This is a genomic window from Alicyclobacillus sp. ALC3, from assembly GCF_028751195.1.
Taxonomy (GTDB): domain Bacteria; phylum Bacillota; class Bacilli; order Alicyclobacillales; family Alicyclobacillaceae; genus Alicyclobacillus_L.
The window spans coordinates 2,648,638-2,706,308 of sequence record NZ_CP066784.1; the positions used below are offsets into that span (position 1 = coordinate 2,648,638).

Here is a 57,671-nt window from a genome sequence, read left to right on the forward strand (position 1 = left end):
CGACGTCCGCGTGTTTCACATCTGTCACGGATTACTTGTCTCCTTCGCGGTCAGGCTCCGGCCCTCGAAGCGAGCCGTCAGCCTGCGGTGAATAGGGCTTGTCCTGCGTATCATTCTATCATGCGTCTGGCAGCGGCGAACACCGGTGCGTTGAGTATAAAAAGAGGGCTTCTGCCCAACTCAAACGGCCGCCGCAGTCAGCGCTGAGCGGGCTCGACCGATGGTGTAGCAACGGAAGCGGCCCGCGGCACAGAGGTTTCAATCTTCTCCAGTACGAAGTTCGGCGTCCGTTCATAGGCTGGCTCCAAGCCATCTGCGACTGGTGGTAACGGGTGAGACCTGAGCCAGTTGCGGAACACGTTGACGATGAATTGGTTTACGGCGGGCATGTCGACAGGAACATCGAGCACCGAGTGAGTGGGAAGGCGAGCGCCAGAGAAGTTGGGCCTGCAGTCGGTGTGCTCCGCAATCTGTTCGGTTACATAGTCGCGATAGGCGACGGACTGACTGAGTCGGTCCATGTCGACGATGAGATCGGCCTGACGAACTGCGTCCATTGTACTCGTGGCATACACCTGCAAAAAGTACTCATAGAGGAAGTCCAGCCGAACCTCATCGGTATGCAGCGCCTCGCCGGCCTGGCGTTTGAACTCCTGCATGTACTCGTGATTACCGGGATTGATTCCGATGCTCCGGTAGACGTTCATGAAGTAGACGTTCTTGGTTTCCTTGTAGATGCTGTACCCGGAATACCACTGCTGAGCGGGATTTCGCACCAGAACAATGTGATAGGCATCCGGGAAGTTGCGTCGCATCCACTCCAGGCGACCGAGTGAGCGGACGAATCCGAGCACGGGAGTAGTCCCGCGCGTGCGCGCCAGTCGAAGGAGGTTCTCCAGATACTCACGCTGATGGGGTAGGTCCTCGTTGACAACGTAGTAGTTTTGGAAACTGAACTCCTCTCGAAACCCGTGAATCCCCTTGCCGTCCCCGTTCAACAGAGCCTCGTATTCCAGAAAGTACGGCTCGGTGTCGCTGTGCCGCGAGTGCCAAGACCTTGGGCCAAGACCGCGTACCGTCTCCACCGTGATGGCGCTGAGGATTTCCTGAAACGGTTCGGTGAAGCACATGGTATCGCGCAATACCCGGAAGCGATCGAGAAAGTAGGTGCTCCCCGTGCGCATTCCACTGTGAATAAACACTGGCCGATGGCTGGTATGGTCTCCGCCTGCCATATCCTTTCACCTCATAAGTCCATGATGAGTGCACAAATATATTCTACAACTATAGCACGCGGGCGGGCAGCTTGGACACGGATGTGGGATAAACTGGACACGTGAAAGGGGACTCCCTGCCGCCCTGAGGTCACAGCTGTGTCCGCGCCATTGCTCGCCGGGTACGTGGTCGACATAGCATAGGCATTGTGTGGTTGATTGTCAGTAACTCCGGATGGGCCTGAATTCAAACGCCCATGCCCGTAAAAAACAGAGGACAAATCAGTCTTTATGATCCGATATCTATATAATCATCCTATTTAGTTGAGTGGTATAATTAGCTGGAGTTTGATACAAGGGCTTGTCGTGGTGGCAGATGAAGGGGGTCCATACGCGAGCCCGATTCATAATGCTCGCACGGCTAGGCAATCAGATGAATCATGCCAATGGGATTTCGGAAGACCAGGGCTGTTCGAGCAAGCCCTTCCGTTATGCCAGAACTGCGAGAGGCCCGTATGGGAACTTGAACTACCCTAGAGGCACTTTAAGAGAACGCTGCGACGAACAGCGGTGTCCAGGTAAACGGCCCCACGGCCGCCCCTGTTCATCATACGGCCCTCGGCAGAGCAGCACCTATGAGCTGCTACATAAGGTTCGCGTCCCTACCGTCGGAGCCAAAAATTCAGTTAAAGAAACGAGGGGAACGTATGGGAGCAAAGTCAAGAAAGTGGCCGTTAGCATTCACTGCGGCCGTAGCCACGACACTGCCGGTAGCACTACTCGCTGCCGGGCCAACGGCATCTGCGGCCACGCTATTGCCGAGCAAAGATGCGGTGTTGCCGGCATCTGTCACTCAGCAACTGTCGCAGGTGAAAGCACTTGACCCAAGCCAGAGTTACACGTTCAGTGTCATCCTGCCGTCGAAGAACTGGGCGGGGCTTCAGGCGTTCGACGCTTCGGCGAGCAATCCGAAGTCCCCCAACTACCGTAAGTTTCTGAGCGCGGCACAGGTTCAGCAACAGTTCGGAGCAGACCCAGCGCTCGTGAAGAGCACCGAGACACGTCTCCAGAATGCCGGTTTCCAGACGAAGGTCAGCGGTCAAGTGATTCACGTAACAGGCACAGTTGCGCAGGTCAATGCGCTCTTTAAGACCCAGATGGTCAAGTACAAAACACCAAAGAATGTGTCCATCATCGCGCCGAAAAACGGAGTGGCCAACGTTCCATCTTGGCTACGGCAAGCTGCCACATTTACGGGTCTCGTCGCGACCCCTCCGCAAGTAGGAGCAGTGCACACGGCCCTGCACCAAGTCCGCTATACGACGAAGCAACAACTCGAGCCCACCCCAGTTGGTGCTACGGCGACTGCCACGAACGGCAAAGGGATGAGCGTAACTGTGAAGCGGGTCACGGTTGGCTTGCGCCTTCCGGGTGAAGCGGTACGATACGAAATCACAGCTACCCTCAACGGGCAGCCAGATGCCATTTGGCCTTACTATACTGGGGCCGGTGTGGTGAATGTACAGGGGCCTTACGCCGGAGCGGACCCAACATGGAACTGGTATCCGAGCACGGAAACGAACAAGATTCTGTTTGACTACACCCTGTCACAGACGCAAACGGTCAGTTTGGCCATCACGGTGCAGGACGTAAGCGGCAACAAGACCACAATTCAACTTCCCGCCGCCACGTTCTTTGGGCCGGCAGCGAAGACGACGCGAGCGAGTTCGCTGTTCGGACCCACTGATACCAAAACTATCGTTGCTCCTTGGAATCCAGCGAGCAACAATGTGAACGTAGCGATGAACGCAACACAATTGGCGGGGCAGGAAGCGGCTACTGCGTCAGGAGACGGTACGTACCAGATGTACAATCCAACCACCGGTCAAACGGAGACCTATCACAAAGGTGCACCGACAATTGGTATCTACACAGCAGGCGGTATCGGCACCTCGTCGTCCAATATCTCATTCGCGGCCACAGAAAACGACGCCAACCTGTTCGCTAAGCAGTTCCACCTTACGCCAGAAACTTTCCACACCGCGTACGTCGGGCCCCACTCCTACTACCAAAACACCTACGGTGGCATTCAAGGGGAAATGAGTCTAGACCTGCAGATGGTGGAAAGCAGCGCGCCAGGTGCAAACATTGATGTCTATTCCGCTGCCGCCATGCCGAACGCCCTGAACCAGGTGGTTCAACAGGACGCGGTCAGCGTCTTTAGCCTGAGCTATGGCGTCGGTGAGCAGGTCATTAACCAACTTTCTCCCGGCTATTATCAATCGTGGAATCAGCTCGCCGCAGAGGCCAACGCTGAGGGCATCACGATCAGCGTTTCCGCGGGCGACAGCGGTGCGTACAGTGGTGCGCAACTCCTGGGTTACTATGGCGTCACACCCTCTGTGGCGTTGGCCGCACAACCAAGCTTCCCTGCGGACAGTGGGTACGTGACGTCGCTTGGCGGCACAGAAAACAGCGTGGGCGTCAACGGACACGTCACGCAATCAGCCTTGTGGGGCGGCAATCTCGGTGCCGAGATCTCGCACTCTGACCTGCTGAGCTATCTCGAGTCGGGCAACATGATGGGTAGCGGGGGCATCAGCACGTTCAACACGGCGCCATGGTACGAAATGCTGATGAACAGGAACCTACCGGGCGCTATAAGTCCCGACGTATCCCTGCCAGCGTCAGTCATCACGCCAGGATATTTCGGCTACTTCAACGGCGTCCCCAATCTTTCAGGAGGCACGAGCGCGTCGGCACCGCTGTTCGCGGGCTACATGGGCGACATAGCGGGTCATTACGGCAGGGTGGGCAATGTGAACCCTGCACTCTACCTACTTGCGGCCAACGAATCGCCGTGGATGCCGTTCGGAAACGTCACAGCGCCAGTGGCCTTCGGCAATAACGGAGCCTATAGCGTCACGCGTGCCGACAACGCAGCGACAGGGCTAGGTCAGTTCCAACCAGATGCTTTCTCCAGCCAGCTGCTGGGAGCCGGGGGTTTCTTTCGATGAGGTAGGACACTCCCTGCAATCTAACAAGAAGGAAGGCCCGCACAGCAGTGCGGGCCTTCCTTCGCAGATAACAACAGAATTCAACATTGGGAGACCTGTCAAACGCAGGTTCCCTAAAAGGCACCGCGAGGCACACTCAGAAAACTAGACCCCGTTGGTTGACGGTCCTCGCATCGTCTGCCCGAAGATGGAAGGCTTTTAGCTGAGAACGCGAGGCTACGGTAACGTCAAAATCCCCTCTGGTGCAGTCAGTTCTGGGCAACAGCCTTTTCCGCGGGTACGATCTGCCGCAACGGTGCCACTGACAAATCCAACTTTTCCAACACGGAATTGGGATGGTATTCGTAACCCCGGCTGGCCGACTGTTCAACAACAGGGAGGGGGTGCCGCCGGAGCCACTGCCGGATTGAACTGGAAACAAACGAATTGATACGGTAGAAGTCAATCGGGATGTCTCCAGGGTTGTGGTTAGAGACGCGGCTGTCTGAGAAGTCCACCTGCTGTCCAGACTGCGCGCGTATTGTCTCAGTAATATAATCGCGATATGCGGGAGATGATGACAGGCGGTCAATATCCACGACGAGATCGGCGTGAGGAACAGCTGAGCAGGTGCTCCAGGCGTAAACATGCGCGAAAATTTCGTACAGGCGGTCGATGCGAATATCCGTAGCTTCGAGGGACTCCTTGAAGGCGTCTCTAACCTCCGCCAAGTACTCACTGTCCCCAGGCGACAACATCATTCTTCGGTATGAGTTCACGAAGTACGCATTCTTCTGCTCAGTGTACATGGAGTAACTCGATATCCACTGCTGGACCGGATTGCGAATCAACACCAAGTGATACGCATCGGGGAAATTCCTCTTTAGCCACTCTACACGTCCCAAGGAGGCGCAAAACCCAAGTACAGGTACACGTCCGTCCTGTTCAGCGAGATCGAGTAGCCCCTTAAGATAGCTTCTCTGCTCCGGCAAGTCGTCGTTGACGCGAAAGAAATTGTCGAAGGTGAATTCAGGCCGAAATCCGCGGATTCCCGGAGCACTTGGGTCTAGTAACGGCTCATACTCCGCATAATATGGGTCTGTGGCGCTGTGCCCCGAATTCCAATATGCCGGTCCCAGCCCCCTCAACAACTGCGCGTTCATCTGTGCAAGCACTTCGTTAAAAGGTTCTGTGAAGGCCATGGCCGTCGGTAATACTCGAAAGCGATGAAGAAGATAAGTGCTCCCGGTCCGCATCCCACTGTGAATAAAAAGAGCACGACTCGACACGTGAGTCACCTCTACCCCTCTGATCAACTGTGCCCAAAGTATAGCATGCTGGACTGCACTTGGACAGACTTCGGAACCTTCTTGCAATAGACCTGACTACGACACTGAAATCGAGAGTCGTCAGTCACGACGAACACTGTTGAGCCGTCGCCTCTCTCATTTTCCGGTCAACGTGGTAGACTCAACTTTCTTTCTGCGCAGGTTGAGTTATGAGAGGAATTCTGCAACGGAAGTTTTTTCGGAGGTAGTTTTCAGACAGCTGAGTGAGTTCTGACAACACCCCCAATACGACCAACCCGACGGCCCTAAGGACGGTGTCTACAGGAAAACATGGGCGGGGCTCATAAATCCTCAAAACAAGGAATCAGAACAGGCTGAAGAACTACATTCAGCCAACCGTCACGCCAGGCAATAGAAATTATCGGGAATTCATGACGACGAGTCAATTTGCTCGGGTCTACGGACAGTCGCCACTACCTGAAAAGAACCCGAGGGTCCCATCCTATATCGCTAACTCAATTTTGGCCGTACTTGGACTGACTAACTATGCGCCGTTTATGCGTTCTGGAAGGCTTACGGCATTACCACAAAACCCAATCGCATCACAACCGTCAATGTGGATGGCGGCGCGGGCGTAGCCGTCGACCCGTCGCAGGGACGAGGTTTATACCTATTTTGCCCTTGTAATCTTTGGATAACTGGATTAAAGTGTAAGTGCGCAAACATACGAAGATAAATTAGAGTCTTGTCGGCATCGATGGAACGCCGCATGCGGTGAAAGCCGCACGTGCGGTGTAGACCGGTCGAAATCCCGGGTTCAGGGCTACAAACAGGTAAATCGGCCCACTGTGGGATAGACACGGAATGGGAGTCCAGTTTCAAGGAATGAGTATCAAGTTTTATGGAATCGAAGCAATGTTGGAAGTGTCTGGGTAAGTCAGTCTGTTCATCTGTCAGGTACAGTTGTGACCGCTCACGGCGTGGTTGATGCCAATGCAACGCTGACAATCAACTCGAATGACGCTACTTTAAACAGTCAGACTGTTCAGACGAACGGGAGTGGTCAGTTTCAACTGAGCTATACGCCGACTGCGACGTCGCCTACAAATGTGCTGATGACTCTGACAGGAAAAGGCGTAGCTCTTGGGCAAAGCACGAAAATTGCCGTGTATGGCACTCACATTGCTACTGTGAGGGTCGGGAAGCAGCCAGCAGCTGTTGCGTACGGGGACGGGAATATCTATGTGACGAATGAGGATTCCGGTACGGTCAGCGTCATTGACGCCAACACGAACAAACTGACGGCCAGCATTCACCTTCCTTTCGGATCGTACCCTGACGCTGTTGCGTACGGGAACGGGCATGTCTATGTGACAAATTTCGGTGCAGCCTCGATCAGCGTGATTGACGCGAACACGAACCAGGTGACGGCCACTATTCCTTTAGGACTGTACCCCTTTGGTGTTGCGTACGGGAACGGAAATGTCTATGCGGCGAATGATGAGAGTCCGGGCACGGTCAGCGTGATTGACGCTAACACGAACCAGGTGACGAGCAGCATTCGCGTTGGACTGTACCCAACCGCTGTTACGTACGGGAATGGGTATGTCTATGTGGCGAACTATGGCTCAGGCAAGGTCAGCGTGATTGACGCGAGCACGAACCAGGTGACGGCCACCATCACTGTCGGATCGTACCCAGCAGGTGCTGCATACGGGAATGGGTATGTCTATGTGGTGAATGCGGGTGCCGACACGGTCAGCGTGATCGACGCCAGCACGAACAAGGTGGCGGCCACCATTCCAGTCGGCTCAAACCCCGACGGTGTTGCATACGGGAATGGGTATGTCTATGTGGTGAATGGGGGTTCCAACACGGTCAGCGTGATCGACGCCAGCACGAACAACGTGGTGGCCACCATTCCTACCAGTTCGAACCCTGACGGTGTTGCGTATGAGAACGGGTATATCTATGTGACGAAATTTAGTTCGAACACGGTCAGCGTATTGAATGTACCCTAAGGAGAACCCCGAGCAAGTTTGCTCCCTGTGTGCCATCCGCTGGTTAATGTAGCGGATGGCTGTTGCTTTGATGGGCACGCATAAGACGGCGCCCGCTTCCTGGTGGGAAGCATTGCTGAAAACCTGCCCGACATGTGTCGGGCAGGTTTTCGGGTGTCATCGTGATCATCCGGGGGCGAATTGAAAGTTATAAGTTACTGGGTAATCGACCAGACCACGCCGTCAAAAGAGTTCTTGTAACCAAGCGCGTTCACAGCCTGGACGAACATGCTCATGGGCAGGTAGGTGGTGTAACCGGTGGAAGTCGGTACAACCAGCCCTCTGCCGACCGCAACCTTCACACCGTTGACAAACACAGCCTTGTCGCCTGAACCCAAGTATGTCGGGGCCATCGGCTTGGAAGCGTTCGATGCTTGGAACCACAAGTCCGTACCGTTCCAGCGGCTTGTGACGCCGGCTTTCTTGGCTAGCTGCTGGAGGACCCAGACGGACACGTAGGTAGTGTGGCCGACGGTAACTTCCGGCAGTGTCCCGACGGGCTGACCGTTGATGGCAACTTCGACCGCTGGCGAGAGTCCCACGATGCCAGCCTCGACGCTGCTTGCGAAGCGGTTGCCGGACAAGTGCGTGGTCGGAGCATTCGTCGCCCAGATGCCGACACCCTCGTTCGAAATCATGTTGTTCGCCACCGTTGTATTCGTCACTGGCAGCACGCCGCCAATCAACGCAATGCCCGTGGGGCGCCCATCGCCGACACCGCTATCCGCACCGTTCATACTCATCGTGTTTCCGACCACGACGTTGCCATCCACAACGTCGCCCGGCGTGTTGCTGTGAACGATAACGCCTGGAATGAAGTTGTTCGTGATGGTGTTGTTGGCGACGATGTTGTCCTTCGCGACGGTGCCTGGGACGTCAGCCGCAACGACGACACCGGCCACAATCTTGTTAATCGTATTGCCGACCACTTGGTTGTTCAGGACGCCGCCGCCGGGATTGTACGCCGCGACCACGACACCGCAACCGCCCATATCGTTGTTGATGCTGTTGTCGATGACGAGGTTTCCGATGCCAGGCACCGACTGAATCGGCGGTGGACCAGACGGATTGCCGGTCGGCGGGGTGAGGGGCATTGGGGCACCGGGATCAATCATACCGTAGTCCGTGACAGAAATGCCTCCGTCGGCCATGTTGTTGTCAACGGTGTTGTTCGCTACCACGGAGTATGCTGTGCCGTCGAGCAAAATCGGTTTATCCTCTTGGATGGCGGTTGTCTTTGTCGTGGCTGGGACGAGCCCGTTGTGGTTGACGACATTGCCCATCACGGTCACGTTCGAGGTGTCCTTCACCCAGATGCCGTGGTCATTGGCGTTTTCGATTGTGAGCCCAGAAATAACGGTGCCTGCTGCACCGGCACCGTTGACGACGATTCCGTTGGCCAGGCCTGTTGCGTCTATGACTGTGTTGGCCACGGCGTTCGTTTTGGAACTGTCGGACTCTAGTGTTACATCTTTGGTGATTGTCACAGATTCCTTGTATGTACCGGGTTCGACAACGATGGTTGTGGCTGGTGCGGCAACAGCGACTGCGTGGCTAATCGTCTGATACGGGTTTGCCGCGGTACCGGTCCCCATCGTGTCGCTTCCTGTCGTGCTGACGTAAATCGTTGACGCGTTCGCCGTAGTCGCGGCTTGGGCGGTCACGGTGGACCACAACGGCGTCGACAAGACAGCGGCGGCAGCCATGACACTAGTAAAATATCTAATTCTCTTCAATACTATCCCTTCCCCCTATAAAATTCTTGCAAATAGAATCATAGGAGTAAATCGGAATAGGGTCAATCTGCGCACGAATTGGGGGGATTACAGGATGGACCTCGCCGATACCTTGGTTCTTGTGGGAGGAACAAACGTAAAGCTGTACCGCACACCAAGAGACGCGTGCGGTACAGCCTATATTTAGGGTCTGCAGCTTGCTTGTTTATCTGCGGGTGGGCCGTCTAAAGGGTCTACTGACCCAAGCTCCCGTCACCTGGTTGACAGGGATGGCCATAGCCCAGCCGTAGCCGTTCCCAATGTAAAGGGTCCTTCCTAGTACCGTTGGATTGTTGGTAGAGACATCTCCGCCGACGTGGTAGGAGTTGAGCAGTTTGCCAGTTTGGATGTCAAAGGTCAGCAGGTCCGGCCCCGCTGGCTGAATCAGGTCAGGACCGACAATGACACCTGGGGCCTCACCCATCACTGAGGTGTTCGTCTGCCAATTGATTTGCCCTGTCCTTACGTTAAGAGCCGCTTCGGTGTTGTTCAGTGGATTGCCGAGATAGACAGTGCCGTTTTGGTATACCGGTGTCGATGCGGTGAAGCCGTCCGGGATGGGCCCGTTTCCAAGTGGCTTCGTCCACTCTACTGCACCGGTCTGGGCGTTCATGCCAACTGCGAGCAGCGTCGCATTCTTCAAGTTCGAAGCTGCGTTCACCAGCGTGTCCGTGACGACAATCCCGTCTCTCTGGTCGACCACCGGAGTGGCGTCACTGAACCCGGTGTAGGTCGTCTGATATCCGGTGCCGCCAAGTTTTTGCTGCCACACCACCGTATCTGTATTCAGGTCAATGCCGTACATGACGCCCGGCATCGTGGTCCCCACGACCATCATCGGAGTTCCATTCGACGCCATGTAGATGTTGGCGTTGTTGGTTACGTTGTAGCCGCCGACGTGCAGTTTCGGATTGCCCTGTGCATCGATAAAGGTAGCGATAGGTTTGCCTGTATTAGCGTTGATCGCCCAGACGTTGCCATCTCCGTTCACCCAGTACAGGTTACCGTTGTAATAGAGCGGCGTCATCATGTCTGTCCCGCGCGTGTAGAAGGTCCACTTCTCCTGGCCGGTGAAGGGGTTCAGACCGTGCAGGGCCTGGAAACTCGCGCCGATGTGAACGGCCGGGCTGTTGGTTGCAAATTGCTGCACGGCTGCGAAGTTAAACCACGGATCCCCTGAACTCACGACCACTGTGTTCGGCGTAACCAGGGGTTGGCCGAAGTTGTTGTTCATCGTGTTAAATTTCCAGACGACCTGCCCGGTTGCGGCGTTGACTGCTGCGACCGTATACCGTCCGTCGCCGACATACGTCATCCCATTTGCGACTGTGACGCCAGTCCCTACGCCCATACCGAGCCGCGTCATCACGGTCGCTGTCTGTTGTCCAAATAGGTTGGCGCCGCGCGGCAGGCCATTCAAGGGAAGGGCGTGAGCGAACGGCGTTTGCCACTGGACGTTCGATGGCCCTCGCGACACGTACGCATTGTGGCTGGGTCCACCCGCATACGCACTCCAAGTGGTGGGATACAGTTCCCTGAAGTGGAACCATCTAAAGAACCACGCCGCCATTGGGTTGAAGTAGCTCGGTTGCTTCGGGGCGACCGGCAAGTTGGCTTGAATTTGAGACGGTAGCGGCTGTGTCGGAAAACCAGGTGTCGTCATGACGAACTTAGCCGGCATGGCAAACACCCATCCAGAAATGGAGCCGATATAAAGCTCATTCCCCACAATCACGGGTTTCGCAATGCCCCAGACAGCGAGGAACCCGGGATCGGTGAAGGTGTTAAGGATTTGTCCTGTAGCGGGGTCAATCGTGTAAATCACGCGTCCAGCGGCCTCAATCAGTTTTCCGTCGTAATAGGCTGCGCTGGCCCGGGGTTCGGCGGGGCCATTGGTGGATGGTAAGGGTGTCGACCACAGCCTCCTGCCAGTGGCTTCATCCCACGCCTGATAGGTCTCGTTCAGGAGGTCGCCCACGTACAGAACGCCGTTATGTACCATCGGCACACTGCCCTTAAACGCGACCGGCTTGGCGACGAGCCCGTTTTGGGCCATGTGACTCCACTTCAGTTTGCCAGTAGAGGCGTCAATAGCGAGGACATCGAGGTTGAGAATCGGTTTCGCCTTTGTGCCACCCGCATGTACGTCGTTGACGAGGGCGTCGGTCATGACCATGCCTGTAGTTGGGTCCACCACTGGAGGGACGTCTCCCATCCCGGTGTTGATTCCGTTCGGGACCTGATATTTCCACGCGAGCTTGGGGGCACTCGGATTCGATTCGTCTACCGCCATCATATAGTTCTGGTCTTGTGTTCCATAGATAATCAACAGCTGATTTGCCCAGGGTCCCGTCGTCGGTATGTACCAATTGGCTGACGACATGCTGCTGAATCCGGGGTTTTGGAAACTGGATTGCAGTTGACCCGTTGTCGCGTCCACTGCGTACAGGTGGCCGTCACCCGTGTCGAAAAACAACGACCCGTTGTGATACACCGGTGTCGGCATGGCCTCGCCTTTCGTGCCGAACTTCCAGATGGTCTTGCCTGTCAAACCGTTGAGCGCGTATACGGCTGAGAAGTTGGCACCGCGAACCGTCGGTCCAGGTGGTTTGCCCCCGTTCGCAAAGCCCAAGGCGTTTTGCACGGTAAACCCGACATCACCGGCAGCGACAAAGACAATGGGGGTCCCGTTGATGTTCTCGACCAACGTGTCTCCCATGTTGGCGTTGATGGTACTCGCTTTCCAGATGACTCTGCCCGTCGCAGCGTCAAGCGCGTACACTTTGTTGTTGCTCTCCTGAACGTAGACGATTCCGTCCACGACCGACACTCCGGTGACGTTTCCTAACCACTGTGCGACTTCCGCCCCCCAGGCCTGACCGCCATCTTGTGGATAGCGGTTGAAAGCGCGGGCGAGTCTGAGATACTCGTCTCCCGTCAGGGGAGCTGCCCAGAACGACCCCTGAGTCAGAAAACTGGGAGCATTGCTAGGCACAGAAAACACAGAGTTGTGGGTTTGGCTACCGTTCAGTTGGTCCCATGACTGAGGGAACATGTTTCGGTATTGTTGATATGTGTTCGCGGTTCCAGTCGGGAACTGCGACTGTGCGAGATGTAGTTGGTGTGAAAGACTGAAAGCTTTGTCTCCGGCAACTTGGAGCGATGGAATGGTGGTTGCGTTGGCGGACAGAGGGGCCAACAACATCAATACGCTCGCTGTCATTCCGAGAGGTACAAACCTTCTTTCAGTTCTGTGAATTGTTTTTTGATTTTTTCTTTTGCCTGTCATTCATAGCCCTCTCCCGGTTTTGGTTTTGTTAAATCTAGCTAATACACCTCCTTTATGCGTAGGTTTTAAGGAATATCACTGTTCTTTATAAAGAACATTATAGACCCGCGTGCACAAAAATGGAAGCGTTTTGAGAACATATTGTTCTGTATGAAGAACTCAGAAGAACGGGGGTGCAAAGGAGGGTGTAAAGGGGGGGTGCGCGTTATTAAAGACACATTTCTTCTTGTGGAGATTTAGTGTGGACAGGAAGGGATGAAATCGCTAAACGGGTATATACCCACTTTTGGAGAAAGGGCAGGTATCGCGGCGCTCTGAACAAGCATTACGCCATGGACGCTTTCAGCAAGCTCATACTTTGTTAAAATGAATATAGGTCCTATATCTGCGACGCCACTGGTGTGCTGCATTCCATCAACGATGATGGGGACAACCGTATCCAACTGAGTTCCGTTCCAGCCCTATTCAGTGGCTGAATTGTGGTTGGGGTGGGCGCCATATCACTTCTATGACAAACTAGAATGGCCGGATATTGGACACGGCTTGCATGATTTGTAAAACAAGTGATTGTTGCACATTTTTCGACAACATTTGCACGCTCAAGATAGTATCATTTGTAATTGACAGACGCGGAACCCGTGGGGGGAATTATTATCAATAAACGGCATGTAGTCCTCATCGGAAGTGCCAGCGTAGTAATGCTTGGTGTTGCCGGATGTGCAACACAACAAGCTGCTCATTCTACTGTTCCTATTAAAACAGTCAGCAACAAAATCACGAAACGGATACATAAACCGGGTCCGATAGCGCCAGCCAAGGCCTATTCCCAGACTAATTCTGCCTCTTCAACGGCATATCCAACATTGAGCATTGGGGCCTCAGGAAATAGCGTAGTGGCGTTGAATGAGAGGCTCGCGCAATTAGGCTATTTACCTGTGCAAATTTCTACTAGCGCCAGTACCATTACCTTGAGTAATATAAACAATCCGCCGCAAGCCAATTTTTCTTGGCGTTTCGGCAACGTGCCATCGCAATTGTCCAACCAGTGGGTGCCGAACAGCTACACAGTGATGACGGAAGGTGCCGTTTTGGCGTTTGAAAACCAAAACGGTCTGACAATTGACGGGACCGCTGGCCCCACAGTGTGGGAGAAACTGCTGTCAAGCAGCGCTGTTGCAGACCCCCAACCGTATTCATATGTACTTGTCAGCAAAAGCACCCCGGAACAATTGCAAATCTGGCAAAATGGCAGTTGGGTGTACAGTTCCTTGGCCAACACGGGTGTGCCTGCCGCGCCAACGCAAAATGGCACTTTTGCTGTGTACCTAAGATACCGTTCGCAAACGATGCGCGGGTATAACCCAAATGGTACTTATTATGTCGATCCCGGCATTCCGTACGTAAACTACTTCAATGGGGGCGACGCAATTCACGGCTTTAACCGCGCGTCCTATGGTTTTCCGCAAAGCGTAGGATGTGTCGAGTTACCACCCAGTCACGCGCAAGTTGTCTGGGGACTCATTAATTATGGGACGCTCGTCACAGTGCAAGGCACCTACACTGGCGGGTACCCCTCATCAAACCCAACACCCGCAAAAAGTAACCCTGGGAGCACCGGAAAAGGTAACACTTCTGGTCACAGCACGGGGAATACGACGGGTGGGAACAGCACGGGGAACTCGACGGGCAACAGTACCGGCAACTCCACCGGTGGGAGTACTGGCAATACGACAGGGAACAGCACGGGGAACACAACGGGCAACAGTACCGGCAACTCCACCGGTGGGAGTACAGGGAATACCACTGGGAACACAACGGGCAACAGTACTGGGAACTCCACTGGTGGTACGGGGAATACGACTGGGAACGGCACGGGCAATGTTACAGGCAACAGTACAGGGAACACGGCGGGAAACTGACGGAAACGAAAAGACCGCAGCGCCATCACGTGCCGAGACGGCATCGGTGATGGCGCTGTTTTTTATGCATCCATACAGATATGCTCTCTCGACTGTTTAGCGCTGACCACAAGCTGAGCCGCCGTCTGCAACCTTTGGTGCAGAGCCCATGCTTGCCAGCCACAACTAGCCGCTAGCTCTCCCGACCTTCGTTGTTGCGGTTGGGTCACGGAAGGGTTGGTGACCTACGTCGTCGCCAACGGTCTTTGGAGATTTGACGAGGTACCTGCATGGTCGTCAACCACCGTGCGATTTGCCCTCTCCCGGTCTGACCGCACAGGCAGACATGGATTTGACTTCCTTGATGCGATGTGGAGAGGGGCCGGTGTTCGGTGCCGTATTCAGACCGCTCACACGGACAGGCTGTTCGGACGCCAAGGGATAGTTCTCGCCGTCGACGTAGCGAAACCCGGACTTGAACACATACAGGGCTGGAGTTCTGGGAACTAATTCGTGTCGTTCCAAGCTGTACACATACTCGGTCTTTTCCGTTGACACTGGATTCATCACTCCACGGGCTAGGAATCATGCTGGGCAGATAAGCGGTTTGTGCGACCGCCGACTATAACTGCGTCTGTGAAGCTGCACGGTCTTTGCGGCGCCTTTTCTTGACGTCTCTGTACTCATCGACACTGCCTAAGACAGGGATGCTCAGGTGGCGAGCTATGTCCTGTTCATTCTTGAAGCGCAAATCCAAGTACTCTCTTAGGAACGCCAAACCCAAACCGGCAATTAATGCCATGGCTGTGGCGAGGATAATGGTGCGTTTTTGGTGCAGCAGGGCAGGGGTGGTTGTGGCAGGGTCAATGACAGTCCCGCCATTGAAACCAGGGATGTTGTGATCAGTCGTCATGGTCGTCGAGATGGCCCGGAGCAGGTCAGTACCGTATGTGGCATCGGTCGTATTGAGTGACATGGTCACCAAAGTTCCGTTGAATGTAAACACAATGGGCAGCAAGTCTGTTAGCGTATAGTGTGAACCTGTATCTTGATTGATGATGTCGGTGAAGAACTGGCTTTGCAGGACCCCCGTGTCTGTCGCGGTATCCGGCACCCCGTTCAGTTGGTTGGTTTCGGTCATGAGCACTGTCTCACTCACCGTGTAGGTTGGTGGCCTATGCATGATGTAGAACCCGCTCACAATGGCGGTGACAAACGGAATGAACAGCACCATGAGCAATCGTCTGCGAATGACGTACCAGTACTCCCGCAGTTCCATCTCAATCCCTGCCTTCGGTTTAGGGTGATTTACAGGTTCCAAGACGATGTGACTTGTTGATTCGTTAAAGTTGCGCCAATGGGATACTTGCGGGCGTGCTTCGGAACGCGATTCAAGATACCGCCAATGATGTGAACGTCCATTTCCTTTAATTGTGCCAACGCCTTTTGTGCCACAATCCGGCTCGTTCGTTGTGCATCCACGACAAACACGACTCCGTCCGCCAGACGGGCTATGACGAGTGCATCACTGGTTGTCAAGAGAGGCGGGCTGTCTAGCAGAACGACATCAAATTCCTGCCTGACCTGGCTGATGAAACCGTCAAATTGGTCCATGGCCAGCAACGGCGATGGATTTTCCGGTTTGTGGCCGCCCGGAAGAACCTGGAGGTGCGGGATGTCAGTCGGGATGATGCATCGAGGGGATTCTTGGCTGCTAGAAAGCACACTGCTCAATCCCACGTCGTTGTTGACATGGAGCCGGTTGTGAATGTCTGGATTGCGCATGTCTGCGTCAACGACTAGCACTTTCAGGCCAGATTGTGACAGCGTGACCGCTAGGTTACAGGTAGTTGTCGTGCGTCCCTCACCTGCTGCGGCGCTGGTGACCAAAATGACCTGACCATGGTTGGCCTCTGTCCGAAATTGAATGTTGGTTCGGATGGTATGATAAGCTTCCGCTGCAACTGAACTCGGACTGGACTGGGTAATTGGATCCGGGTGTCGCTTAGTTCTGGACATTGTGTCTTCACTCCTCACATCGTTCTATATAACGAACGTATTGAACGCGTTCAAACTCAGGACCGAACGAGGCTCCAACCGGTAGTCACGCATCGATGTCATCATGTGCGCGGTCGCGCGCGGCCGCGCGCGGCCGCAGACGACTCGAGCAGCACGCAGGGGGAGTCGTGCCCTACCACGAAACGCTCCTTCGCCCCGACGCTAGAAGTCTTCCGCAACCAGAGACTGAACGGACACATTTAGAACTTTCGAAATCCGTTCTATGACCTGAAGCGACGGGTTCGTCTGGAGGTCTCGCTCGATCGCGCTCAAATACGACTTCGCGACGTTCGCGCGTCTGGATAACTCAGACAGTGACAGTTGTCTTTCCCGGCGCAAAGACTGAATTCGCTTCCCGATCATAGACATGTCCCCTAAACGTCAAGGACTTGGCCCCGAGTACAGAGCACTGTAGATGCGAGTGCCAGACGCCTTGTTCTTTTTCTTCGTTCACAATACAGCACATTGATGTTCTTTATCAAAAACAATAATCCGAGTAATGCAGAGAAAACGGGAGGTATCAAGCTTATTTTGTTCGTTATAACGAATTTTGAGTGAATATCCGATTTTTCAGTCAAGCTGTCGTGAACTATAGTGAACATTATCGTTCTACATAAAGAACATTCCGTGTTCGAGGTGTTCCCAGTGAACCACTTGGCTAGGTACAGAAAGACGCTTGGGTTTCTGACAGACCTCATCACGATGGTGGCCGGCTATTACGTTGCGTATTGGCTAACGAGCGTCTTCGACGGGCACGCGACCTTTGCCTATATGCATGCTAGATTCCTGCAGACGGAGATGCTGTGCTTCGTATCGTGGACGCTTACTGTTGCCATCTACGCCGAATACCCGAGTCGGCGCAATGCTGGCATTGCGCGGGACTTGCTGAAGGTCGTCTCTATGAATCTGTGGGCTGTCCTGATTTTTTCCGTTTCGACATTCATCTTGAAGGAAATTTCGGTCAGCCGGCTATTCGTGTTCAGCTACGTCTTGACAGAGGTCATTCTGATGTTTCTGAATCGATACTTCGTGCGGCTGGTGCTGTACCTGCTTCGTCAGTACGGTTGGGATTCCAGAACCAGAGTCCTCGTCGGTGTCAGCCAGCACGCGCTGCGCTATTTAGAAGAAGTGGCGGAGAACAAACAATTTGGTTTGCAACTGGTCGGATACGTTGCTGACGCCGAACACGAGTGGGACATCCCCTATTTGGGGTCCATTTCGCATATTGAATCCATTTTGTCTCAGTTGACGCCGGACGGCGTGGTCATTGCTCTGAAAATCTCCGACCCGAACACTGAGCGTGTCATTAGCGCTTGCGAGGTCCTCGGTATCTCCGTGGAACTGCTCCTGGACGGTTTGTCTTCGAAAATTGCTTCGAGCACTGTGCATCACGGAGCAAGGATATCCAGTCTTGCGCTTTCTGCCATCCCGCACACCCCTACGTCGCTGCTGGTCAAGCGCATTACGGACATCGGGATTAGTGTGTTGGCCATTCTCTTATTAAGTCCGCTCTTCCTCTTTGTCGCGATTGCCATCCGCATCGAAGATGGTGGGCCTGTGTTTTTTGTGCAGGAACGTGTGGGGCTGAAAAATCGCAAATTTCAAATGTTTAAGTTCCGCAGCATGCGTGTCGATGCGGAGGGCTTAAAGCCGAGTTTGCTCCACATGAACGAAATGTCAGGTCCTGTCTTCAAGTTGACCGATGACCCCCGAGTGACTCGTGTGGGGGCGATGCTTCGCCAAACGAGCATCGATGAGCTCCCTCAGCTGTTTAATGTCCTCCTTGGCAGCATGAGTCTGGTCGGACCTCGGCCGCCGCTTCCATCAGAAGTGGCTCTGTACGACGACATGCACCGTCGTCGGTTGTCTGTCAAGCCAGGTTTGACGTGTCTGTGGCAAATTGCAGGCCGTAACGACATTGACTTTGACCGCTGGATGGAACTTGACCTCGCCTATATCGACAACTGGTCCTACCTGAACGACGTAAAAATCATGTTCCGGACGATTCCGGCTGTGTTACGGCGGCACGGAGCGCGCTAAGGAGGGGGAGAACCGGTGAAGGTAGTCATCGTACACGACTATTTGAATCAACGTGGAGGGGCAGAGCGTGTGGTCGCGGTGCTGCATGAGATGTATCCAGAGGCTCCGATTTACACGTTGTTTGTCGACCGAGCGAAGCTCTGGCCAGCCATGCGGGATGCCACTATCATCCCAAGCATTTTGCAACGCTTTCCTTTTATCGTCAACCACTTCAAGTTGTTCTTCTGGCTGTATCCGTTCGCCATTCGCACCCTGCGTCTTCCACCGTGCGACGTAATCATCACGTCGAGTAGCGCCTACGCCAAAGGGGTTCGCCTGCCCAGACGGGGTTCGCGTCCGGTACACGCATGCTACTGTCACACCCCGATGCGCTTTGCGTGGGACTATGACCGTTACATTGCACATGAAACAAACAGTCGGTTCCTTGCGCGGATGGCCCGCGTGTTGGTTCCGTCGCTGAAGTGGTGGGATGTTCATACCTCGCGGCAGGTGGATGCCTTTATCACCAACTCCACGGCTGTGAAAGACCGCGTCCAGACACTGTATCACCGAGACGCAGTCGTCATTCACCCACCCGTCGACACGAACCGCTCAACTGGCGTACCTCTCGTGCCTGGCAATACAGACTACTACCTGCTCGTCGCTCGTCTTGTTTCCTACAAGCGGCTTGATTTGGCTGTGCGCGCATGCACATCGAGCGCTCGCAACCTCGTCGTCATCGGCACGGGACCGGACCTGGCACGGCTACAATCCATGGCTGGACCGACCGTGCAGTTTGTCGGGTGGCAAACGGACGCAGCGGTGGACCAATACATGAGTGGCTGCAGGGCGTTGCTTTTTCCCGGGGAAGAGGACTTCGGCATTGCACCGATTGAAGCGAATGCAACCGGCAAGCCAGTCGTCGCATACCGCGCGGGGGGTGCGCTCGACACCATTCAACACGGAGTGAACGGCATTCACTTTGCTGACCCGACGGTCGAGTCATTGCTTTTTGCTTTGGCAGAGTTGGAGACGAAGGTGTGGGATGCCGCGCAGATTAGGCGACACGCCGCAAAGTTCTCGCATCCGCGCTTTGAGCGGCAGTTTCGGACCTACATTGAGAGACTGGTGGCAAACAGCGGACGACTTAGCCGAGATGTCACTTTGACCGTGCACGAAGGAGGTATCGCTCAGTGAATGTGCTCATTGTCGGGACTGGGTATGTCGGGTTAGTGACCGGCGTCTGTTTTGCAAGCCATGGCCATGAGGTCCTATGCGTGGACGCGGATGCGCGCAAAGTGCGTCAACTTCAAGCCGGTCACTGCCCGATTTACGAAGACGGATTGGAGTCGTTGCTGCGGGAACAACTGCAGGCTGGTAGGCTGCGTTTTGCCGCGCAAGTTCCACCAACTGCAGCCCATGAGGTCGCCTTGATTGCTGTCGGGACACCGTCTGGCAGCGATGGCACTGCAGACCTCACAAACGTGTTCGCGGTGGCTAAAGAGCTCGGCCGGAAGTTGCAACCGCGGGCTGTGCTGGCGACGAAGAGCACAGTACCGGTCGGGACTGGGGACAAGTTGGAGCGCATGCTCGTCGACATGGGTCGAACTGACCTGCATGTTGCATCCACACCGGAGTTTCTACGTGAAGGGACTGCGCTAAAAGACACGCTGTATCCAACTCGTCTCGTCTTTGGGATTGCTGATGTGCATTCGAGCGAGGTTTTGAAAAGACTCCACGCTGGTGTCGAAGCACCCGCAGTGCTCTGTTCACGCGCGACCGCGGAGATGATTAAGTATGCCTCCAACGCATTTTTAGCGACCAAGATTTCGTTTATCAATGAAATTGCGAACATCTGTGCACGGGTGGACGCAGACGTCTCTCAAGTCGCCATCGGTATGGGGATGGACCCCCGCATTGGCGGCTCATTTCTGCGCGCCGGTCTCGGTTACGGTGGGTCGTGTTTCCCAAAAGATACGCGCGCACTCGTGAACATCGCTGGCGATGTCGATTACGACTTTAAGCTCCTTAAAGCGGTTGTCGAGGTGAACCAATTGCAACGCACCGCTCCGCTTCGGCAACTAACCGATTGGCTCGGGGATTTGTCGGGCAAACACATTGCCATTCTTGGCGTTGCCTTCAAACCAGGGACGGATGATACTCGCGAGTCCGCTGCTTTGGAACTGGCGCGCGTTCTGCGTGATCAAGGGGCTCGATTGACGCTCTATGACCCAGTGGTCCGCCGCTGTTCAAGTCACTCCGGGTCGCCAATCTCCGTGTTGGACGACCCTTACCTGGCTGTGCTCGATGCGGACGCGGCAGTCGTCGTGACAGAGTGGTCGGAGATTGTCGATCTCGATTGGCCACTCGTCCGGCAGCGGATGCGACAGCCATTTCTCTATGATGGCCGGAATGTTCTGGCACCCTACACCATGCAGTCGATAGGCTTCACGTTCGCTAATGTCGGCCGGCGCGCGATGTCGGCAGCACTGCAGGTGTGACGACAACTGCTGCCTATTTTGGTCACTCGGAGGTCGCTGTGTATGAATATCCTCGCTAGTGGATTGGAATGGTTTTCCGACCGCCCTGGTGGCTTGCCGCGGTACTTTAGCGAATATCTGACCGCGTGGACTGGCCAAGGCGAGGAAGCGAGCGCCCTGGTGCGTGTCCCACCGCAATCACCCCAAGCCTCCCGCCCGAGTTATGTGCAAGGGCTCCCGTTAGACTCGAAGAACCCGATTGCAGTCAGGCGAGCTTGGAAAACGACCTTCGAGGAGGAACTCAAGCGGAGTTCTTTCGACGTTTTTAACCCGCATTTTGCCTATTATGCGTGGGGCTGGTTGGATGTGAGGTCGACCATCCCGATGGTGACTCACTTCCATGGTCCATGGGCGTACGAGTCCTTAGTGGAGAACGACGGACAGAATCGGGTGAAGAAGTCACTGGAGTTCAACCTGCAACGGTGGATTGAGCGCAGTGTCTATCGCAACAGCAATCGGTTCATTGTACTGAGCCAGGCATTTCGTGACGAGTTGGCGAGCCATTACGGAGTACCTGTGGAGAGAATCCACATCATCTCCGGTGCGGTAGACACGAACCGATTCACGGACAGCTTCGCGCGCCAGCGCGTTCGCAAGGCACTGCACATCCCCGAGGACCGCTTCGTCCTTTTAACTGTCCGGAGACTGGCACGGAGAATGGGCCTGGAAAACTTAATCCACGCCATGGCCAATCTGCGCGAGTCGTTTCCAGACGTGTTGTTGCTGATTGTCGGTGGGGGCCGCCTGTACGATGAGTTGCGCGTGCTCACGTCGAGGCTCCACGTACAAGACAGCATTCGATTCACCAACCGTGTACCGGATGAAGTCCTGCCTCTGTATTACCAAGCTGCAGATTTATCTGTGGTGCCCACGGTCGCCCTCGAGGGATTCGGATTTGTCACCGTAGAGTCGATGGCTTGCGGTACGCCTGCCGCAGGTACACCGATTGGTGGGACAAAAGAGATTCTCGAGAACTTCGACGCGAATTTGCTGTTTGCCGGCGCTACGACGGAGGACCTGGTTTCGGGGCTCGGGCGGTTGCTTCGCGATCGAACGCAAATCCCCTCACGAAGTGCGACGCGCAATCACGTTCTGAATCACTACACATGGGATGTCGTCATTCCGCAGATACGCCACGTGTTCGAAGCGGCGGGTGCAGGCCGATGAGCTTGAGCGATAACGCGCTGCCACGAGACCTGACTGTCAGCCGTTCTGACGGCCGTCGACTTCGCGTCCTCTACTACAGCCACTCCGCGGATGTGAGTGGGGCGGAAATCAGCCTGCTTCTGACCGTGTCTCACATGCAAGGCGAGGTGGTCGACACGGTTTTAGTCGCACCTTCAGGGGAAGTGACGGACCGTGCGCGGAACCATGGCATCTACGTCGTCCCTGTCCGCGGTTATCGTGCCCGCATGTCTTTGCATCCTTGGCCACTCGCGAAAGGCATGGTCGGAACCGTTCGCGCGGGTATCGAACTTCGGCGGGTGGTGCGGAAAGCCGCACCGGACATTGTGCATGCCAATTCCATTCGCGCCGGGCTCATCGCAGTCGTAGGCGTGATGGGCCGTCGGACTCAACTGGTATGGCATGTGCGCGACAACTTGCCTAACAATGTGGTCGGCAGGGGGATTCGAACCGTCGCGTCATGGCGGGCAAACAAGGTGTTTGCCATCTCGAGAGCCATTGCAGCGAACTTCGCGATGGGTCAGCGCCTGCAACGGAAAACGACAGTCGTCCACAACGGCATTGATGTTTGTGAACCCGAGGGAAAGTCCATCCGCTTTCACACCGACCTGTCAGCAAGCAGATTTGTCCTAGCGGTCGTCGGCCAAATCGCGCCTTGGAAGCGGCAGCACGACGCGGTTCAAGCGTTTGCAGCATTTTGTGAGATTGCCCCAGACAGCGAACTGTGGATTGTTGGAGAACCGAAGTTCCGTGACGAGAACATTCAGTACGCCAACACGTTGGAAACAATGGTGCAGCGACTGGGCATCGCGGACCGGGTTCGTTTTTTAGGGTTTCGCACTGACGTCGCCAATGTCATGGCGTCGATTGACGTTCTCGTTGTACCCTCCGAGAACGAGCCGTTTGGACGCGTAGTCATTGAGGCAATGCTGGCGGGGAAGCCCGTCATCGGGACGCGCGGCGGGGGCATTCCAGAAATCGTGATGGATGGACAGACTGGTTATTTGGTCGAAACCGGTGACACAGCTGCCATGGTGGAGCGGCTTCGCACGTTGCATGCCGACCCGCTGCTCGCGAAACAAATGGGGAAGCGGGGAAGAACGCGCACCTATCAGGATTTTTCCATTGAAAGCAAAGTTGAGCAAATTCACGGAGAGTACAGGGCACTCATCTTGAGTCGGTCACAGAGGGGGTTGTAACGTGAAACGACGACACATAGTCTTGGTGGCGAACGACGTCGGCGGGGTCGGCGGAATGGAGAAGCATCTGGAAGAAATGATTGCGCGCATGAAGCAGGACTTTGCCGTGACGGTGGTGTCTTCGTCATTCCGTGTCAAGGACCCATCTGGAGTTCGGTTCATCCGCATCCCGGTCGTTCGTAAACCGTTTCCGCTGATGACAGCGATGTTCTCGGTCCTTGCGTCAATTCGTTTGCGGTTCTTGCGCGAGTCCATCATCCACACCACAGGTGCGATTGTCTTTCACCCGGCCGATGTGGCGACCATCCACTTCTGCCATGCAGGCTACGTCCACGGAGTTACCGCGGATTCGAGACAAGGCAAGGCGTTGCCTCAGAAAGTCAATGCGCTGCTCAGCCTTCGCATCAAACTGTATATGGAAAAACTCTGTTATCACCCCCGTAAAACGGCACAGTTGGTGGCTGTCTCGGGTCGGGTCCGGCACGAACTGCAGGCGTTTTATCCGTATTCATCGGAGGCTATCGAAGTCATTCCGAACGGGGTAGACGTTGCCCGCTTTTACCCCCGGTCGGCGCAGGAGAAGTCTCGCCTGCGTACGGTCAAACACTTGCCGCCAGACGGAATTTACTTGCTCTTTATGGGCGGAGATTGGGAACGTAAAGGTCTGCGGCTGTTGCTGAGTGCATTCAATGTGCTCGCAGGGGACTATTCAAACCTGCGTGTGGTGGTGGTCGGGTCTGGGGACGCAGTTGCCTTCATGCGCACGGTTGAGCCCATGTTCCGTGACCGAATTTACTTTGCGGGTCGACAACGTGATCCCGAAGCTTGGTACGGACTCGCCAACATCTTCGTCTTTCCGTCTCACTATGAAGCCTGTTCGCTCGCTGTCCTTGAAGCGGCTGCCAGTGGCCTTGGTCTGGTGCTGACGGATGTGGGTGGCGCTCGCGATGTCGTCGATGATGGTGCCAGCGGCTGCATCGTCGCACCCTCTGGTGCCGAGATTGCCCGCACCATCGCCGCACTGCTGGACAATCCGGTGCGGATGCAGGCGATGGGGCAACTAGCGCGTGCACGAGTGGAATCCATGACTTGGGACGATACCTATCGCCGGTTTAAGGCGTTGTATGACCGCTTGTCCCCTGTACCAGAACAGCACGCACAAGGCTCGAGTAACGAACCAGAAGGGGCGGCGAACCATGCTTGACATTCATGCGCAGCACGTGGAGGCAGAGCAAACGCTGTCCGAATTTCCGCAATCTACGCAGCCGACCATCCTTGCCGTGGTCACGCAGGGGGATAAAAGTGCCGATGCCGAGCGACTGTGCGCACTCCTGAGTCAACTGCCGTACGAGCTGTTTCCCTTTCATCGTCACGGGAAACGTCGGGCGTTTGTCGAGTTGGCGGCGAAGTTGTGGCGGGACAGACCGGACCTGGTTGTGCTGGAAGGTACAGGGTTGGCTGGCGGTCTGGCGGTACTCCTCGCGCGATTGGCAGGGCGCTCGCGCTACGTCGTCAGCACTGGCGATGCCATTGGGCCGTACGTACGCAAGTTCCATCCAGTCCTTGGACTTGCCTTTTCGTTGTACGAACGCGTTTTGTACCGTTGCTGCGCGGGAGTCATCGGTTGGACTCCCTACTTGGTCGGCCGGGCATTGACATTTGGCGCTCCGTACGCCATGACGGCTGCCGGCTGGGCGCCGTTTGAACGCACAGAACAAGAATTGCGCGAGGCGCGCCAACGAATTAGGCGCAATCTAGGAATCCGGTCTACTGACATCGTCGTCGGCATCGTCGGGTCGCTCAACTGGAATGCGCGCGTGGGCTATTGCTACGGCTATGAACTGGTGAAAGCGCTGCTTGTATCTGACCGCAGTGACGTACACGTGCTCGTTGTCGGTGACGGAGACGGGCGCCCAGTGCTCGAGTCGTTGGCTGGTTCACAATTAGGGCGTCGGATTCACCTGACAGGGCGTGTGAATCGCGATGCTGTACCGGATTACTTGGCTGCCATGGATGTGGCCAGCTTACCTCAGTCCATTGACCAAGTCGGAAGTTTCCGGTACACCACGAAAATCAGTGAATATATGTCCGTTGGGCTGCCGATTGTGACAGGGCACCTGCCACTTGCCTACGACTTTCCGACAGACTTGTTTTGGCGCTTGCCAGGGGATACCCCCTGGGGGGAGACGTATATTGCGGCGCTTGGCGAGTGGATGAGCGCAGTGTCCGCGCGTGATGTCAAACGAAGGTCTGCGCATCACGCGACCCACATGGTCATGTTTGACAGGCAGTCGCAGACGGAACAAGTCACTTGTTTTATACGGGACCTGTTGGGCTCTCGTGACTTCGTTCGGGACGGCATCAGCAAAGAAACCCACGGTTGAGAAATCACAACCCATTCGCTCCAGTCCCCTGAGAAGTTGTGTTTCTTATTACGAACAAAATACGCAAATATCCTTTTCACAACAAGTTGAGTGCGCTATACTTTGGATAATGTTCGTTATACAGAACGCTTATTTTGTGAACCGGGTTGTGTCAGACAGCAAGTGACTCCGGGCTGTGAATGGAAAGTGTGTTGAGTGGAGGTCACCACATGCATGTCATGGTTGTTATGCCACTTGGAGAGTTCGGCGGTGGCGCGGAGAGGATGCTGTACAACTACCTTGCGCACCGAAAGCAAGACGGTTCTCTGCGCGTATTCGTTGTATTCCTGAGTCCGGGAAGGTTGGCGGACTCAGTCAGAGAAATGGGCTATTCGACTGCCGTCGTGTCGGCCGGGAGAGTTCGAGAGGTAGGCCGATTACTGGCGACCCAACGCAGTGTTGGACAGTTGATCGACACCTGGAGCATCGACCGCGTCCTGGCCTGGATGCCGAAGGCCTGTGCTTATGTCGCGCTACCTGCGCGGATTCGCGGCGTGCCACTGCTGATCTGGCGGCATGACATTCCGACCGCTCTCGACCGCTTGGACAAACTGGTTCTTCGGCATGGACGCCCGAGGAGTATGGCTTGTTCAAGTGAGGCTGCGAACCGCGCATTACAAGCCTGTGGCGTTTCGGGAGTCTCGACAGTCGCCATCCATCCGGGGGTTGCTCCAGTTTCGTTCGATGCCGAATCGGTGCAAGCGATACGCGGCAAATTTCTTGGGAACTCTCCGGGACCCATCGTCGGGACCGTGACACGTCTGCAGCCTTGGAAACGTGTGGACCTCCTGTTGCAGTCCGCAACCCTGCTCAAGGCTCGTTTCCCGGAAGTCAAGGTGTTGGTCGTTGGCGGCGAGAGTCATGGGTTGTCGAAGGGTCACGCGGCCCAACTCCAATCATTAGGCCGGCGACTGATCGGCGACGATGCCCTGTTCGTCGGTGAGCAAAGCAATGTCGGCGACTGGCTGCAGGTCATGGACGTATTCGTCTTGCCGAGCAACTGCGAGCCATTCGGGATTGCGCTGGTTGAAGCACTCCTGGCTGGCAAGCCCGTGGTTGCATGCGCGGGCGGGGGACCGGATGAAATCGTTGGCGATGACGGCATTGGTGTGCTTCTGCCCGCATCTCCGACGCCACAGGACATGGCGGCCGCGATTGCACGGTTACTGGACCCACGCGCACGCTCCAAGGCAAGAACAGTCAACCCGAAATCAGCCGCTCGGTTCGCGCCTGAGCAGATGGCCGTGCGTATCGACGAGTGGTTAACCACTGCGGATTCGTTTGAGCATTCGCACTAGAAGGGAGGGTTTCACGTGACACTGTGGTTTCGACTGACGAGCGCGGGCCGCCTGACACTGGGCTTTGTGGTGTTAACCGCACTGGCATTTGCCATCGGTCGCGTCGGACTCGACCCATTGATGATTCGTACACTGCTGTTTGGTGTACTGTTGCTGTTCGCGCTGGGATTAAGTGTGAAAAACCCAGCAGCCTCGATGTTTTTCTTGATTCTGTACGTGCCACTCTTGGGGTTATTGCGGCGGATTCTCATCCCGGTAGCTGGTTGGGGAACCTTTGACCCACTGGTCATATTAGAACCCGTCGTCGTTCTGTTGCTCGGTTCTTACTGGTTTTACCGGACCTATTTTCTGCGTGAATCCATTGTGAATGACACCCGCACCTTTAAGTTGATGAGATGGATGATTCTGATTGACGTACTAGAAGTCATCAACCCTAAACAGGGTGGACTCACTGTTGGCTACGGCGGGCTGATATTTTACGTTGTCCCGCTCTTTTGGATGGTGCTTTCAAGACAGTACCTCGATCACAGGCGGATGAAGAAAATCATCGCTGCGTCGACCGTAATGGGCGTTCTTGTAGCGCTGTACGGGTTGAAGCAGACCTATTTTGGCTACTTTCCGTTCGAGCAGCAGTGGATTGCACTCACCAACATTATTTCGATGAATGTGTATGGCTCGGTTCGGGCGGTATCGACCTTTACCAGTGCACAGGAGTACGCGACATATCTGGGCGTTGCCATGATGTTTGCCTGGTTCTACGTACTACGTGGCAAGCGGTCTCTGAAGATGCCTGCACTCGTTGCGCTAGGAGTAATGGGTTGGGCGCTGTTCATGGAATCTGCACGAGGTCCGATTGTTACGACAATGCTTGGCATGGCGATGATGACGGTGTTCAGCGTGCGGCGTTTACGAAGTCGACTCACTCTTCTCGCTGTTGTTGGCGGTTCTCTCGTCGTGGTGTTCATTGGTATTGGTCACATACATTCAGGCAATGGACTGATTGTCCACGATGTCTCGGGTTTGACCAACCCGTTACACTCGAGTGCTACAGGACACCTTACGAGGATGTGGGCAGGCATCTTGACTGGTCTGAAGATGCCGATTGGTTATGGTCTTGGCAGTACGACAACGGCCGCAGGCAAGTTTGTCTCAAACGGCAATCTGGGAACGGAGGTAGACATCAGCAATATGTTTGTCTCCGACGGTGTCATTGGTGGAGTCCTCTACATCGCGCTGTTGGTGAGTGTATTTTACCAGGCGTTTCGCCAAGCGCACTTTAGATCAAACACGGGCCTCATCGCCATTGGTGTACTGTGTGCCGCGGGTGGACAGTGGGTAAACGGAGAACTCTACTCTGTTGCGGCTCTGACTTGGATTATCGTAGGCCAATTAGATCGCGAGAGTCCTCACTATCGAACTGAATCAGCTTACGCGAGTGGCACGGGTTAAGGGAACCGCTCTCACCTAAGGAATGCTGTATAGGGCAACATGCCAACGCATATTTTGCCGGAAGGGGAAGCCTCGATTGCGAATTGCGTGGATAGGACCGATGGTTAGTGCTACTGGCGGTGGGGCGAGTGGCGTGTCGCGTCAATTATTGCTTGAATTGGCAGCCAGGGACCTCGAGATTGATTGCTACTTGGCCGGCGCGTGGGCTGCCTTGCCTGAGGAGTTGAAGCGGCAAACGAATCTTCGATTTATGTGTCAGAAGTCATCGTGGGAATGGAACAGGTGGTACAGTCGCAATAATTTTTTGGCGTTTGTAACTGGGCAGGCGGCCAACCTGCGAACGGAGAACCGACTGGCCCACGAGTTGTTACAACGACACCGGTTGCAACCGTATGACCTCATATACCAGTTTTCACACATCGAGTTGTCGTCCTTGCGTCGCTATCGCAAACAACTTCCGCCGATTGTGATTCATCCTTCTGTGCACGCGCATGGCGAGCTTCGGTGGCACAGACGGGAGGCACAGCTCTCAAAGCGGACGGAGAAGTTGTTGGTTCGACTGGGGGTTCGGACACTCCTGATGGCGCGAAGTATGGTGCAAAGGCGACACATCCAACTGCCTGAACGTGTGCTAGCTTTGAGCCAAACTTTTGCCCAGGACCTCATTTCTGACTACGGATTGTCTCCGTCGACCATTGACATTGTGCCAAACCCGGTCGATCTTCACATGTTCCATCCGCTTTCCGCACACCTTCAGGCCACAGTTGAACGCAGTCGTAGGCGGACGGTCATCTTATTTGTTTCCCGAATCGCGGTGCGCAAGGGGGTCGAACAAATTGTGGAACTTTCGCATCGATTGGATGACCTCGCCGACAAAATTGAAATCCATGTGGTCGGGAACAAGTCGCTCTGGTCCGACTACATGGGGCTGCTCCAGGCCATGAACCAGAGAACCGCAAGGTATCTTGGCGCAGTTTCCTACCGAGAAATCGCAGAATTATACAGAAACGCTGACATGTTGGTGCAGCCGAGCAAGTATGAGCCGTTCGGGTTGACGGTTGGCGAAGCTTTGGCAAGCGGTGTACCGGTAGTCACCAGCGATAAGGTTGGGGCTGCAGAGTCGGTACACCCCATGTGTTGCAGAACATTTTCAAGTAACGATATGAGTGCGTTCGAAAACGAAGTCAGGAAACTGCTTCATGACCTTTCCGACACAACGCTCAAGCACGATATCTCCCAGTTAGCCCGAGCGGAATCCGTGCGTCTGTACGCTAGTTCAGTGGTGGGCGACACGCTCCTGCGCAGCTTTCGCCAACTGGTCGATGACGAGACACACGCCGCAGCGACGCATACTGGGCTTCGGTTTGGGGGGAGTGTATGAACATTTCCGTGGTAGTCCCCACGTACAAGCGACTTCACGACTTGCGGCGCTGCTTATCTGCCTTGGACCAGCAGACGTCTTTACCGTATGAGGTGATTGTCGTGGCGAGGTCTTCGGATTTCGAGACACTCACGTACATTCACCAGTGGACAGCTCAGAAGGCCTCGTACAGTCGCAAGCTTTGGATAGTTACGCTGCCAGGGCAGGTTCACGCCTTGGTGCAGGGAGTGGAAGCTGCAACAGGAGATGTAGTCGCATTTACAGACGATGATTCGGCGCCTTCGTCCAACTGGTTGCGAAACATGGCTGTCCACTACCAAAATCCCCGGGTCGGTGGCGTGGGGGGGCGAGACATCCTCAGAAATCACCCCGTACTTCCGCTGCAGAGAACAGTCGGCAAGCTGACATGGTACGGCAAATTAATTGGCAACCACCATTTGGGTGAGGGACCGCCGCGCGAGGTAGACGTCTTAAAGGGTGTGAATATGTCCTTTCGAACGCAACTGGTGCAATTCTCTCCATTTTTGCGGGGGACCGGGGGGCCGGAGACACACAATGAAGTGGGTGTGTGTTTGCGGGTGAAGCGCCTTGGCTATGCGCTCATCTATGACCCTGAAGTCGTCGTGAATCACTACGCTGTCGCCCGGGTCGATTCTGAACAACGCACTCAACTCAGCACGAGACTCGTGCGACACTCCGCCTTCAATATGCAGATGTCCCTCCTAACGTGGACACCTTGGCATCAGAAGCTATCCCGACTCGCTTTCGCGACGCTCGTTGGAGATAAAGCCTACCCGGGGCTTGCCCGATTGGGCATCGCCATATGTAGACGGGAAATTCGCGTCATCAAGTCTTTCGCTCCCGCCCAGCTAGGCTTTCTGATTGCTTTCATGTACTGGCTTTTCCGTGCAGGGAGTGACAACAAACGGCGGGCTTCAGAAACTCCGACTCCACGGCACACAGTGACCACGGAGGATGTGTAAAATGTCAGGACCCAATGCCTTTCGATTGTCGGTGTGTATATGCACGAGAAACCGACCGACCGAGCTCATGAGAGCGTTACAATCACTATCCGCCTGTCAAGGGTACGTTCATCAGGTTGTCGTTTCTGACGATAGCACTAGTGACGAAACCTGCGATATTGTCAAAAATGCAGCTTGCGCCGTTCAATACGTGAGAGGGCCAAAACGCGGGTTGGGCGCAAACCGAAACCATGCACTGCGGGTCGTTACAGGGACGCACATCTTGTTTGTTGATGATGATGTGTTCGTCGAGTCCGAATTTGTCCCCAATATCATCCGGCACTACGAAGGCGTGGCGGCACACAAAAGGCAATCGGTGATTGTGACTGGGCTTGAAAACAAGCAAGGCGAGCTCATTGTTCCGCATGAACAAAGCTTCCTAGGGTTTCAGAAGAAAGCTTACGGGGAGTCGACAAAGCTCCGAACCATCGTCATCAATAGCACCGTATTCCCTGCCGAGGTTTTTGCAATTCTGCAGTTCGATGAGCAATTGGTCTATGGTTATGATGAGGTAGACATCGCGACCCGTGCATCCTATACAGGGTTTGAGATTGAACTGTGCCCGACAGCTATCAACAGCCACTATCCTTCCGAACTGAATCGAAGCGCTTACCGCCCCTACATCCATGCGTCTAGATTGTATGTGACATTCAAACGCTATTGGTACAGCGAGCGCCGTCCCATCAAGGCATTGCTATTCGTGCCCGTCGCGGTTAGCCACCTCTTGACTGCGTCGCTGCTACACCACGGCATTGCCGGAGCCACGTCCGCGGCACGCACGATTGGGCTGGCACTGTCGTACTCGCGAAAGGCAGTCAACACCGCTCCGTGGATGGAACAGTCGAAATGATTGAGCAGACTGAGACACGGAAGACGATGTCGAGGAGCGCGCTGACACTCGTAGCTCGGCAAACCACAATACAGGCATTTTCTTTGTTCGCCTCTGTCATCTTGGCGCGAATCCTGACGCCTCGAGACTTTGGTTTGTACGCCATCATCGGATTTTTCTTGCAGTTTCTGACGTTGGTCAGTGACGGCGGGATTGGTGCGGGTCTGATTCAACAGGGCAGGAAACCTCGTAAGGATACGTATGCCATAGCGTTTACGCTGATTCAACTGCTGTATTTCGGAGCATGTGTTCTTGCGGTGCCTGGGGCGCTGTTGTTTGCTCACTTGTATCGCTCAATGTCTTTGAACATCTGGATGATTTACACGTTTATTCTAGAGTTCTATTTAAGTTCCTTTCGGGTTATTCCCGCCGCCAAGCTCGAGCGTTCGTTAAAGTACACGAAACTAGCAGTCGTGGAAACCTGTGAGTATTTTTCTTTTCAGGTCGTCACCGTTGTCCTTGCGTTTCTGGGTCATGGGGTCTGGAGCTTTGTCTTTGGAGCGCTTGTCAGCAGAGTGGTGGGTCTGGTCCTGCTGTACACTTTGTCTCCATATATGCCGAGGCTTCGGTTTGAACGGGACACTGCACGTAGACTGATGAGATTTGGCGCTGCGATGCAACTGGCGAATGTGCTGAGTTTTGCACAAAACTCCATTTCCCCTTCATTTGTTGCCTTTAAGCTAGGGACAGCTGCTGTTGGCTTTTCAAATTTTTCCTATAAAGTGGGCTCCTATCCTACCTACCCGCTAAATGCAGTGCGCCGCATGATGTTTCCGCTCTTGTCACGCATACAGGACAACGAAAAATTGTTTCGACGAACACTGAACGACATCATTAGGGTCAGCAACATTGTGTTGTTTGGAACGACAGCTGTTCTCCTTGGCGTGGTACCGGACGTGGTCAAAGTTGTATTCGGCAGTAAGTGGATGCCTTCTGTAGAACTCATCTACGGGGTTCTTTTCGGGACTTTGTTGCTAGGTTATACGAGCCCAATCTACGCCGCGATTCAAGCCAAGGGGCGTGGCAGAGTTTTTCTCATGACGAGTGGTCTGAGTGCGTTCGTGTCCTGGATTGTTGCAATACCGGCCGTGATTCTATTCGGATATAACGGTCTGATGGCGATGTATCTCTCGACACTGCTCACGTTCCCCGTATTGTTAGTGATGGCCAGGAAATACGTCAAAGTGCGCATCTGGGCTCACTTCTGGCGCCCTGCTTGTGCGCTGGCAGCGACCTACGTCACGCAACGCCTTGTCGTGGATGGGCTCCATCCTCATACGCTTGCTTCTGTGCTGGTTTGTGTACTCTTCGGTGTACTTCCGTACAGCATTGTCATATTTACCCTAGACAAAAAAGTGAGAAGGTGGACTGTATCCGCTATCGTGAAAATCTTACACCAAGGTTCGCCTTTCGGACGGCGAGCAGAGCAGCACATATAAGGCTGCTGTGAATACGGAGTGGAACCTGTACAGACTACGGTTCATTCCTACATGGTTTTCCATCTGTGTATCACTGAACGGAATGATTGTGAGGAGGTGAGTATGTTGGCGGAGAATCGACAACTACGGATTTGTATGGTGAGTGAAGAAACCATTGTCGGCAAGAACGCGATGATTCCCGGAGGGATTGGACAGTACATTTTGAGGTATAGTGAGTCGCTGCGTGACATGGGCCATCAAATCACGGTTGTCTGTCGGGCTGAGCGTAGTTTTGATAGCGTTGACGAGGGTCTGCGCGTGGTTGGACTCAACTGCAGGAAGGTGCCGTGGAATCTGTGCCTGTTCAAGTGGCTGTGGAGGAATCGATTTGACATTGTGGAAATTCCTGATTGGGGTGGCCAAGGAGCTGTTGCGGCCGTGTTCCTCCCGCGCAGCAGGGGAGCTATCGTGACCCGAGGGCACGGACATAGCTTGTTCGTGCAACGGGCTCATGGGCGACGGGAGGTAAAGGGGCGACAATTCTACAAGGAGCGAGTGCAACTGCACTGTAGTGACGGTATTCTGGCGAACTCCTTGTATTTACGTGGCATGTTTACAAAAGACTTCGACATCAAGGAGCGGGAGATTGACGTCTGCCACATTGGCGTGGACCCAGGTGCCGTTGGCAACGTAGGGACAGTCGACCCTCAATTCAACGGGGCTGTCCTCATTTACGTGGGGGGACTCGACAGACGAAAGGGCCCCGTCCACTTGTTGTACATTTTACAGAAAATGAGATGCCGCTATCCGATGTACGACACAAAGCTGATGTTGGTGGGACCCGATACGCCGACAGGGCCGGACGGAACTTCATACATGGAGTACTGCAAGACTGTGGCAGACGAACTAGGAGTCTCCGAGAGCGTGCAATTCTTTGGAGTCGTACCGAGGAAACAATTAGCGTCACTGTATGCTCAAGCGAGTATCTTCGTTTCGGGTTCGCACACTGAAACCCTGGGAATTCCGTTTCTTGAAGCCATGAGTATGGGACTGCCCGTGGTGACCTGGCAAAGAGGCGCCGCCCCAGAACTGATTGTCCAGGGGCAAACGGGGTACACCATCGAATTTGGCGACATGGAAGCCTTTGCTCAGGCGACGGCCTCAATGATAGTCGACCCTGTGACTTGGCAGGCGTTCTCGCGAGCGGCGAGGCAACACGTGAGGGACAATTTCTCGGAATCCAAGCTGCTGCACAATCAGGTCACGTGGTACCGCGATGTGGCGGCGGGGAGAGCCAGACTGGAAAAATGATGCCATGAGAGATTTTCCGTAAACAAGGGGAAGCAGTGAGGAATTGGTGTACATCTGCTGTTTCGTTCATTATAATGAACACATAGAAACGGTATATCGCACAACGCTTCTGAATTTGCTGCCGCTAGACACTACACGATATCCGCCAATTGGCATGCGGCAAACGCGGACTGCCGATGCACACGCAAAGATGGTGAGGGATGAAGGGATGACTCGCAACGGGCGACCGAGCCTGAACGCAGAACACAATCGGCTGTCTAACAAACACGTTTTTCACGAGTCTGGCTTCATCGCAGGCACAACTGCGCACATTTGGCACGCGTCTGTGGCGGACGTAGCGGCATCGATAATGGACTACTACGCTGTTTTGTCAGACACAGAGAAAGTGAGAGCTGACAGATTTCACAGTTTGGAAGACCGGCGCGATTACGTGCTACGCCGAGCGGTTAGGCGGTTGATATTGGCCGAATACGTGGGCTGTGACCCTCGCGAAGTTGAGTTCGGAACGTACCAACATGGCAAACCGTTCTTGCTGGGCTCTAACGGTTCCATCAGGTTCAATGTCACCTATACGAAGCATGTCGTGCTCGTCGGTGTGACGAATGGGACAGAACTTGGCATTGATGTGGAGTTCATCAATCGTGAATTTGATTGGCTGCCAGTTGCACGTAAATTTTTCCCCGAGCACCAATTGAAAGACCTCAGGTCCCGTACGGGTGATGCGGCCAGAACCCTCTTTTTTTCGTTGTGGACGCAGACTGAAGCCATTCTTAAGGCGCGTGGAGTAGGTCTCTCTGGCATCAAAGAAGCGCTTGAATTCGATGGTACGACGGCCAAAGACTTTAGAATTATACCTTTTGAACTACAAGGCAGCTGTCACGGTTCATTGGCGGTTGCTCACGCGATTTATCAGGTTGATTTTTATCGTTATGCAGACGTTTTTACTAGATAAGGCGCTCACAATGCGATGTCAAAAACTAAAGTGACGCGGGTACGAAGGGGCGAAGGTCATTGTCGATTCATCAGGGACAGGTTGCTGAAGACGAGTTGGACATATCGCTAATCCACTCCGACCAGGTGCGGTTGCTCCATGGCCTATTTGAAAAGACCTCGCAGTTGTTCCCACAAAACTGCGCCATTGAACACCTCGGTGACAGATATAGTTACCTTGAAGTAGAAGCCATGGCGAACCAACTGGCACATTTTTTACTCCAAGAAGGCGTCCATATCGGGTCAAGAGTGAGTGTTTGGCTGCCGCGTGGTGTGGAACAGTACATTAGTCTCTTAGGTGTCATGAAAGCCGGCGCAACGTATGTTCCGCTGGACGAGTCGTGCCCAACCGACCGTGCGTGTGACATTTTGGAGGATGCACAAGTCACGCTACTGCTCACGAACAAAGCGGTGGTCAGCGACCGGACCTGCCATACCAGCGTGATGTTGTGGGATGACCTTCACCACCAAATCAATGGCTTTCCCACGCACCCGCCAACCACGAAAGGTCAGACAAGCGACTCACTTTGCTACATTATTTACACTTCGGGATCGACAGGAAGGCCAAAGGGCGTCAAGGTCAGTCACCGCAATATCATCCATTATGTCGACGCAATCCAGAAAGTTCATCCGGCATTTCCGCAAGACCGCGTCTATCAAGGCTTTAGCATTTCGTTTGATGCAAGTCTCGAGGAAATTTGGTTAGCATTTTCAAGCGGAGCAACCTTGGTCATAGGACAAACCGTCCCGACCTCAGAGTGGTTGAGGCGGATGGGGATTACCGTGTTGGGATGTGTGCCGACGTTGCTCAGTATGTTGGACGGCGACATCCCATCCCTTCGACTGGTTCTTTTGGGCGGGGAAGCGTGCCCATCCCAATTGATTAAGCGTTGGTACAGTCCGGGCAGAGCCATATATAACTGTTACGGTCCTACGGAAGCCACAGTTGCGGCCACTTATGCGCTATGTGATCCGAATCACCCTGTCACGATTGGCAAAGCGTATCCGGGTTATGAGGTTGTTCTGCTGAATGAGGCGTTCGCAGCTGCGAACGAAGGGGAGATATGCATCGGAGGTCCAAGTGTCTCCACGGGATACGTGAATCGTGAGGACCTCACCAATGAGAAATTCGTTGCGTGGCCGACCGGATCGAACAATCGATTCTATCGAACGGGTGATTTAGGTCGGTACGATGACCAGGGTAATATCGTTTTCCTGGGGCGAATCGATTCGCAAGTGAAAATTCGTGGCTACAGAATTGAACTCGAGGAAATCGAATCAGTGCTCATCTCGTACACTGGCATCCAGCAGGCAGCGGTGAATGTTCGGCCTGATGCTTCCGGTACTTTGGACCTCGTCGCGCACTTGGTTCCTGTCACATCGATTGATGAACAGCGTTTGTTGGAGCACTTAAAGAGCTCGCTTCCACTTTATATGATCCCGACTTACATTCACTACGTTGACAGCCTGCCGCTGTTGACGAGTGGGAAACTTGACAGAAAGGCGATTCCGGATGATGGGGAGTTGCAACGGTTGGTCGGCCGTCACAGCCAACACGCAGACCGAACTCTCTGGAGCGCTGAGGAACAACAGCTCGCGGACATCTGGAGACAACTCTTGAAACTTGATGAAGTCGGACTGAACGACAATTTTTTTGATTTAGGTGGTCACTCTCTATTAGCGGCCAAAATGTTCGCAGACATTGAGACGGCGTTTCACCAGTCGCTTCCGGTATCCGTGATTTTCGAAGCGGATACGATTGCAAAATTGGCCAACCTATTGACGACGGGGAACGGTGACGAGAATACTTCGTCGTTGGTGACCATGCAACGAGGTGAATCAGCCACACCAATCTTTTGCATTCACAATGTGGACGGCGAGGTTGTCGCTTATCGCCACTTGATCAAGCACTTCAAAGATAAGTATACAATCTATGGGGTTCGATACGCGCAAGACCAAAGCGGTTCGCGTCCGACGGTGGCTGACCTAGCTCGACGTTACGTAGAAGATATCAGAAGAGTCCATCCTGACGGTCCCGTTGTACTGGTCGGTCACTCGCTTGGTGGCGTGATTGCCTATGAAATGGCAAGACAATTCATCGCGCACAAACAGCACGTACACTTACTGGCAATGATTGATACCACTCAGCCAGAGTACACTTTTGAGCGAATGTCGCTATGGCAAAAGACCGTAAACGATGTAAAAATCGGGCGGTCGATGTCATCTCAACGCTTGGGGTCATTTGTGCTGCGTAAATTGCGCAACCTGCTTGCTTCTGGGCTGCAGCGGTCTGCGGGTGAGCAATCCGTTCAACTGCCAGTGATGACTCAGTCACAGGAACTGAGCTATGCAACCTGCCTCTACACACCTGTCCCTGGCGTTGAAAAGATCGTTCTCTTTCGGGCGTCACACCGAAAAGCCGAGGACGTAATACTCGATGAAACACTCGGGTGGGGGAAGGTTGCAACCGTGGATGTCTACCATGTGGCAGCGAGCCACAATAGCATGCTTGACGAGCCACATGTAACGGACATAGCCGCGCGCGTTATCAACTACCTCGGGTCTGTCTAAAAGCGCATCGGCGGTTACTGAATCAGCCTGTGTTTGATGTGGCGCGCATAGCTGATTAACAGCTCGGGATGTGCGGCTACAACCGAGGCCGCTGCGAAAAATTTACGTTGTGAATACAGTTGTCGAGCACGAATTTCTTCGAGGGCAGCCGACGCATCTCGAATCTTTTTCTGCAGTGCTTGTGCCACATCCCGATGGAGGTTGTATGGCTCACTGGTTGACAGTTCGCGTAGCAAGCGAGCCCAATTTTCCCAACCCGCGGCCGCACTCTGTGTCAGAGAACCCGGGCGCGATCGATAGTAATAATGCGCTCTCGGATCGATGACCGCTTTGGCACCTTGAACCAGGCAGTCGAGTAAAAACACGTAATCCTCGCCAAAGGCAATCTGGTCTTTGTAGTGAATGTCGTGCTGCAGTAGGAAGTTTGTATGTATCAATGGCTGTAGGACGGCATAGTCGTCCTCTACCATCTTGTGAGGCGTGAGAACTCGGACGTCATCCATGCGGCCGATGACTTTTTCCCTCGATTGAAAGTAGCGAATCCACGGGACATCTGCTCCGTCCTCGATCAAATACAAATCATCGCATACAACTTCAGCGTTGTACTGTTCGGCCACTTCCAGCAGGTCCTCTAAGCGGTTCAGAGTCCACCAATCGTCCGCGTCAAGTACAGCCAGCCACTGTCCCTCGGCTTTGCTGATGGCGTGATTCCTCGAGAAAGAGGGCCCGCGATTTTCAGTATTTTTGTACAGTTTGATGCGCGGGTCCGCAAGGCTCCGCACGACTGCCAATGTCTTGTCCGTGGAACAGTCATCGACAACGATGACTTCAATGTTTGGAACGGTTTGTTCCAACGCCGACCGGATGGCGCGTTCGATGTATCTTTCCACATTGAAGGCTGCCATGATGACAGAGACCAAGGGTTTGCCGTCCATCGTATAGACACTCCTCAAGGGCATCGCCCAGCTTTGTCCTGATACAGTTCAAAGCGGCGACGGAGTATGCGGTATGGAAGTATCTGCAGAAGTCTGCCTACATTGGTCAAACACTTTGGCGCAGATACTTTGATACACTTCCAACTCTGCTCCAAGCAGTTGGCGGTTGGTGTCGAGTAAGGCTACGAACTCCGTCTCACTGCTCGTGGCCGAAACGACCTGGTTTACAGCGTTGAACAGAGCACTCCGTGCTGCCGGCGCGTAGGGATTGGCAGACTGAATATCCCAGTAGACCTCCGCGGTACCAGAGGAAATTCGCGCCAGAATGGCCAATAGTGTCGCGTGCGGTGGAGGGGCTAGGGTGCTGACGAGAGCCAGGTCAACCCCTAATTCCCTTAACGCTGCGCCGAATGCGAGGACCGTGGTATGAGTTAATACCTGCATGGCCGCGACAAGTCGGTCGTGCTCTTCGGCAGTAACTCGGATGACCTTTCCACCCCAAGACGAAAGGAGGTCGAGAAGTTCATCCGAGTTCGGACCACCGCGTTGTACGATTGCCGCAACTGACCGGCCGAGAACGCCTAGACTCGGGGCAAACATCGGGTTGAGCCCAACCACTTCTACAGCCGGCTGTAACGTTTCAATGGCGTTGGACATTCGCGACTGCACCGATAGAGTGTGGGCGAGCAGGGCATTAGCTCGCATTTGCGTACATAGACTCGGAACCATTTCGATTGCAACACGCTCGGGCAACGCCAATAAGACCATATCTGCTGTGCGAACCATCTCGCGAGCGTCGATGGTTAAGTTTGCGGCGTCGCATATCTCAAAAGGGAAATTGCCAGTCGGTTTGATGTGGTCTATGACAGACACTTGTCGCCCTGATGTCTGCAACAAATCTGCGAACAGACTTCCCACCGCGCCCGCTCCGCCGATTACCACGCAATGTCTCAGGCTCATCATTTTTCTCCTAATGAAACAGGTTCTGAAAGTGAAGTTGAGTAGCTGGCTGCTGTGATGGCTGAAATCATGGCTCTGGCTTTCACTTGAGTCTCTTCGAACTCCTCTTCAGGGTCTGACATGGCAATGATGGCGCCGCCAATTCCGAAGCTCGCTTTGCCTTCCGTCATCACGATGGTGCGAATGACAATGCTGAGGTCTGTTGCACCGCAGAGGCTAAACCATCCCAGGCAGCCAGAGTACACGCCGCGAGGTCCGGATTCGAGTCTATCAATGATCTCCAAAGTGCGTATCTTTGGAGCGCCAGTCATCGAGCCTCCGGGGAACGAAGCGCGAACACAGTCAACTGCTGACTTGTCTGGACTCAGCGTTCCACGGACTGTGGACACAAGCTGATGTACCGGAGCGAATGTCTCCACTTGAAAAAGTTGAGGAACATGGACGGAACCCACGGCACACACCGAGTTGAGGTCATTTCGTACTAAATCAACAATCATCAAATTCTCCGATCGGTCTTTCTCACTGGTTCCCAAATTTCTCCGCAGTTCTTCATCCTCAGCCGCGGTGACGCCGCGGGGGCGCGTCCCTTTGATTGGCTTTGATTCGACAACTCCGTCTGAGTTGATGGCTAAGAATCGCTCGGGGGAAGCGCTTAGTACCGAAACGTCCGGGAAGTTTAAAAAGGCTCCGTAGGGAACAGGGCTGACATGCCGCAAGTGTGTGTAAGTCACCCAGGGCTCTAAATCCGTTTCGACAGTAGCGGTATTCGTTAGGCAGATTTCGTATGATTCGCCGTTTTTGATTTCTTCTAGACATGTGTTGACTAGGTCGAGGTACTTCGCCTTGTTATGGCGGAGGGTTACGTCCAAATTATGACCTGGCACTACCGTAAGTGGGGCGACCTTTTCCTCTACGGAAGCGCGAGGCAGCGTGCGTAAACGCTGTGCAGTGCCTTCCAGCCAAGGAACTGCCTGGTGCTTGTCGGTGGCTGTAGCCAAGCACAACAAATAGGTGACCTCTTCGACATGGTCAAAGACAATCATCCGATCGACAAAAAGCATCGCCGCGTCTGGGTGTTCTGATTGGTGTTGGTTACCGTTGCCACACGTTTCACCTTTAAGTTCGTAGCCAATATAGCCAACGTAGCCAAGGTTGAAGTCAAAGGGGAGGTTGTTAGTTTTGGGAACATGGCGACGGCGCAGTTGTTCGTCAAGGTAATCAAAGAAGTGTTGGTGAATGTATTGTGTGGGTAGACCGGGACGTGTTACGACGACTGTTTCATCGGGAACCGAATACGTAACGTACTCCGAATGGGGCCCCTTGCTATCTCCAAGAAACGAAAACCGTGAAGACCCGCCGTTGCTGTCAAGCCAAAACGCATGCGGTGACTTTGAGAACATCTCTTCAAACGTTGCCTGCGGGTCAGGCAGGAATGGCAGTGTACGAACATGCACTCGGTAAAACTGAGCAGAAGACTCTGAGGAGTCGGTATTCATTGATACGTCGCTCGAAGGAACCACAAGACGTGCGTGGGTAATCTCGCGGAAGTTATCTAGCAACTCCAGGCCATACTGACTGCAGATCGACTCTGGGTGGAATTGAACGCCCCATAACGGTACGGTCCGATGTCGGAGTCCCATCAGCAGCCCGTCTTGAGTCCACGCAATTGGCTCCAGTTCGTCTCCTAAGCGCGTTACGAGCAACGAGTGATATCTAACGCTTGGAAACGGCGATGGTATACCAGAAAAAATATCCGTTCCGGTGTGATGAATGAGTGAGACACGTCCATGCATGGGTTCCTCGGCGTGTTCCACTTGACCCCCGAATAAGTGAGCAATGCCCTGGTGACCCAGGCACACCCCGAGAACAGGCAGACCGGACTCCAGAATGGCCTGGGTGCTGATGCCGAAATCCCGAAATCGTTCGGGCCTTCCTGGACCGGGAGATATGACAATGTTATCAATGTCTTTGAGCGCAATCTGCGACCAGTCAGAGTCATTTCGAACCACGATGGGTTCGCGTCCGTTGACCTGACTCAACAGCTGATAAAGGTTGTAGGTGAACGAGTCATAGTTGTCGATCAGGAGTGTTTGGGTCTTGTGAGACACGTGAAATTCTCCTTCCCTAAGTAAAGACTCGCGGGCACCGTCGCCCTATTGACCAGAGCCACTCATGACTAAGTCCTCAACACGGCAGGTCTCGGCAATAACCAACTCATACAGATTGCGCAAAAAGGCGGGGGCGATGTTGTGCTCGGTAGCGTACTGAGCTGCACGCTCTTGGACGAAGTTGATGCGATGCGGCTGCATCATGGGGATGTCATGCTCCCGTTTAAACTCTGCAATTCGAACACAGCACTCGATGCGGGCCCGCAGGGCATCCAACAACAGTTCATCGATTAAGTCGAGGTCACCACGTAGCCGTTCTAATCCTTCTGCGTGTTCCAACTATTTACACCCCTTCTCGTTGCTTCGAAAGTCAGACTTTGATGCAGATCAATCACCTTTTCTGTTCAGTATAAAGAACAGTGTTGTTCTGTCAATAGAACTTCAGTAGTTAATCGTTCCCGATGAAGAACAAAATGCAGAAAAACAAGCTGCCAACGGCCCGCTTGTTTTTGCCGTGGGGAGGGGTTATGATAACGATGTTCATTATATAGAACGAAAATCGTTGCGGAGTGCATGCGCGTACCGTTGTGCTGCAAAGGGGGGATTCTTATGCCAAAAGTGCGCAAAGCAGTCATCCCGGCCGCTGGACTGGGGACGCGATTCCTTCCAGCGACGAAGGCGATGCCAAAGGAAATGTTGCCAATTGTAGACAAACCCACAATTCAGTACATCGTCGAGGAAGCAGCGGCGTCAGGCATTGAAGACATACTGATTGTAACGGGCAAAGGAAAACGGGCGATTGAGGACCACTTTGACCGTTCTGTGGAGTTGGAAGAGTTACTAACCCATCGGGATAAGCATTCGCAACTCGCGGAAATCAGGCAGATTGGGAGCTTGGCTAACATTCACTACATCCGCCAAAAGGAACCATTAGGACTTGGGCACGCAGTTTGGTGTGCAAGGCGGTTTGTTGGGAGTGAGCCGTTCGCTGTGTTGCTTGGGGACGACATCGTCGATGCCCATACCCCGTGCATTCGGCAATTGATGGATGTCTATGAGACCTACGAAATGCCGGTCGTTGGAGTTCAAAATGTGCCCAAAGAGGCTGTTTCTCGTTACGGGATTGTCGGTTCGATACCAATGGGCACATCTCGTCGATTGTCACAAATCCGTGAAATGGTCGAAAAACCCCAACCCGTCGAGGCGCCATCGAACTTGGCGATCATTGGCCGATACGTCTTGACGCCAGACGTGTTTGACTTTTTGGAACTCGGTCAAATCGGCGCAGGGGGTGAGATTCAGTTAACGGACGCACTGGTTGAAGTGAATCGAAAACAGGGCATGATTGCCTGTGAGTTTGAAGGACGTCGCTACGACGTGGGTGAGAAACTTGGTTTCATTGAGGCCACCCTTGAGTTGGCGCTAGGTCGCAAAGACCTCCGGGATGAACTACAGGCGATGATGAGGCGAATGATAGTGGCTGAGGAATTCGTTGTCGGTTAATCCGAATCTGCTGCAGAGAGGGTCTGGCGGGGGACCGCATGACTCAGATGGAAGGATGCAGATTGCGTTAATTCACGAAATTGTCGTTTTAATTATGGCGAGTTTTCAAGGAGGATGCCTGTGTGAACAAAGGACCCACAGACCACTCACGACGGGACACGGTCAAGCAAAAGAGGAAGAAACCTACGTGGAAACGCCTGCTGGCATACACCGGAATTGGCATTGCCGCCGTTGTCGTGGTGGCAGCCGGCCTTGGTTTCTACGAATATCAACGTCTGCAACCAAAGAACCACTTCAAGAACCTGCCGACTGTCGCGCCGACAGGCACCGTCACTGCTGCCAACACGACCTTCAGCACCATATCTAGTAAGTCCACCGCATCGAAGCCCACCTCTAGTGAAGCGCCTGGGGTGTTCAACGTGCTGTTGTTTGGCTCCGACGCTCGCCCGACCGGTAGTGGCAGCGGGTTGTCGGTCGCAGACAGCCACACGGATTCGATCATTCTGATTCACGTGAATCTCAATACACACCAATACAACATGCTCAGCATTCCGCGCGATACGCGTGTGTACATGCCGGGTTTTGGTCACACGAAGATTACCAGTGTGCAAATTCTCGCGCAGACCAAACTCGGTCCCAAGCAAGGCACCCTGTATGCGGTGCAATTCATCAGCAAATTCACCGGGGTTCCAATCAACTACTATGCAGAAACGAACTATTGGGGTTTGCAGGCGATGGTCAATGCGATTGGCGGCATCACGATGAACCTACCTTTCCCCGTCACACTGACACACCCGTGGTACACACAGGATGCTGGCATGAAGTTTTCCGCTGGGCCACACTTTCTCAATGGGCGGCTGGTGGCAGAGGTCGTACACGAACGTTTTTCCGTACCTGGGACCGACTACGGTCGCCAGAAGTTACAGGCGGCAGCACTTAAAGGCATCGCGAAGGCTGTGATGCAGCCTTCCAACCTAACCAAGCTACCGCAACTGTCGAGGTCAGTATCGCAGTACCTGATGGACACCAACATGACCCCTCAGGACTTCATCAGTATTGGGCTTGGCGTCAAGGGAGATTTCCATTCGAGCCAAATTCACTACTACCAGGTAAGCGGGAAGGGTGAGCTCATCTACAATGACCCACTCGGGGCCATGGATGACGAGATCATCCTCAACATGAATCAGCTCAAACAAATCATTCATGCCCACTTTTAGCGACGGACGGGCGTCACTGGCCACGAAGCAAAGAGGGCCGTTGCTGCGTGGCGGCTAACGGACGGACCGGCGTAACGTCATACCCTTTTCTAGGTTGGGTAGACTCTGTGAAGAGGTGACGAATATTGGATCGCGATCTGCACCAAGACATGCAAACCATCAAAGCTACCGAGCAAGCGCGTCGCCAACAGAAGGCCGACGAGCAGGCGCATGCGAAGGAAACGTCGAAAGAGCTGACTGAACAGGTTCAAGACGCCTTCAACTTGTGGGCGCTCGAGTATATTTCAGGTGATCCCGACCGGCTGGCCGTCAACTCTGAACAACCGCCCGTCGGTTTTTCTATCCAGTGTGACTCGCTGCATGAAACCCTGAACCCGAGTTGGTCTCTTCACTCCTTTGATGTTGCTGCGACAATCGAACATGACCACGTCACGGTGACTGTGAAGGACGGGCATTGGCAAGACATCGAAGGCTATCTGGGCAACTGGGCAAACTGGATCGATGAAGTACCCGTCTACAGCGACCTGTTCGATCAAGTCAAGCTCCGCAAAGCGCTTGACCAGGCGTTCCTCAGTTGGTATAAGCGCATGACGAACCCACAGTGAATGTGTCAAAGCCCTCGCACTTTGCTGGCGAGGGCTTGTATTGTTTGTGTTGATCGTGTTGTTTGAGTTGTTTGAGTTGCTCGAGTTGCTCGCGAAAAGTGAAGTGCGTTGCCCCGTCCTGAAAACCACCTGGACATTACACGAAAATTACCTGGGGGCTTAACTGTGGTGCGGCCCGGCGGTGATGTGCAGCGACAGCGACCCCTTTAGACCGCCGATATGGACTTGACTGTCCGGCAGGTGACCGAACTTACTCCACAGCGTCAATTCGGCGTTTGCGGAGCCAGGCTTCGCCGGAGACGTAGTTGCACTTTTGAGCGTTGCCGTCAGGTTGTTTAGCTCCTGCGCGGCCTTTTGCATGGCCTGTGCTTCCCGTTCATCGCGTGTCACCACTGCGCTGATCGCACTCACGGCTTTTGCAATGTGGTTGCTGTTCTGGTCTTTCAACGATACTTTCTCAGACGTGCCGACTTCTTGTCGGTCGTTCATCGCTTGCGACAGTATGGTCCTTAGACCTTGTGTCTGCGAAATCGTGGTCTTCACCGCGCTTGCGTCCCCACTGCGTTCGGCCTGCTGCAACGCCGCGCGGAAGTTCTGAACGGCTTGTTGCAGTTGCTTGCGCGCAGATTGGTCGTCCTTGATGGCCGCGTGGAGCGACTGAATGGCGCTCTGTAGCTGCGCGCGAGCCGATGTGCCCGAAGGCTGCGTCGACGACGTGGTGTTGATCGTTACGGTCCCCTGCGCGGAGGACTGAGTGCCCGCGGAGTCTTGCCTCAACGTGGCGAGCGTTGTCGCTTTTCCGACCGTGATTGTCGGTTTGGAGGTGACCTGCACAGAGCTTGAACTCTTTGCTTGCGCACTCGTGCTGTGACTTGCGCTGGTGCTATGACTTGCGCTCGTGCTGTGACTTGCGCTCGTGCTGTGACTTGCGCTCGTGCTGTGACTTGCGTTCGTGCTGTGACTTGCGTTCGTGGCCTGTGTCGAGCTGGTGCCCGCGAGTGCCGTGCTGGCCGCGCCAGCTGTCATTCCCACTGCACACAATACGCCCACACCCACAACCAGACGTCTGTTCATCCTATCCAACCCCTTTCGGCCTCGTGTGTTGTAACGATTCATAGAGTTCGTTCGCTAGCGGTACAAAGTGTCCGTCACACGGAGGACGATTGGATTGGCGTGGGAAGTGAGAGGATTGGAAGGAGAGAGGATTGGAACATTGCCCTGAGATTTGATAGCGGCACAGCGCTGGGGCTTGGATAGCTTGGATAGCGGCACAGCGCCGCCTATTGGCTTGAAATTCCCGGCCAAAGTGGATATTAAGCGGCCCGAGGCCGCTTAATCCCGATATTTATGGGTGTTTTGCCGTCCTACGGGTCCGTTAAGCAGTTGCGGACAGCCTATTGAGGTCCGTGGAGCCGCTAAAATGGCACATAAGCTGTTCTGTGCCGCTACGGAGGCCGCGGAAAAGTCGAAAACGATCACATAGCGAGCGGCGGAGGCCGGAGGCCCCGGAAAAGTCGATAACGATCACATGGCGAGCGGCGGGGGCCCCGGAAAAGTCGATCGCGATCACATAGCGAGCGGCCGGGGCGTCGGAAGTGTCGATAAGGATCACATAGCGAGCGGCGGGGGCGTCGGAAATGTCGATAAGGATCACATAGCGAGCGGCGGAGGCCCCGGGAATGTCGATAAGGATCACATAGCGAGCGGCGGAGGCCCCGGGAATGTCGAAAACGATCACATAGCGAGCGGCAGGGGCCTGAGAAGTGTCGATAACGATCACATAGCGAGCGGCCGGGGCCTCGGAAGTGTCGATAAGGATCACATAGCGAGCGGCGGGGGCGTCGGAAGTGTCGATAACGATCACATAGCGAGCGGCGGGGGCGTCGGAAGTGTCGATAAGGATCACATAGCGAGCGGCGGAGGCCTGGGAAGAGTCGATAAGGATCACATAGCGAGCGGCAGGGGCCTGGGAAGTGTCGATAAGGATCACATAGCGAGCGGCGGAGGGCCCGGAAGTGTCGATAACGATCACATAGCGAGCGGCCGGGGCGTCGGAAGTGTCGATAAGGATCACATAGCGAGCGGCGGGGGCGTCGGAAATGTCGATAAGGATCACATAGCGAGCGGCGGGGGCTTCGGAAAAGTCGATCGCGATCACATAGCGAGCGGCGGGGACGTCGGAAAAGTCGATCGCGATCACATAGCGAGCCGCCCGAGCCGCGGAAATGTCGAGGCCACGACTCTATCTGAGAATTGGGAAGAACGGGTCGTTCCGATCCATGAAACAGTTCGAAGGATCCCATCCTGTATATGGATTTTGGTGTCTGTCGCGTCGAAACGGCAGCCGTGGCAACGATGGAAGTGTAACGGGGCGGGATCGATATGCGTCTTTTAAGTGTTGGTGTCAGGGGAGGTGGCTTTTGGATATAGGAGCTCTCTTCAGCGAGTACGGGGACGATGTATTCAACTTGTTGGTTCACATGACCAGGGACCGATACGCGGCAGAAGATTTGACACAGGACACATTCATTAAAGCCTTCCGACACGATGCGAACGTGATGAACAGTGCCCTGAATAGAGATCTTGGGAAGATTGTCGATATAATGGGCGCGACACGCGCTACAAAACTTCATCAAATGCTGACGAGAGAAACAATCATCATGGACAAGGTTACATTTTCCGACAACGGAATTGAACGGCCTGCATTGGGGCCAGACCCGCAAGCAGAACAAGCGATTCAGTCTGATTTCAAGCAGTTGCTTCAGATGGTCCCAACACAGGTGAAATCCATCCAAGCACACTTGTTGTCATCTGCGAGTCTTCAATACCCACAAGTCGGGGACATAATCAGCCACTCCAAAATTCATGGTCCACGCATCCACAATCCCGGTGGTGGCGATGTACCCGTATGTCGGGAAAGAAGTGTGGAGAAATGCGATCTCTGTGGTATGGTCGGGTGGGAATTCAACCCCATAACCGCTGACATTTATAAGGGACACACCGAGTGTGAGGTTTTACACGCGAGCTAGAAAAAATAAGGCCATTTAAAATCATGTCACGAATTGTCGTATCTATGGCTCATTCGCTATTACACAGAGAACGAGGGGGGAGATGTCCTGTTGTCCTGTTGTCCTGTTGTCCTGTTGTCCTGTTGTCCTGTTGTCCTGTTGTCCTGTTGTCCTGTTGTCCTGTTGTCCTGTTGTCCTGTTGTCCTGTTGTCCTGTTGTCCTGCGCCATCGTGAGCCTGCCAAACGAGACAAAAGACCTATATAACCGGGACAAAAGTCCCATGGAAGGCCACTGTGGTTGGAGTACTATATGTATGAATATACATAAAAACACAGATATAACAGGGTGGGTGTTGCAGTGGAGCTAGAACTTGTTTGGTGCCTAGCTTGTCTGACTCTTGTAACTAAGCATCCTGCGGTTCAAAAGTTTCAAACTGGATACAGACAAATTGCGGAAGTCGACTATCCACTCGCAATCTGCAAGTCCGACACCTGTGAAATCTGCCTAGCGAAGAACCGAATCTTGTCAGATGCCCCCAAGAAATGAACCGCCCCCAGTACTGACGTGATGGATCTGCACGGAATCCGGCACTCAGCGGTACCTGGTGCGTCTGAAATTGGTCGCTTAGCGACGCTGGCGTCGCTAACCTTCAATCATTGACCTCACGGAAGCCGAGACAAGTGCAAAAATGTCGCTCCCACCGGCGCACCGCCGCAACTCTACTAGGACAAGCCCCTCTGCTATACTGTCTCTATCATAATTCGACACCGCGAGCCGCAGCCGCAGGCGACAGCAGCCGCGTGGGAACGGCCGTGATCAACCGGGGCAGAGTTGCGCTGGGCCACCGGCCGAGCAAAAGGGCCGCCGCCCACGCACAGAACAGAGCGGTCGCCAGGCGATCGAAAGGATGAGACTCACCGTGACGAACAGACTCGCGCGACTCCTTGGCGCTTCCGCAGCTACAGCCGTTGCGACGGCTGGTATGACCCTCGCGACTCTGCCGGTCGCGTTGGCCAGCCCAATACCCGCCGTTCAACCGCCGGCAAACTTCCTGCCGATCCCGGACATCTGGGCGTCGTGGAACCCGACCGACAGTACGGTGCTCAGGGCCATCAACAACGCGCACAGCCACGCAGAGTTCATCCCGACCATCGCGCTCCCTTCGAACTACAGTTCGCTCACAGCGGCGGAGAAGCTGCTCGTGATCGCGAACCTAGAACGTCTCTCTCGCGGCCTACCTCCGGTGCTTGGTCTGAACGCGGTACTCGACACGGCAGCAGAGGTCGGTGTGCAGAATTCGACCGATCCGGTATTTCCACGCAACGCGCCGTTTTCATTTGTCGCGTGGGGCTCGAACTGGGCGGCTGTTCCGGGCGGTGTGCTTGAGGCTGACTACGGCTGGATGTACCAGGACGGGCAGGGCGGAGACAACATCGACTGTACGCCGACCAACAGCACTGGCTGCTTTGGCCACCGCGACAACATTCTGTCGAACTGGACGTCTGCGTATTCGCCGCTCAGCCTCGTCATGGGCGCGGCCGGTACGAGCCGCACCACATCGACCAACAACGACTTCACGGAACTGTTCGTCGCGGTCCCAGGCGCAACGCCACCGGCGCTGTACTTCACCTGGCAGCAGGAGCTACCGTACTTCGATAGCCAGACGATCTCGGTCGTAGCCGGCCAGAGCGCGTCGACGCGGTTGATGGCGACCAACGGCGTCGGCCCGTACACTTGGACCGCCACCGGCGCAGGCTCGAGCAACGGTGGGGCGGCCGCCACTGGCGCAGGCTCCAGCAACGGTGGGGCGGCCGCCACTGGCGCAGGCTCCAGCCCGGCCTCTGGCAGCACGAGTGTTGGCGATGGACTGTCGCTGTCGTCTGCCGGCGTTCTGACCGGGACGCCGTCGCAGTCCGGCACATTCACGTTTCAAGCGACTGTGACGGATGCGAGAAGGCAGGTCGTCGCGCAACCGACGGTGACGATCGCGGTTGCGTCACCCCAGACGAACAGCGCTTCCGGTTCGGGATCAGGTTCGGGACTCGGCTCAGGGGCAGGCTCTGGCTCCGGTTCTGGCTCAGGGGCAGGCTCCGGCGCGGGACCGCTCGTCTCGACGGTCGCGAACTCAAGCGCCTCCACGGTGACCGGGGTGGACGGAAAGAACGTGATCAGCGTCTCCATTCCAGCCCAGGCCTTCTCCTCGCAGCATCAGTTGACAGTCTCGAGTGTGCCGACAACGTCCTTCATCTCCGTCGATCCCGCCGACGCCACGCCCATCGCCGCCTTCGATGTGAGCGTCTCTGGCAGCGCCGCAACACATCCGATGTCGCTGACGGTGTCGAGTCCGGTCATCCCGGCCAACGCCCGGGTATACGTCCAGGCTCCGAGCGGTGGCCAGGCGCCGAGCGGCGGTCCGACGTCAAGCGGTCGCCAGACTTCGAGCGGTGGCCAGGCGTCGAGCGGAGGTCAGGCCCCGAGCGGAGGTCAGGCCCCGAGCGGAGGTCAGGCCCCGAGCGGAGGTCCGACGTCGAGCGGTGGCCAGGCTCCGAGCGGCGGTCCGACTTCGAGCGGTGGCCAGACGCCGGGAGGCCTCACCCAAGTGCCCGCACAGGTGCAGGCGGGCAAAGTCACGTTTGGGTTCACCGCGGGGGAGACGGTCGTGATCGCCGCCCCGATCGAGAGCGCCCAGCGCCTCGCCACGCGCAACCTGACTTGGTCGTCCCGGACATTTGAACTGAACGGCGTCAAGCAGTTCGTCGTCCCGGGCTTCACTTACCGCGGGACGTACTACACCTCGGTCTACGATGTGCAGCAAATTTTGCAGCGGCTCGGTCTGCAGAACGTCTGGCACGTGAACATGCTGAACATCGACAGCTCGTCGTTCGACGTCAGCCTCATCCCGACGACCCACGCCGGCGACGCCTTTATGGAAGTCAACGGCCGCGCGCTGATGGCGGTGCCGCACATTGTGACGGCGCAGCCTGGAACGTCGACGCTGACTTCCTACATTGAAATCTGGGACCTACAGCGCATTCTCAACAGCGTCGGCCTGGACGCGAATGGGTACAACGGCGTGCAACGTGTGTGGAACATCGTCTCGAACTGAGTAGCCTGGCGCGGCGTTGAGCGGAGAAACTGGAGGCGAGAGGGGGCACCATCACGAATACAACTGGAGATAGAACTTTGTCCATTTTCTGGGGTGGTAGCCAAATTAGGACACGCGCACGATAACATTGGTCTGAGACTGGATAGCGGCGCAGCCCAGGGGTTGGGCAGCCTGGATAGCGGCACAGCGCAGCCTATTGGCTTGATATTCCCGGCCAAAGTGGATATTAAGCGGCCCGAGGCCGCTTAATCCCAATATTTATTGGTGTTTTGCCGTCGTACGGCCCCGTTAAGCGGTTGAGGACAGCCTATCGAGGTCCGAGGACCTGCTCAAATGGCACATAAGCTGTTCTGTGCCGCTACGGAGGCGGTGCAAGCTTCATGAGCGGGGGATCGGAGGGGGCGGAGGCCGTGGAAGTGTCGATAATGATCACATAGCGAGCGGCGGAGGCCGTGGAAGTGTCGATAATGATCACATAGCGAGCGGCGGAGGCCGTGGAAGTGTCGATAATGATCACATAGCGAGCGGCGGGGGCCGCGGAAGTGTCGAAAACGATCACATAGCGAGCGGCGGAGCCCGCGGAAGTGTCGAAAACGATCACATAGCGAGCGGCGGAGCCCGCGGAAGTGTCGATAATGATCACATAGCGAGCGGCGGAGCCCGCGGAAGTGTCGATAATGATCACATAGCGAGCGGCGGAGGCCGTGGAAGTGTCGATAATGATCACATAGCGAGCGGCGGGGGCCGTGGAAGTGTCGATCGCGATCACATAGCCAGCCGTGCCAGCCGTGCCAGCCGTGCCAGCCGTGCCAGCCGTTACCGCCCGATCTCCACGCGCAGTTGGGCGATGTACGCCTCCATAAACTCCGTGCGCTCGCGCGCGATGCGCCGCGCCGCCTCCGTGTGCATTCCATCCGCCAACTTGAACAGCTTCACGTAGAAGTGGTCGAGGCCGTACGCTTTGTCGTCAGGCTGCCTGTCGTCCCCGAACGGATCGCCGGGATCATAAAACGGTCGCCCCATCTCGGAGCAGGTGGCGAATAGTCGCGCGATCCCGATTGCTCCGATTGCATCGAGCCGGTCCGCGTCTTGCACAATCCTTCCTTCCATATGCTCCGGCGTCACGCCACGCGAAAACGAGTGGAACCGTATGCAGTCGAGAACCTTCTCGCGCTTCGCCAGTGGGTAATCGGCCTGTTCGAGCACCCCGCGCGCCAACTCTGCGCAGGCGTCGCCGGAATAACGCGACTGCGGATGCCCCTTCGGGTAGTTGAAGAGTTCGTGGAGCAGGATTGCGGGGATCACGATTTCACTATCGGCCCTGACTTCCTCCAAAAGGAGCTCCGCGTTCTTCCGCACACGCTCGACGTGCGAAAAGTCATGCGCGGGATCGCGCGAAGAAGCTTCCCGCGCCGCCTGCAGAAATGGTGAGTAATCCACGCTTCGTTGCCTCCTCGCCCCGTCTCGTGCTCTCGCTCTGAAATTGGACAGCGACGCGGGCGTCGCTTCCATTAAGTTTTTCCATCACCGCGCCGAAGCCGCCGAAGCCGCCGAAGCCGCCGAAGCCGCCGAAGCCGCCGAAGCCGCCGAAGCCGCCGAAGCCGCCGAAGCCGCCCCGCGCGCGGCCGCCCCATCGCGCCGAAGCCGCCACCAAATCCTACGCCAGTTCCTTCTCCACGTAGGCGGCCACTTCGTCCGCCGTCGTAAAGTCGCGCAGCGCCTCGACGAAGTCGTTGTGCATGAGCTTGCGCGCCAGCTTCGCCAGAATCTGCAGGTGTTCGTTCGCGGACTGCTCCGGCACCAAGATCATGAACAGCATATCCACCGGCCTGTCGTCCAGCGACTTCCACTCGACCGGCTGCGCTAGCTTCGCGAACAACAGCACCGGTTCCGTGACAGCGTTGGTTTTGCCATGCGGGATCGCGACGCCTTTCCCGAACCCGGTCGTGCTCTCCTGTTCGCGCGCTAGCACGGCCTGGACCGTCTGGTCGACGTCCGTCACCTTGCCGTCTTCGCGCGCCCGGTTCACGACGGCCCGCACGACGTCCTCTTGCGATGGCGCCGCTACACCCATCAAGACGTTGTTCGCATCGAGCACTCTTCACGCCCCCTATGTAAAGTTGTCACGCTCACGCTCACGCTCACGCTGCACGCGGCAATTTCACTTCTAAACTGGAAGCGCGCGGATTGCCTCCGCGCGCCTCTTTGACATCTACTCTACTCGTCTTTCGGTTGGAACAAGGCGACGAGGGTAGCCATCGCTTGGTCTTCGTCTGGACCATCGACGGTGAGCGTGATCGTTTTGCCTCTGGCGACGCCAAGACTCATGATTCCCAAGATACTCTTCCCATCGACCGTCTTATCGTTAAACGTCACCTGGACGGACGACTGAAAGCGGCCACTCGTGTTCACGAACTCCGATGCCGGCCGCGCATGCAAACCCGCGGCGTGCGTAACTTCAACAGACTCCTGGCGCATCGAGCAATTCCTCCTCGCCCTTCGGTTCCTAGCGGGCAGCGTTTTCAAGAGATCCCGTTGCGTGATCCCTGTCAATCCACATCGATTTTATCGAATGATTGACCTGACGTCATTTTACACTTTATAATGAGCGTATTCAATCACAAATGAGCACAAAACGCCGACATATATCGCTGAAATCGTCACGAAAGCGCATGCACACGCTCTACAGGCACCGCGCTGAGACGCACACCAGCGCCAGGGCTACCACGCCCAGCGTCGCTACCACGCCGCCGAACGCGCGTTGCGCACCGCCACGCGACACGCGACACGCGACACGCGACACGCCGCCGAACGCGCGCTGCACACCAGCGCCAGCGGCCAGCGTGCTTGCGGCGGCAATCTGAGGGAGGTCCGGCCGATGTTCGTCCCGGAACGCCAAGCACAAATCATCGCTTATCTCCAGACTCACCGCCGGGCGACCGTGGCAGAACTCGCGGCGCTGCTCGACAGTTCCGAGTCGACGATCCGCCGGGATCTGCAGGAGCTCGAACAAGCTCACCAGTTGAAGCGGACGCACGGCGGGGCCGTTTTGGACGATCACGCCAGTTACGAACCGACCTGGCAAGAAAAGGGGGGCGAACACGCCGACGCCAAGGCGCGCATCGGTACGACTGCGGCGGCGCTTGTCGAGGACGGTGACACCGTGCTGATTGACGCTGGGACGACGACGTGGCACATCGGGGTGCAACTTCGGGATCGCCCGATCACGGTTGTCACCAACAGCCTCGCCGTCGCGAACGAACTCTCAACTGGGTTTGCCGGCCAACTTGTCGTGCTCGGCGGCGAACTGCGGCCGACCACGGGCGCGTTCGTCGGGCCGTTCACGGAGCAGATGCTGCGCCAACTGCATGTCGATATTCTGTTCCTCGGCGCCAACGGCATGCATGAAGGTGGCGTCACGACGCCAAACGCGGTCGAAGCAGCGACGAAACGGGCGATGGTCGCGGCGGCGAAACACGTGGTCGTGGCGAGTGATGTGAGCAAGATCGGCCAGACCAGCTTCGTGCACGTGTGTTCCTGGGACGCGGTGCACACCCTAGTCACGGACGCGAAAGTGGGCGACGAATCGTTTGCGCGCGCGCTGCACGACAACCACGTCGCAGTGCGCACGCCGAGCGCTGTGGAGAGGGGGTGATGGCGACGCCAGACGGCACGTTGGCGAGACGCGACAACTACGAACCTACCATTGTGACGGTCACGCTGAATCCCGCCGTCGACCTGTTCATCTCCGTCGGTGAGCTTTGCCCGGGCGAACTGCACCGGGTCGAGGCGCCGCAGCAATATCCGGGCGGGAAGGGCATCAACGTCGCGAAACTCCTCGCTGAACTGGGGATCACGACGCGCGCCACCGGCTTTCTCGGCGGCTCGCGCGGCCAGTTCATCGCGCAGGAGCTCGACAGGTTGGGCATCACGTCGGACTTTGTCGAGATTGCGGCCGAAACGCGGGTGAACGTCAAGGTGATTGACGCGGCCGGCAACTTGACCGAGTTCAACAGCCCGGCGCCGGTCATCCGGCCGGACGAGTGGGCGCAGCTGACCGAGTACCTGCGCGGCCGGGGTAAGCTGGCTCGCGCCGGCGCCGTGGCTGGGCGCGCCGGGGGCGTGGCTGGCGCGGCCACCGTCACTGCCACCGGCAGCGGAGACGTGGCTCGAGCTGCCATCGCCACTTCCACCGGCGCCCAAAGCTGGGTTGCCTACTGCGGCAACTTGCCGGCCGGTTGCCGAGAGGACTGGTACAGCGAAGCCATCCGGGCGGCGAAAGGAGCAGGCTACCACACGTTGCTAGACGCGAGTGGCTCCGCGCTGGCGCGGGGGATTGAGGCCGGGCCGGATGTGATTAAGCCGAACGTGCGTGAGCTGAGCGACATCACGGGACGCGACTGCAGCTCTGTCGACGCCGTCGCCCGCGCTGCCGCGGAACTAGTCGCGGGCGGAGTCGGTATAGCAGTCGTCTCAATGGGGCCGGACGGCGTCGTCGCGGTGGCGGGGGAAGGCTGGGGCGATGTGTCGGGACCAAGCGGAAACCGAGCTGTCAGTGCGCCCGAGCACGAACCGTCAGGGAGTGCCGGACCACCAGCGGCTGTCGAAGCGCTGAGCGCAGCGCGCGGCGCAGATAACCTTCGCGCCATCCGCGTCCGGGTGCCGACCGTGCCGGTGACGTCGCCGGTGGGAGCGGGAGATACGGTCGTCGCGGCGCTGTTGTACGGACTGTCGCGCGGCGTGCCGTTTGACGAAGCCGTGCGCTATGCCGCCGCAGCCGGCACCGCGAAGGTGCAAAAGCCCGGGAACACGCACCCGGGGAGAGACGACATCGCGGCGGTGCTGTGCGGCACCAGCGTGGAGTCGCTGCAGTTGTAGGCCATTCGGCGGCGCCGAGGAGCTCGCGCCTGGTGCCGCGGCACGGACCACCGGATTCACGCGGCGCATCGCGCGCCACGCCACGCGCACCGCGCCTGGCGCCGCGGCGCAGACCGCACCGTGCCACCAGATTCACCTCCGGGCGTTTTGAGCGCCGGGATCATTCGGACTTCATTCTAGATTCATCGATTTGTACAATAGGAGGGTTTCCTATGAGCAAGTACGTCGCCATCACCGCATGCCCGACCGGCATCGCGCACACATTCATGGCGCAAGAGGGCCTCGAGCAGGCGGCCAAGGAACTCGGCGTCGACATGCGCGTCGAGACGCAGGGCGCAGCCGGGTCCGAAGACAAGCTGACCGACGCGGAAATTGCGGCAGCTGACGCAGTCATCATCGCCGCGGACAAAAAGGTTGATCTCGACCGCTTCGTCGGCAAGAAAGTGCTGCAGGTGTCGGTGACGGCCGCGATCAAAGATGCGAAGTCGCTGATCGAAGAGGCAGAGGCTGCACCTGTATACGGCGTCCCCGTAGGCCAAGCAGGCGGCGGCCGCGATGCGACCGGCGAGTACATGGCGAGCATCGAAGCGCAGAAGCAGGCGCGCAGAGGTGGCCAGCCCGCCGTCTACCGGCACCTCATGAACGGCGTGTCGCGGATGCTGCCGCTCGTCATCGCAGGCGGTATCTTCATCGCGCTGTCGGTCGCGATTGACCTGAACGGCAAACAGCCGCTGTCGGCGGCGTTTAGCAACATCGGCGGCGGGTCGGCGTTTGCGCTGTTCGTTCCGATTCTCGCGGCCTTCATCGCAGAGTCCATCGGCGATCGCGCCGCCTTCGCCGCTGGCCTCGTCGGCGGCTGGATCGGCACGCAAGGCACGATGTACGGCGAGCCGCACGCGAGCGCCGGCTACATCGGCGGCATCATCGCAGGTTTTCTGGCGGGTTATGTGACGCTCGGGCTGAAAAAGGCGTTGCCAATGCCGCGATCGCTCGAAGGCGTTAAGACGGCCCTGCTCATCCCGGTCTTTTCCGTCGGCATCGTCGGCCTGCTGATGATTTTCGTCCTCGGCCATCCG

48 protein-coding genes (2 of these 48 only partly in view) are annotated in these 57,671 nt (G+C 55.6%); 28 read left to right on the forward strand and 20 right to left on the reverse strand.

From position 1 onward, the window contains the following. Both JC200_RS12510 and JC200_RS12515 read right to left on the reverse strand, forming a co-directional pair. On the reverse strand, nt 1–28 hold the beginning of the coding sequence (locus tag JC200_RS12510; protein WP_274432031.1) for a TPR domain-containing glycosyltransferase. The gene continues 1,490 nt to the left of window position 1, outside the view; 28 of the gene's 1,518 nt are visible here — the first part of the coding sequence; it begins with the start codon at nt 26–28; the stop codon falls past the left edge of the window. Between the two features lie 169 nt (nt 29–197). Next, nucleotides 198–1,235 (reverse strand): hypothetical protein, encoded by a 1,038-nt coding sequence (locus tag JC200_RS12515; RefSeq protein WP_274432032.1) that lies wholly within the window; start codon nt 1,233–1,235, stop codon nt 198–200. A gap of 686 nt (nt 1,236–1,921) precedes the next feature. On the opposite strand from JC200_RS12515, the gene JC200_RS12520 reads away from it, so the two are divergent. Further along, a complete protein-coding gene (locus JC200_RS12520) occupies nt 1,922–4,231 on the forward strand; it encodes a S53 family peptidase (RefSeq protein WP_274432033.1) in 2,310 nt (769 codons plus the stop codon). Nucleotides 4,232–4,479: 248 nt separating this feature from the next. Here JC200_RS12520 and JC200_RS12525 read toward each other — a convergent pair whose 3' ends face one another. Continuing rightward, nucleotides 4,480–5,499: a hypothetical protein gene (locus JC200_RS12525; protein WP_274432034.1), complete on the reverse strand. Its 1,020-nt coding sequence runs from the start codon at nt 5,497–5,499 to the stop codon at nt 4,480–4,482. A gap of 347 nt (nt 5,500–5,846) precedes the next feature. On the opposite strand from JC200_RS12525, the gene JC200_RS24465 reads away from it, so the two are divergent. Next, the gene (locus tag JC200_RS24465; protein ID WP_443111910.1) at nt 5,847–6,137 is read left to right on the forward strand and encodes a protease pro-enzyme activation domain-containing protein; all 291 of its coding nucleotides are present in this window, start codon (nt 5,847–5,849) and stop codon (nt 6,135–6,137) included. Nucleotides 6,138–6,464: 327 nt separating this feature from the next. Then, entirely contained in the window at nt 6,465–7,520 is a 1,056-nt protein-coding gene (locus tag JC200_RS12530; protein WP_274432035.1) for a Vgb family protein, read from the forward strand. Nucleotides 7,521–7,714: 194 nt separating this feature from the next. Here the strand turns inward: JC200_RS12530 and JC200_RS12535 are convergent, their stop codons facing one another. Further along, the gene (locus JC200_RS12535) at nt 7,715–9,295 is read right to left on the reverse strand and encodes a right-handed parallel beta-helix repeat-containing protein (RefSeq protein WP_274432036.1); all 1,581 of its coding nucleotides are present in this window, start codon (nt 9,293–9,295) and stop codon (nt 7,715–7,717) included. Nucleotides 9,296–9,500: 205 nt separating this feature from the next. After that, nucleotides 9,501–12,623 (reverse strand): PQQ-binding-like beta-propeller repeat protein, encoded by a 3,123-nt coding sequence (locus JC200_RS12540; RefSeq protein ID WP_274432037.1) that lies wholly within the window; start codon nt 12,621–12,623, stop codon nt 9,501–9,503. Between the two features lie 1,022 nt (nt 12,624–13,645). Here JC200_RS12540 and JC200_RS12545 point away from each other — a divergent pair. Continuing rightward, nucleotides 13,646–14,542 (forward strand): L,D-transpeptidase family protein, encoded by an 897-nt coding sequence (locus tag JC200_RS12545; RefSeq protein WP_274432038.1) that lies wholly within the window; start codon nt 13,646–13,648, stop codon nt 14,540–14,542. 276 nt (nt 14,543–14,818) lie between these two features. Here the strand turns inward: JC200_RS12545 and JC200_RS12550 are convergent, their stop codons facing one another. The 4 genes from JC200_RS12550 to JC200_RS12565 form a co-directional block, all read right to left on the reverse strand. Continuing rightward, on the reverse strand, nt 14,819–15,079 hold the full coding sequence (locus JC200_RS12550) for a hypothetical protein (RefSeq protein ID WP_274432039.1): 261 nt from the start codon (nt 15,077–15,079) through the stop codon (nt 14,819–14,821). 64 nt (nt 15,080–15,143) lie between these two features. Further along, the gene (locus JC200_RS12555; protein ID WP_274432040.1) at nt 15,144–15,800 is read right to left on the reverse strand and encodes a YveK family protein; all 657 of its coding nucleotides are present in this window, start codon (nt 15,798–15,800) and stop codon (nt 15,144–15,146) included. Between the two features lie 29 nt (nt 15,801–15,829). Continuing rightward, on the reverse strand, nt 15,830–16,540 hold the full coding sequence (locus tag JC200_RS12560) for a tyrosine-protein kinase family protein (RefSeq protein ID WP_274432041.1): 711 nt from the start codon (nt 16,538–16,540) through the stop codon (nt 15,830–15,832). A gap of 201 nt (nt 16,541–16,741) precedes the next feature. Beyond that, on the reverse strand, nt 16,742–16,942 hold the full coding sequence (locus JC200_RS12565) for a helix-turn-helix domain-containing protein (RefSeq protein WP_274432042.1): 201 nt from the start codon (nt 16,940–16,942) through the stop codon (nt 16,742–16,744). A gap of 282 nt (nt 16,943–17,224) precedes the next feature. Here JC200_RS12565 and JC200_RS12570 point away from each other — a divergent pair, with 282 nt between their 5' ends. From JC200_RS12570 to JC200_RS12645, 16 genes are all read left to right on the forward strand, one after another. Then, complete coding sequence (locus JC200_RS12570; protein WP_274432043.1) at nt 17,225–18,619, forward strand: sugar transferase; 1,395 nt, start codon at nt 17,225–17,227, stop codon at nt 18,617–18,619. Nucleotides 18,620–18,634: 15 nt separating this feature from the next. Next, nucleotides 18,635–19,795, forward strand: coding sequence for a glycosyltransferase (locus tag JC200_RS12575; RefSeq protein ID WP_274432044.1), 1,161 nt, complete (start codon nt 18,635–18,637; stop codon nt 19,793–19,795). Beyond that, nucleotides 19,792–21,099 carry a UDP-glucose dehydrogenase family protein gene (locus tag JC200_RS12580; protein ID WP_274432045.1) on the forward strand — a complete coding sequence of 436 codons (1,308 nt, stop codon included), beginning with the start codon at nt 19,792–19,794 and terminating at the stop codon, nt 21,097–21,099. Before JC200_RS12575 ends, JC200_RS12580 begins: the two co-directional genes overlap by 4 nt. Nucleotides 21,100–21,141: 42 nt before the next feature. Continuing rightward, nucleotides 21,142–22,305: a glycosyltransferase family 4 protein gene (locus tag JC200_RS12585; RefSeq protein WP_274432046.1), complete on the forward strand. Its 1,164-nt coding sequence runs from the start codon at nt 21,142–21,144 to the stop codon at nt 22,303–22,305. Then, nucleotides 22,302–23,522 carry a glycosyltransferase family 4 protein gene (locus JC200_RS12590; RefSeq protein ID WP_274432047.1) on the forward strand — a complete coding sequence of 407 codons (1,221 nt, stop codon included), beginning with the start codon at nt 22,302–22,304 and terminating at the stop codon, nt 23,520–23,522. Before JC200_RS12585 ends, JC200_RS12590 begins: the two co-directional genes overlap by 4 nt. Before the next feature lies 1 nt (nt 23,523). After that, on the forward strand, nt 23,524–24,726 hold the full coding sequence (locus JC200_RS12595) for a glycosyltransferase family 4 protein (RefSeq protein WP_274432048.1): 1,203 nt from the start codon (nt 23,524–23,526) through the stop codon (nt 24,724–24,726). After that, nucleotides 24,719–25,906: a glycosyltransferase gene (locus JC200_RS12600; protein WP_274432049.1), complete on the forward strand. Its 1,188-nt coding sequence runs from the start codon at nt 24,719–24,721 to the stop codon at nt 25,904–25,906. The genes JC200_RS12595 and JC200_RS12600 overlap by 8 nt, the downstream gene beginning before the upstream one ends. Nucleotides 25,907–26,115: 209 nt before the next feature. Continuing rightward, nucleotides 26,116–27,243, forward strand: coding sequence for a glycosyltransferase family 4 protein (locus JC200_RS12605; RefSeq protein ID WP_274432050.1), 1,128 nt, complete (start codon nt 26,116–26,118; stop codon nt 27,241–27,243). 15 nt (nt 27,244–27,258) lie between these two features. Next, nucleotides 27,259–28,692, forward strand: coding sequence for a hypothetical protein (locus JC200_RS12610; RefSeq protein ID WP_274432051.1), 1,434 nt, complete (start codon nt 27,259–27,261; stop codon nt 28,690–28,692). Nucleotides 28,693–28,768: 76 nt separating this feature from the next. Beyond that, complete coding sequence (locus JC200_RS12615; RefSeq protein ID WP_274432052.1) at nt 28,769–30,073, forward strand: glycosyltransferase family 4 protein; 1,305 nt, start codon at nt 28,769–28,771, stop codon at nt 30,071–30,073. Next, nucleotides 30,070–31,056: a glycosyltransferase family 2 protein gene (locus tag JC200_RS12620; protein WP_274432053.1), complete on the forward strand. Its 987-nt coding sequence runs from the start codon at nt 30,070–30,072 to the stop codon at nt 31,054–31,056. Before JC200_RS12615 ends, JC200_RS12620 begins: the two co-directional genes overlap by 4 nt. 1 nt (nt 31,057) lies before the next feature. Continuing rightward, nucleotides 31,058–31,945 carry a glycosyltransferase family 2 protein gene (locus JC200_RS12625; RefSeq protein ID WP_274432054.1) on the forward strand — a complete coding sequence of 296 codons (888 nt, stop codon included), beginning with the start codon at nt 31,058–31,060 and terminating at the stop codon, nt 31,943–31,945. Then, nucleotides 31,942–33,423, forward strand: coding sequence for an oligosaccharide flippase family protein (locus JC200_RS12630; RefSeq protein WP_274432055.1), 1,482 nt, complete (start codon nt 31,942–31,944; stop codon nt 33,421–33,423). The genes JC200_RS12625 and JC200_RS12630 overlap by 4 nt, the downstream gene beginning before the upstream one ends. A 105-nt stretch (nt 33,424–33,528) precedes the next feature. Beyond that, nucleotides 33,529–34,713: a glycosyltransferase family 4 protein gene (locus JC200_RS12635; protein ID WP_274432056.1), complete on the forward strand. Its 1,185-nt coding sequence runs from the start codon at nt 33,529–33,531 to the stop codon at nt 34,711–34,713. A gap of 208 nt (nt 34,714–34,921) precedes the next feature. Then, complete coding sequence (locus JC200_RS12640; protein WP_274432057.1) at nt 34,922–35,665, forward strand: 4'-phosphopantetheinyl transferase family protein; 744 nt, start codon at nt 34,922–34,924, stop codon at nt 35,663–35,665. A gap of 59 nt (nt 35,666–35,724) precedes the next feature. Then, nucleotides 35,725–38,274: an amino acid adenylation domain-containing protein gene (locus JC200_RS12645; RefSeq protein ID WP_274432058.1), complete on the forward strand. Its 2,550-nt coding sequence runs from the start codon at nt 35,725–35,727 to the stop codon at nt 38,272–38,274. Between the two features lie 14 nt (nt 38,275–38,288). On the opposite strand, the gene JC200_RS12650 is transcribed toward JC200_RS12645, so the two are convergent. The 4 genes from JC200_RS12650 to JC200_RS12665 are packed head-to-tail and all read right to left on the reverse strand — an operon-like array spanning nt 38,289 to nt 42,616. Continuing rightward, nucleotides 38,289–39,209, reverse strand: coding sequence for a glycosyltransferase family 2 protein (locus tag JC200_RS12650; RefSeq protein WP_274432059.1), 921 nt, complete (start codon nt 39,207–39,209; stop codon nt 38,289–38,291). A gap of 48 nt (nt 39,210–39,257) precedes the next feature. Beyond that, nucleotides 39,258–40,169 carry a prephenate dehydrogenase/arogenate dehydrogenase family protein gene (locus tag JC200_RS12655; RefSeq protein WP_274432060.1) on the reverse strand — a complete coding sequence of 304 codons (912 nt, stop codon included), beginning with the start codon at nt 40,167–40,169 and terminating at the stop codon, nt 39,258–39,260. Next, a complete protein-coding gene (gene pabB, locus JC200_RS12660) occupies nt 40,169–42,277 on the reverse strand; it encodes an aminodeoxychorismate synthase component I (RefSeq protein WP_274432061.1) in 2,109 nt (702 codons plus the stop codon). Before pabB ends, JC200_RS12655 begins: the two co-directional genes overlap by 1 nt. A gap of 45 nt (nt 42,278–42,322) precedes the next feature. Next, the gene (locus tag JC200_RS12665) at nt 42,323–42,616 is read right to left on the reverse strand and encodes a chorismate mutase family protein (RefSeq protein WP_274432062.1); all 294 of its coding nucleotides are present in this window, start codon (nt 42,614–42,616) and stop codon (nt 42,323–42,325) included. A 270-nt stretch (nt 42,617–42,886) separates the two neighbouring features. On the opposite strand from JC200_RS12665, the gene galU reads away from it, so the two are divergent. The 3 genes from galU (at nt 42,887) to JC200_RS12680 (ending at nt 45,602) form a co-directional block, all read left to right on the forward strand. Further along, nucleotides 42,887–43,780: a UTP--glucose-1-phosphate uridylyltransferase GalU gene (gene galU / locus JC200_RS12670; protein WP_274432063.1), complete on the forward strand. Its 894-nt coding sequence runs from the start codon at nt 42,887–42,889 to the stop codon at nt 43,778–43,780. 122 nt (nt 43,781–43,902) lie between these two features. Further along, nucleotides 43,903–44,997 carry an LCP family protein gene (locus JC200_RS12675; protein WP_274432064.1) on the forward strand — a complete coding sequence of 365 codons (1,095 nt, stop codon included), beginning with the start codon at nt 43,903–43,905 and terminating at the stop codon, nt 44,995–44,997. Nucleotides 44,998–45,122: 125 nt separating this feature from the next. Then, complete coding sequence (locus tag JC200_RS12680; protein WP_274432065.1) at nt 45,123–45,602, forward strand: hypothetical protein; 480 nt, start codon at nt 45,123–45,125, stop codon at nt 45,600–45,602. 159 nt (nt 45,603–45,761) lie between these two features. Here the strand turns inward: JC200_RS12680 and JC200_RS12685 are convergent, their stop codons facing one another. Together JC200_RS12685 and JC200_RS12690 are read right to left on the reverse strand one after the other, a co-directional pair. Next, entirely contained in the window at nt 45,762–46,676 is a 915-nt protein-coding gene (locus JC200_RS12685) for a hypothetical protein (RefSeq protein WP_274432066.1), read from the reverse strand. A 301-nt stretch (nt 46,677–46,977) separates the two neighbouring features. After that, on the reverse strand, nt 46,978–47,802 hold the full coding sequence (locus tag JC200_RS12690) for a hypothetical protein (RefSeq protein WP_274432067.1): 825 nt from the start codon (nt 47,800–47,802) through the stop codon (nt 46,978–46,980). A 220-nt stretch (nt 47,803–48,022) separates the two neighbouring features. On the opposite strand from JC200_RS12690, the gene JC200_RS12695 reads away from it, so the two are divergent. Both JC200_RS12695 and JC200_RS12700 read left to right on the forward strand, forming a co-directional pair. Further along, complete coding sequence (locus JC200_RS12695; RefSeq protein WP_274432068.1) at nt 48,023–48,631, forward strand: RNA polymerase sigma factor; 609 nt, start codon at nt 48,023–48,025, stop codon at nt 48,629–48,631. Nucleotides 48,632–49,530: 899 nt separating this feature from the next. Next, nucleotides 49,531–51,717, forward strand: coding sequence for a spore germination YkwD domain-containing protein (locus JC200_RS12700; RefSeq protein ID WP_274432069.1), 2,187 nt, complete (start codon nt 49,531–49,533; stop codon nt 51,715–51,717). Between the two features lie 358 nt (nt 51,718–52,075). On the opposite strand, the gene JC200_RS12705 is transcribed toward JC200_RS12700, so the two are convergent. The 5 genes from JC200_RS12705 to JC200_RS12725 form a co-directional block, all read right to left on the reverse strand. Continuing rightward, entirely contained in the window at nt 52,076–52,486 is a 411-nt protein-coding gene (locus tag JC200_RS12705; RefSeq protein ID WP_274432070.1) for a hypothetical protein, read from the reverse strand. Nucleotides 52,487–52,533: 47 nt separating this feature from the next. Continuing rightward, nucleotides 52,534–53,157: an HD domain-containing protein gene (locus JC200_RS12710; protein ID WP_274432071.1), complete on the reverse strand. Its 624-nt coding sequence runs from the start codon at nt 53,155–53,157 to the stop codon at nt 52,534–52,536. Beyond that, nucleotides 53,096–53,368, reverse strand: a complete 273-nt coding sequence (locus tag JC200_RS12715) for a hypothetical protein (protein WP_274432072.1) — start codon at nt 53,366–53,368, stop codon at nt 53,096–53,098. The genes JC200_RS12710 and JC200_RS12715 overlap by 62 nt, the downstream gene beginning before the upstream one ends. 6 nt (nt 53,369–53,374) lie before the next feature. Next, nucleotides 53,375–53,815, reverse strand: a complete 441-nt coding sequence (locus JC200_RS12720) for a PTS sugar transporter subunit IIA (RefSeq protein ID WP_274432073.1) — start codon at nt 53,813–53,815, stop codon at nt 53,375–53,377. Between the two features lie 119 nt (nt 53,816–53,934). Beyond that, nucleotides 53,935–54,195: an HPr family phosphocarrier protein gene (locus tag JC200_RS12725; protein WP_274432074.1), complete on the reverse strand. Its 261-nt coding sequence runs from the start codon at nt 54,193–54,195 to the stop codon at nt 53,935–53,937. Nucleotides 54,196–54,595: 400 nt separating this feature from the next. Here JC200_RS12725 and JC200_RS12730 point away from each other — a divergent pair, with 400 nt between their 5' ends. From JC200_RS12730 to JC200_RS12740, 3 genes are all read left to right on the forward strand, one after another. Further along, a complete protein-coding gene (locus tag JC200_RS12730) occupies nt 54,596–55,372 on the forward strand; it encodes a DeoR/GlpR family DNA-binding transcription regulator (protein ID WP_274432075.1) in 777 nt (258 codons plus the stop codon). Then, entirely contained in the window at nt 55,372–56,595 is a 1,224-nt protein-coding gene (locus tag JC200_RS12735) for a 1-phosphofructokinase family hexose kinase (RefSeq protein ID WP_274432076.1), read from the forward strand. The genes JC200_RS12730 and JC200_RS12735 overlap by 1 nt, the downstream gene beginning before the upstream one ends. A 212-nt stretch (nt 56,596–56,807) precedes the next feature. Beyond that, nucleotides 56,808–57,671: the 5' portion of a PTS fructose transporter subunit IIC gene (locus tag JC200_RS12740; protein WP_274432077.1), read on the forward strand. Its footprint extends 594 nt past the window's final position; the window shows 864 of its 1,458 coding nt (coding positions 1–864); the start codon lies at nt 56,808–56,810; the stop codon falls past the right edge of the window.

Excerpts from the sequence above, each read along its gene's own strand:
- JC200_RS12515 (WP_274432032.1), bottom strand. The coding sequence starts at position 1,235 with ATGGCAGGCGGAGACCATACCAGCCATCGGCCAGTGTTTATTCACAGT.
- JC200_RS12520 (WP_274432033.1), top strand. The coding sequence starts at position 1,922 with ATGGGAGCAAAGTCAAGAAAGTGGCCGTTAGCATTCACTGCGGCCGTA.
- JC200_RS12540 (WP_274432037.1), bottom strand. The coding sequence starts at position 12,623 with ATGACAGGCAAAAGAAAAAATCAAAAAACAATTCACAGAACTGAAAGA.
- JC200_RS12555 (WP_274432040.1), bottom strand. The coding sequence starts at position 15,800 with ATGGAACTGCGGGAGTACTGGTACGTCATTCGCAGACGATTGCTCATG.
- JC200_RS12560 (WP_274432041.1), bottom strand. The coding sequence starts at position 16,540 with ATGTCCAGAACTAAGCGACACCCGGATCCAATTACCCAGTCCAGTCCG.
- JC200_RS12565 (WP_274432042.1), bottom strand. The coding sequence starts at position 16,942 with ATGATCGGGAAGCGAATTCAGTCTTTGCGCCGGGAAAGACAACTGTCA.
- JC200_RS12585 (WP_274432046.1), top strand. The coding sequence starts at position 21,142 with ATGAATATCCTCGCTAGTGGATTGGAATGGTTTTCCGACCGCCCTGGT.
- JC200_RS12590 (WP_274432047.1), top strand. The coding sequence starts at position 22,302 with ATGAGCTTGAGCGATAACGCGCTGCCACGAGACCTGACTGTCAGCCGT.
- JC200_RS12600 (WP_274432049.1), top strand. The coding sequence starts at position 24,719 with ATGCTTGACATTCATGCGCAGCACGTGGAGGCAGAGCAAACGCTGTCC.
- JC200_RS12605 (WP_274432050.1), top strand. The coding sequence starts at position 26,116 with ATGCATGTCATGGTTGTTATGCCACTTGGAGAGTTCGGCGGTGGCGCG.
- JC200_RS12620 (WP_274432053.1), top strand. The coding sequence starts at position 30,070 with ATGAACATTTCCGTGGTAGTCCCCACGTACAAGCGACTTCACGACTTG.
- JC200_RS12625 (WP_274432054.1), top strand. The coding sequence starts at position 31,058 with ATGTCAGGACCCAATGCCTTTCGATTGTCGGTGTGTATATGCACGAGA.
- JC200_RS12630 (WP_274432055.1), top strand. The coding sequence starts at position 31,942 with ATGATTGAGCAGACTGAGACACGGAAGACGATGTCGAGGAGCGCGCTG.
- JC200_RS12640 (WP_274432057.1), top strand. The coding sequence starts at position 34,922 with ATGACTCGCAACGGGCGACCGAGCCTGAACGCAGAACACAATCGGCTG.
- JC200_RS12650 (WP_274432059.1), bottom strand. The coding sequence starts at position 39,209 with ATGGACGGCAAACCCTTGGTCTCTGTCATCATGGCAGCCTTCAATGTG.
- JC200_RS12655 (WP_274432060.1), bottom strand. The coding sequence starts at position 40,169 with ATGAGCCTGAGACATTGCGTGGTAATCGGCGGAGCGGGCGCGGTGGGA.
- galU (WP_274432063.1), top strand. The coding sequence starts at position 42,887 with ATGCCAAAAGTGCGCAAAGCAGTCATCCCGGCCGCTGGACTGGGGACG.
- JC200_RS12685 (WP_274432066.1), bottom strand. The coding sequence starts at position 46,676 with ATGAACAGACGTCTGGTTGTGGGTGTGGGCGTATTGTGTGCAGTGGGA.
- JC200_RS12725 (WP_274432074.1), bottom strand. The coding sequence starts at position 54,195 with ATGCGCCAGGAGTCTGTTGAAGTTACGCACGCCGCGGGTTTGCATGCG.
- JC200_RS12730 (WP_274432075.1), top strand. The coding sequence starts at position 54,596 with ATGTTCGTCCCGGAACGCCAAGCACAAATCATCGCTTATCTCCAGACT.
- JC200_RS12735 (WP_274432076.1), top strand. The coding sequence starts at position 55,372 with ATGGCGACGCCAGACGGCACGTTGGCGAGACGCGACAACTACGAACCT.